General features: G+C 60.2%; 49 protein-coding genes, 4 tRNA genes and 1 riboswitch (1 of these 54 running past the window's edge). Of the genes, 20 read left to right on the top strand and 33 right to left on the bottom strand.

What is annotated here, in order from left to right; genetic code table 11:
• Positions 1 to 437 precede the first annotated feature (437 nt).
• From flgE to BLL38_RS12565, 7 genes are all read right to left on the bottom strand, one after another.
• Positions 438 to 1,739, bottom strand: coding sequence for a flagellar hook protein FlgE (gene flgE / locus BLL38_RS12535; protein WP_076962868.1), 1,302 nt, complete (start codon positions 1,737 to 1,739; stop codon positions 438 to 440).
• A 31-nt stretch (positions 1,740 to 1,770) separates the two neighbouring features.
• The gene (flgD, locus tag BLL38_RS12540; RefSeq protein ID WP_076962869.1) at positions 1,771 to 2,502 is read right to left on the bottom strand and encodes a flagellar hook assembly protein FlgD; all 732 of its coding nucleotides are present in this window, start codon (positions 2,500 to 2,502) and stop codon (positions 1,771 to 1,773) included.
• Between the two features lie 16 nt (positions 2,503 to 2,518).
• Positions 2,519 to 2,962, bottom strand: coding sequence for a flagellar basal body rod protein FlgC (gene flgC, locus BLL38_RS12545; protein ID WP_076962870.1), 444 nt, complete (start codon positions 2,960 to 2,962; stop codon positions 2,519 to 2,521).
• 3 nt (positions 2,963 to 2,965) lie between these two features.
• On the bottom strand, positions 2,966 to 3,373 hold the full coding sequence (flgB, locus tag BLL38_RS12550; protein WP_076962871.1) for a flagellar basal body rod protein FlgB: 408 nt from the start codon (positions 3,371 to 3,373) through the stop codon (positions 2,966 to 2,968).
• A 308-nt stretch (positions 3,374 to 3,681) separates the two neighbouring features.
• Entirely contained in the window at positions 3,682 to 4,590 is a 909-nt protein-coding gene (locus BLL38_RS12555) for a hypothetical protein (protein ID WP_076962872.1), read from the bottom strand.
• A 221-nt stretch (positions 4,591 to 4,811) separates the two neighbouring features.
• Entirely contained in the window at positions 4,812 to 5,639 is an 828-nt protein-coding gene (gene cheR, locus BLL38_RS12560) for a protein-glutamate O-methyltransferase CheR (protein WP_076962873.1), read from the bottom strand.
• A 43-nt stretch (positions 5,640 to 5,682) separates the two neighbouring features.
• The gene (locus tag BLL38_RS12565) at positions 5,683 to 6,615 is read right to left on the bottom strand and encodes a chemotaxis protein CheV (RefSeq protein ID WP_076962874.1); all 933 of its coding nucleotides are present in this window, start codon (positions 6,613 to 6,615) and stop codon (positions 5,683 to 5,685) included.
• A gap of 81 nt (positions 6,616 to 6,696) precedes the next feature.
• Between BLL38_RS12565 and flgA the strand changes: the two genes are divergently transcribed.
• From flgA to BLL38_RS12585, 4 genes are all read left to right on the top strand, one after another.
• Complete coding sequence (gene flgA, locus BLL38_RS12570) at positions 6,697 to 7,461, top strand: flagellar basal body P-ring formation chaperone FlgA (RefSeq protein WP_076962875.1); 765 nt, start codon at positions 6,697 to 6,699, stop codon at positions 7,459 to 7,461.
• A 141-nt stretch (positions 7,462 to 7,602) separates the two neighbouring features.
• Complete coding sequence (gene flgM, locus BLL38_RS12575) at positions 7,603 to 7,920, top strand: flagellar biosynthesis anti-sigma factor FlgM (RefSeq protein WP_076962876.1); 318 nt, start codon at positions 7,603 to 7,605, stop codon at positions 7,918 to 7,920.
• A 48-nt stretch (positions 7,921 to 7,968) separates the two neighbouring features.
• Positions 7,969 to 8,436, top strand: coding sequence for a flagella synthesis protein FlgN (locus BLL38_RS12580; RefSeq protein ID WP_076962877.1), 468 nt, complete (start codon positions 7,969 to 7,971; stop codon positions 8,434 to 8,436).
• Positions 8,437 to 8,531: 95 nt separating this feature from the next.
• Complete coding sequence (locus BLL38_RS12585) at positions 8,532 to 9,281, top strand: flagellar brake protein (RefSeq protein ID WP_076962878.1); 750 nt, start codon at positions 8,532 to 8,534, stop codon at positions 9,279 to 9,281.
• Between the two features lie 60 nt (positions 9,282 to 9,341).
• Here the strand turns inward: BLL38_RS12585 and BLL38_RS12590 are convergent, their stop codons facing one another.
• On the bottom strand, positions 9,342 to 10,721 hold the full coding sequence (locus BLL38_RS12590) for an MFS transporter (protein ID WP_076962879.1): 1,380 nt from the start codon (positions 10,719 to 10,721) through the stop codon (positions 9,342 to 9,344).
• A gap of 360 nt (positions 10,722 to 11,081) precedes the next feature.
• Positions 11,082 to 11,158: transfer RNA gene (locus tag BLL38_RS12595), tRNA-Arg, on the bottom strand.
• A gap of 330 nt (positions 11,159 to 11,488) precedes the next feature.
• Here BLL38_RS12595 and BLL38_RS12600 point away from each other — a divergent pair.
• The 3 genes from BLL38_RS12600 (at position 11,489) to BLL38_RS12610 (ending at position 12,654) form a co-directional block, all read left to right on the top strand.
• Positions 11,489 to 11,713, top strand: coding sequence for a hypothetical protein (locus BLL38_RS12600; RefSeq protein ID WP_076962880.1), 225 nt, complete (start codon positions 11,489 to 11,491; stop codon positions 11,711 to 11,713).
• An 11-nt stretch (positions 11,714 to 11,724) separates the two neighbouring features.
• Complete coding sequence (locus tag BLL38_RS12605; protein WP_076962881.1) at positions 11,725 to 11,904, top strand: PA3371 family protein; 180 nt, start codon at positions 11,725 to 11,727, stop codon at positions 11,902 to 11,904.
• 423 nt (positions 11,905 to 12,327) lie between these two features.
• Positions 12,328 to 12,654 carry an Arc family DNA-binding protein gene (locus BLL38_RS12610; RefSeq protein ID WP_076962882.1) on the top strand — a complete coding sequence of 109 codons (327 nt, stop codon included), beginning with the start codon at positions 12,328 to 12,330 and terminating at the stop codon, positions 12,652 to 12,654.
• A 97-nt stretch (positions 12,655 to 12,751) separates the two neighbouring features.
• On the opposite strand, the gene mgtE is transcribed toward BLL38_RS12610, so the two are convergent.
• The 8 genes from mgtE to ltaE form a co-directional block, all read right to left on the bottom strand.
• Positions 12,752 to 14,194, bottom strand: coding sequence for a magnesium transporter (gene mgtE / locus BLL38_RS12615; RefSeq protein WP_076962883.1), 1,443 nt, complete (start codon positions 14,192 to 14,194; stop codon positions 12,752 to 12,754).
• Between the two features lie 380 nt (positions 14,195 to 14,574).
• Positions 14,575 to 14,651 (bottom strand) — tRNA-Arg (locus tag BLL38_RS12620).
• A gap of 72 nt (positions 14,652 to 14,723) precedes the next feature.
• A tRNA-Arg gene (locus BLL38_RS12625) sits at positions 14,724 to 14,800 on the bottom strand.
• Positions 14,801 to 14,908: 108 nt separating this feature from the next.
• Positions 14,909 to 14,999, bottom strand: a tRNA-Ser gene (locus tag BLL38_RS12630).
• A 62-nt stretch (positions 15,000 to 15,061) separates the two neighbouring features.
• Positions 15,062 to 15,250, bottom strand: a complete 189-nt coding sequence (gene csrA, locus BLL38_RS12635) for a carbon storage regulator CsrA (RefSeq protein ID WP_003178872.1) — start codon at positions 15,248 to 15,250, stop codon at positions 15,062 to 15,064.
• A gap of 183 nt (positions 15,251 to 15,433) precedes the next feature.
• Positions 15,434 to 16,675, bottom strand: coding sequence for an aspartate kinase (locus tag BLL38_RS12640; protein ID WP_038442619.1), 1,242 nt, complete (start codon positions 16,673 to 16,675; stop codon positions 15,434 to 15,436).
• 97 nt (positions 16,676 to 16,772) lie between these two features.
• A complete protein-coding gene (gene alaS / locus BLL38_RS12645; protein ID WP_076962884.1) occupies positions 16,773 to 19,391 on the bottom strand; it encodes an alanine--tRNA ligase in 2,619 nt (872 codons plus the stop codon).
• Between the two features lie 147 nt (positions 19,392 to 19,538).
• Positions 19,539 to 20,543 carry a low-specificity L-threonine aldolase gene (gene ltaE, locus BLL38_RS12650; protein WP_076962885.1) on the bottom strand — a complete coding sequence of 335 codons (1,005 nt, stop codon included), beginning with the start codon at positions 20,541 to 20,543 and terminating at the stop codon, positions 19,539 to 19,541.
• Positions 20,544 to 20,727: 184 nt separating this feature from the next.
• A riboswitch (FMN riboswitch) is annotated at positions 20,728 to 20,897 on the top strand.
• 113 nt (positions 20,898 to 21,010) lie between these two features.
• On the opposite strand from ltaE, the gene BLL38_RS12655 reads away from it, so the two are divergent.
• Both BLL38_RS12655 and BLL38_RS12660 read left to right on the top strand, forming a co-directional pair.
• Positions 21,011 to 21,520 (top strand): 6,7-dimethyl-8-ribityllumazine synthase, encoded by a 510-nt coding sequence (locus BLL38_RS12655; protein WP_076962886.1) that lies wholly within the window; start codon positions 21,011 to 21,013, stop codon positions 21,518 to 21,520.
• Between the two features lie 147 nt (positions 21,521 to 21,667).
• Entirely contained in the window at positions 21,668 to 23,233 is a 1,566-nt protein-coding gene (locus tag BLL38_RS12660; RefSeq protein ID WP_130898260.1) for a M91 family zinc metallopeptidase, read from the top strand.
• 6 nt (positions 23,234 to 23,239) lie between these two features.
• Here the strand turns inward: BLL38_RS12660 and astE are convergent, their stop codons facing one another.
• The 7 genes from astE to BLL38_RS12695 form a co-directional block, all read right to left on the bottom strand.
• On the bottom strand, positions 23,240 to 24,244 hold the full coding sequence (gene astE, locus BLL38_RS12665; RefSeq protein WP_076962888.1) for a succinylglutamate desuccinylase: 1,005 nt from the start codon (positions 24,242 to 24,244) through the stop codon (positions 23,240 to 23,242).
• Between the two features lie 12 nt (positions 24,245 to 24,256).
• The gene (locus BLL38_RS12670; RefSeq protein WP_029294458.1) at positions 24,257 to 24,547 is read right to left on the bottom strand and encodes a hypothetical protein; all 291 of its coding nucleotides are present in this window, start codon (positions 24,545 to 24,547) and stop codon (positions 24,257 to 24,259) included.
• Positions 24,548 to 24,571: 24 nt separating this feature from the next.
• The gene (gene astB, locus BLL38_RS12675) at positions 24,572 to 25,918 is read right to left on the bottom strand and encodes an N-succinylarginine dihydrolase (protein WP_076962889.1); all 1,347 of its coding nucleotides are present in this window, start codon (positions 25,916 to 25,918) and stop codon (positions 24,572 to 24,574) included.
• A 185-nt stretch (positions 25,919 to 26,103) separates the two neighbouring features.
• Entirely contained in the window at positions 26,104 to 27,573 is a 1,470-nt protein-coding gene (gene astD / locus BLL38_RS12680; protein ID WP_162493914.1) for a succinylglutamate-semialdehyde dehydrogenase, read from the bottom strand.
• Complete coding sequence (gene astA / locus BLL38_RS12685) at positions 27,570 to 28,595, bottom strand: arginine N-succinyltransferase (protein WP_076962891.1); 1,026 nt, start codon at positions 28,593 to 28,595, stop codon at positions 27,570 to 27,572. The genes astD and astA overlap by 4 nt, the downstream gene beginning before the upstream one ends.
• A 50-nt stretch (positions 28,596 to 28,645) precedes the next feature.
• Positions 28,646 to 29,665 (bottom strand): arginine/ornithine succinyltransferase subunit alpha, encoded by a 1,020-nt coding sequence (gene aruF / locus BLL38_RS12690; RefSeq protein ID WP_076962892.1) that lies wholly within the window; start codon positions 29,663 to 29,665, stop codon positions 28,646 to 28,648.
• Between the two features lie 193 nt (positions 29,666 to 29,858).
• A complete protein-coding gene (locus tag BLL38_RS12695; protein WP_076962893.1) occupies positions 29,859 to 31,079 on the bottom strand; it encodes an aspartate aminotransferase family protein in 1,221 nt (406 codons plus the stop codon).
• A gap of 303 nt (positions 31,080 to 31,382) precedes the next feature.
• Here BLL38_RS12695 and BLL38_RS12700 point away from each other — a divergent pair, with 303 nt between their 5' ends.
• Positions 31,383 to 37,313 carry a dermonecrotic toxin domain-containing protein gene (locus BLL38_RS12700; RefSeq protein WP_076962894.1) on the top strand — a complete coding sequence of 1,977 codons (5,931 nt, stop codon included), beginning with the start codon at positions 31,383 to 31,385 and terminating at the stop codon, positions 37,311 to 37,313.
• 9 nt (positions 37,314 to 37,322) lie between these two features.
• Here the strand turns inward: BLL38_RS12700 and argR are convergent, their stop codons facing one another.
• From argR to acs, 7 genes are all read right to left on the bottom strand, one after another.
• Complete coding sequence (gene argR, locus BLL38_RS12705; RefSeq protein WP_076962895.1) at positions 37,323 to 38,303, bottom strand: transcriptional regulator ArgR; 981 nt, start codon at positions 38,301 to 38,303, stop codon at positions 37,323 to 37,325.
• 227 nt (positions 38,304 to 38,530) lie between these two features.
• On the bottom strand, positions 38,531 to 39,295 hold the full coding sequence (locus BLL38_RS12710; RefSeq protein ID WP_076962896.1) for an ABC transporter ATP-binding protein: 765 nt from the start codon (positions 39,293 to 39,295) through the stop codon (positions 38,531 to 38,533).
• A gap of 27 nt (positions 39,296 to 39,322) precedes the next feature.
• Positions 39,323 to 40,435: a succinylglutamate desuccinylase/aspartoacylase family protein gene (locus tag BLL38_RS12715; protein ID WP_076962897.1), complete on the bottom strand. Its 1,113-nt coding sequence runs from the start codon at positions 40,433 to 40,435 to the stop codon at positions 39,323 to 39,325.
• Between the two features lie 2 nt (positions 40,436 to 40,437).
• A complete protein-coding gene (locus BLL38_RS12720; RefSeq protein WP_076962898.1) occupies positions 40,438 to 41,136 on the bottom strand; it encodes an ABC transporter permease in 699 nt (232 codons plus the stop codon).
• Positions 41,133 to 41,822: an ABC transporter permease gene (locus tag BLL38_RS12725; protein WP_029294434.1), complete on the bottom strand. Its 690-nt coding sequence runs from the start codon at positions 41,820 to 41,822 to the stop codon at positions 41,133 to 41,135. The genes BLL38_RS12720 and BLL38_RS12725 overlap by 4 nt, the downstream gene beginning before the upstream one ends.
• 91 nt (positions 41,823 to 41,913) lie before the next feature.
• A complete protein-coding gene (locus BLL38_RS12730) occupies positions 41,914 to 42,699 on the bottom strand; it encodes an ABC transporter substrate-binding protein (protein ID WP_076962899.1) in 786 nt (261 codons plus the stop codon).
• Positions 42,700 to 43,370: 671 nt separating this feature from the next.
• A complete protein-coding gene (gene acs, locus BLL38_RS12735) occupies positions 43,371 to 45,326 on the bottom strand; it encodes an acetate--CoA ligase (protein WP_076962900.1) in 1,956 nt (651 codons plus the stop codon).
• 393 nt (positions 45,327 to 45,719) lie between these two features.
• Here acs and BLL38_RS12740 point away from each other — a divergent pair, with 393 nt between their 5' ends.
• The 8 genes from BLL38_RS12740 (at position 45,720) to BLL38_RS12775 (ending at position 53,898) form a co-directional block, all read left to right on the top strand.
• Positions 45,720 to 45,989, top strand: a complete 270-nt coding sequence (locus tag BLL38_RS12740) for a DUF2790 domain-containing protein (RefSeq protein ID WP_076962901.1) — start codon at positions 45,720 to 45,722, stop codon at positions 45,987 to 45,989.
• Positions 45,990 to 46,124: 135 nt separating this feature from the next.
• A complete protein-coding gene (locus BLL38_RS12745; protein ID WP_076962902.1) occupies positions 46,125 to 46,985 on the top strand; it encodes a helix-turn-helix domain-containing protein in 861 nt (286 codons plus the stop codon).
• A 139-nt stretch (positions 46,986 to 47,124) separates the two neighbouring features.
• Positions 47,125 to 48,390 (top strand): DUF1479 domain-containing protein, encoded by a 1,266-nt coding sequence (locus BLL38_RS12750; protein WP_076962903.1) that lies wholly within the window; start codon positions 47,125 to 47,127, stop codon positions 48,388 to 48,390.
• 41 nt (positions 48,391 to 48,431) lie between these two features.
• Entirely contained in the window at positions 48,432 to 49,715 is a 1,284-nt protein-coding gene (locus tag BLL38_RS12755; RefSeq protein ID WP_076962904.1) for an ABC transporter substrate-binding protein, read from the top strand.
• A 482-nt stretch (positions 49,716 to 50,197) separates the two neighbouring features.
• Entirely contained in the window at positions 50,198 to 51,445 is a 1,248-nt protein-coding gene (locus BLL38_RS12760) for a ribonucleotide-diphosphate reductase subunit beta (protein ID WP_076962905.1), read from the top strand.
• Positions 51,446 to 51,688: 243 nt separating this feature from the next.
• Positions 51,689 to 52,333 (top strand): HAD family hydrolase, encoded by a 645-nt coding sequence (locus tag BLL38_RS12765; protein WP_154220522.1) that lies wholly within the window; start codon positions 51,689 to 51,691, stop codon positions 52,331 to 52,333.
• 116 nt (positions 52,334 to 52,449) lie between these two features.
• Entirely contained in the window at positions 52,450 to 53,400 is a 951-nt protein-coding gene (locus BLL38_RS12770) for a hypothetical protein (protein WP_076962907.1), read from the top strand.
• Positions 53,401 to 53,523: 123 nt separating this feature from the next.
• Positions 53,524 to 53,898, top strand: coding sequence for a helix-turn-helix domain-containing protein (locus tag BLL38_RS12775; protein ID WP_076962908.1), 375 nt, complete (start codon positions 53,524 to 53,526; stop codon positions 53,896 to 53,898).
• Positions 53,899 to 53,920: 22 nt separating this feature from the next.
• On the opposite strand, the gene BLL38_RS12780 is transcribed toward BLL38_RS12775, so the two are convergent.
• Together BLL38_RS12780 and BLL38_RS12785 are read right to left on the bottom strand one after the other, a co-directional pair.
• Positions 53,921 to 54,472 carry a hypothetical protein gene (locus BLL38_RS12780; protein WP_332262113.1) on the bottom strand — a complete coding sequence of 184 codons (552 nt, stop codon included), beginning with the start codon at positions 54,470 to 54,472 and terminating at the stop codon, positions 53,921 to 53,923.
• 345 nt (positions 54,473 to 54,817) lie between these two features.
• Positions 54,818 to 55,870, bottom strand: coding sequence for an MBL fold metallo-hydrolase (locus BLL38_RS12785; RefSeq protein WP_076962909.1), 1,053 nt, complete (start codon positions 55,868 to 55,870; stop codon positions 54,818 to 54,820).
• Positions 55,871 to 56,002: 132 nt separating this feature from the next.
• Here BLL38_RS12785 and BLL38_RS12790 point away from each other — a divergent pair, with 132 nt between their 5' ends.
• Both BLL38_RS12790 and BLL38_RS12795 read left to right on the top strand, forming a co-directional pair.
• Positions 56,003 to 56,626: a TetR/AcrR family transcriptional regulator gene (locus BLL38_RS12790; protein WP_076962910.1), complete on the top strand. Its 624-nt coding sequence runs from the start codon at positions 56,003 to 56,005 to the stop codon at positions 56,624 to 56,626.
• 197 nt (positions 56,627 to 56,823) lie between these two features.
• Positions 56,824 to 57,671 carry the 5' portion of a diguanylate cyclase gene (locus BLL38_RS12795; protein ID WP_076962911.1) on the top strand. Its footprint extends 211 nt past the window's final position, so the window shows 848 of its 1,059 coding nt (coding positions 1-848); its start codon is at positions 56,824 to 56,826; the stop codon falls past the right edge of the window.

The following is a 57,671-nucleotide window of genomic DNA, read 5'->3' on the forward strand; positions in this document are numbered from 1 at the left end:
CGCTCTCGGCGGGTTTGCTTGCGCTTGCCGGCGTACTCAAAGTCGGAAAAGCTCATCTGGCTCATGGGCGGCTCGGATCAGGTGTTGCGGGGATTCTCGCATAACTGAAGGCTTGTTCGGAGATTCCCTAACAACTCGCTAAACAACGTCTTGACCGTAGCCGCATCGCCAGCAGGTTCGCTGACCGCCGGCTCCTGACGCGCAACGGCCTGCCCCAGGATTACGCGCGCCGCAGGCATAAACACTCCCGAGCTTTGCATAGCAAGCCCTCCCCTTGATTAATGGGCCTAACGGCCCGTTGTTATCTCAGTGGCAAAGCGGGATTTATGCGTTCCTCCCCAAGCATTTCAGTGCGTATCCGTCTGCCAGACAGATGCTTTTCTTACGCCCACAAAAAAGCCCCTCTTTCGAGGGGCTTCTTGTGTGGCACTAGCGCATCACGTCATCTGAATGATGGTCTGCATGATGGTGCTCTGGGTGGAGATGGTCTTGGCGTTCGCCTGGTAGTTGCTCTGGGCCTTGATCAGGTCCACCAGCTCATTGGTCAGGTTGACGTTGGAGTTCTCCAGGGAGTTGGCCACCAGCGAACCCAAGGTACCGGACTCGGGTGCGTCATAGCCCGGCTGGCCCGAAGCAAAGGTTTCTTTCCAGGCGGTGCCACCGGCAGGCTGCAGGCCTTGCTCATTGTTGAAGCTGGCCAGGGAAACCTGGCCGATGGCCTTGCTTTGCTGGTTGCTGAAGGTGGCAAACAGTACACCACTGCCGTCGATTTTCAGCCCGGTGATTTCGCCAGTAGCGTAGCCATCGGTGATCGGTGGGTTGCGGTAGCTGGCCGAGTTGTACTGGGTGATATTGCCCATGTTGATCGCAATCTTGCCCCCGGCGGCGCCGTTGTCAGGGTTCCACACGCCGTTTTCCATCACGCCCGGTTTCCAGTCGATGGTCAGGGTGGTATTGGACACGTTGCTCGGCGGAGTGATGATCCCTTGCAGCGCGCCGGCGGTATCGAACGTCACGGTCGAGGCAACAGGTGGTGAGGCCGTGATCGAGCTGCCATCCGGGTTGTGCCCATCGACCAGGGTGTAGGACTTCCAGGTATTGGAGTCGGTTTTCACCATGTACTGCACCATCTCGTGGGCGTTGCCCTGAGTGTCATACAAGGTGGTGCCATATTGTTCGGTAAACGTCGATGTATCGCCCGGGTTGAATGGCTTGGTCACCTGGTCGATCGGCAACTTGGAAGAGTTCAGGTTGCTGCTCGAATCAACCTTGGTCGACGCCTTGGGCGGCAGGTTGGACAGGTTGATACGCAGGTCGGTCAGGCCGCTCTTGCTGATCTTGCCGTCTTCATCGGCGGCATAGCCCTGCAGGCGCGAGGTGCCGGTGTTGTTGGTGATGTAGCCATCCTTGTCCGGCTTGAACGAGCCGCTACGGGTGTATTCCAACGAGCCGTCGCTGCCTTTTTGCACGAAGAAGCCACCACCCTGGATCGCCATATCCAGCAAACCGCCGCTGCTGGTGACTTCACCCTGGGTGAACTGCTGGGAGACTGCGGCCAGGTTCACACCTGTACCAATAGTCTTGTTGCCAGTGCCCAGGCGCGACGCCGCGTAGATGTCGGCGAACTCAGCACGGGACGACTTGAAGCCGGTGGTCGCGACGTTGGCGATGTTGTTGCCGGTCACGTCCAGTTGTTTGTTGGCCGCATAGAGGCCGCTAAGGCCGATATTAAAAGACATGTTTCTCTCCTCTTGCCGTATTTAGCCGGCTCTATGTACCGATAGTCTGAATTTGCGACAGCTTGATGCTGCCCATGCCGCCAGAAAGATTGAGCAGCATTTCGCCGCCGGTCTGGCTCAGGGTCACACTGGTGACCGTGGCGGGCAGCGAGGTTTTCAACGCCACTGACTCACCGGCGTCATTCTTGGTACTGGCCGCGAAGGTGTAAGAGCCAGAATCCAGTGGCTCGCCCGCTTCGTTCTTGCCGTCCCAGATAAAGTCCGCCTTGCCGGCGCTTTGGGCGCCCAGCTCGATGGTCTTGACCAGCTTGCCGTCCTTGTCGGTGACCTTGACGGTGACGTTACCCACCGACGACCCCACGGCGACCGAGCCGGTAAAGCTCTTGCTCGTATCGACCATGGCCTTGTTGGTTTCAATAATCACCGAACGCCCCACCAGCGACGAGGCTTGTAGCGCCTGCGACGACTTGTAGTTGCCGGTGATGGTGTTCACCGAGTCGTTCAGGGTGTTGATGCCTTCCAGGCTGCTGAACTGCGCCAGTTGCGCGACGAACGCGCCGTTGTCCTGGGGCGACAGCGGGTTCTGGTTCTTCAGCTGGGTAACCAGCAATTGCAGGAACGCATCCTTGCCCAGGGACTGGTTGCCCGAAGCCGCCTTGGCGGTATCGGCCAGGTTGCCCTGAGTGGACTTGGCATCCTTGACCTTGGAGTCGAACAGACTCTGGATTGTCGACTGACTCGACACATCGTTAGTGACGGACATGCTTTAGCGCCCCTTATCACTGACCGAGGGTCAGGACCTTCTGCATCATGGCTTTGGCGGTGTTCATCATTTCCGCGTTGGTCTGGAACGAGCGGCTGGCAGAAATCATGTCAGCCATTTCCTCGACCACGTTGACGTTGGGGTAGTACACGTACCCTTTTTCGTTCGCGGCAGGATGGTTGGGTTCGTAGCGCGCTTCGAGGTTGCTCTGGTCTTCGACCACCCCCAGCACCTGGACGCCCTGGCCGGCAGCATCCTGGTCCTGGAACAACGAATCGCCGCCACTGCCCTGGGCCCCCTGGAACATGGTGGCAAATACCGGGTGCCGCGCACGGTAGGTCTGGTCGATGCTCGACGACACGGTCTCGGCGTTGGCGATGTTACTGGCGACCGTGTTCAGACGCGTGGTCTGGGCGCTCATGCCACTACCGGCAATATTGAAAACACTGGATAGAGACATGGCTTACTCTCCGCGCAGGGCTGCCATCAGCCCTTTGAATTTGCTGTTGAGCAGGGTGAAGCTGGCCTGGAAGTTCACCGAGTTCTCGGCGTAGTTCGATTGCTCCAGCTGCGCGTCGACGGTGTTCTGGTCGATCGACGGCTGCATCGGCGTGCGATACATCAGCGACTCATCGCCACTGCCCAGGCCCTGCGCTTCGATATGACGGTTATTGGTCATGTTCAAGGCGAAAGAGCCGTTCTGGGTCTTGTCACTCTGTGCGGCGAGCACGGCGGCAAAGTCCAGGTCCCGAGCCTTGTAGTTCGGGGTGTCGGCGTTGGCGATGTTGTTAGCCAGGACTTCGGCACGCTGGGCGCGAAAGCCCAGGGCCTGTTCGTGGATACCGAGCGCTTTATCGAAGCTGATGCTCATGGCGGAAACCTTTAGGGGCTGACCTGCTGTTCTGTAACAGGGTTATAGCAAGCGCCATGCCAGGTTTTTCAGGCCCAATAAATCAAGGGGTTAGGGAGATATTGCCGGTGGCAATGGCGCAAAAGCGGCAACGCTTTACCGCGAAGCGTCAGGAAAGCGGCAATGGCTATGCCGTTTTGTGCCGGGCAGATAAGGGATGGCGTTGCCGCCAGCGGTCGCTGGCCGAGACCTCTGGTTGATGATGATCAACCAGAGGTCTTTTCTGGCAAGGTCGCCGCTGCTGGGCATCACGCGCCTTGAAGGCGCCATCAAGTCAAAAGGATTACGTTTTCCGGAACCTCGCGGCCGTTTCCGGACATGGTTCCGCCCTCGACCCTCCCGCCTCTGTTCCCCCAGTGCTCCTCCACCCCTCCAATCACCACCATCGAATGGGCCGTACCGGGCCCGGCGACGTCCTTCTCGATGATGCCCAACTGGCCATTTTCCAGATCGTTAACGGTCCCCTGCCGAATATGATCTTTCATACCCAGCCGGATAAAGGCGTCCTTGGTATATTCACCATTCTCAAGGGAGTCCAGGGCCTTGGAGAAGTTGAATTTCGAGCCTTCATGGTCGGCTTCCTGTGCCTTCTTGCCACTGACTGCATAGGCCAGGATTGCCGTCTTTTTCATCTCTGGATCATTACCGTTAAAGCCGGCATGACGCCCAGCCTCCTCCAGCTCCTGCCGGGTCAAACTCACCTCACTCCCGTCCTTCAACGTGATGTGGTAGCCATCCTGGGTTTCCTTCACTTCCTTGAAGAGATCGGTCTCCTTCTTGCCATAGCGCTGAATCATTGCCTTGATGGCTGAAACCGTGGCGCAGTTGCCATTTTTCCCTTGAGAAAACCCTGCAAAAACATCCCCGGTATCTTTCCCTGCCTTGACTCCGGCACGGACTAGACCAGTCCCCGCAAAAGAAGAGAAATTGTTTCTCGGTATAAAACTGTCACTGGAAGCAAAAGAGTCGTAACTAAAGGCCTGTCTCGCCCCCCCACTATTGACCGGGGAAAAGTTGATACCCGGCGCCCCGAACGCCTGAGTGCCAGGCATAGGGCTGGAACCTGCCCGCCCCCTTGCCGCCCCTGCGGGGTGTTCCTGCGCACGTCGCGGCTCAATAACCGGGTCGAACGCAAAGTGTGCGCCTCCCGGGTGGTGCTCTGTTGAAATACTTCCCATACCCTCCTCCTTCCGGTGAGCGTGACGAAAAAGACTTTGCGCCCTCGCAAACACGGTTGATCGTTTTGAGCGAACGGAACTTACCCACCCATCCATCCGTGGCGAGCCGAGAAATATAAGTTCCAGAAGGGGGACGTCCCGAGCCAAATAAAAAAGGGAGACCCTTGCGGGTCTCCCTTGTGTGTACTGCTTGCCGCGTCCTGAATAACGGGCTCAAACCATTACTTGGCCTGATAGATAATGCCGGGGCTGCACTGCACCATCTGGTAATGATCCGGCAAGCCGTTCAGCGCCTCGGACGCGCCGAGGAACAGATAGCCACCGCGCTTGAGCGTACCGTGAATGCGCAACAGGATGTCCTTCTTCACTTCAGCCGAGAAGTAGATCAAAACGTTGCGACAAAACACGATGTCAAACTTGCCCAGGCTGGCGTAGCTGTCCAGCAGGTTGAACGAACGGAACTCCACCCGGCTCTTGATTGGTGCCTTGACCCCCCAGCGCCCGGCGCCCTTGGGGTCGAAGTAACGCTGCAGGCGTTCCTGGGACAAGCCACGGCCCAGAGCCAGGCTGTCGTATTCGCCGGTCTTGCAGTTGGTCAGCATGGTGCCGGACAAGTCAGTGGCAACAATCTGCACCCCTGCCTTCAGCTGGCCCATGTTGGTCCGCTCGAACTCATCGATGGACATCGACAGCGAATACGGTTCCTGCCCCGAAGAACAGGCCGCCGACCAGATGCGCAAGCGCTGGCCGGGGCTGGCCTTGATGGCCTCGGGCAATACCTTGCTCTTGAGCACCTCAAAGGGGTAGGTATCGCGAAACCATAAGGTTTCGTTGGTGGTCATGGCATCGACCACCATCTCCTTGAGCCCGCTGCGCGGTTGGCCCTGGATACGCTGCACCAACTCGCCCAGGGACTTGATACCCTGCTGCTCCATCAATTTGTTGAGGCGGCTTGATACCAGATACTGCTTGTTTTCACCGAGCAATATGCCACAGGCTTTTTCCAGGAATACCCGGAACTGTTCAAAATCCAAATTACCCGTAGACAATGCAACCGCCTCTTAACTCGTGTGACCGCCAGGGAGAAAGCCCCTAGCCGTGATCTGCAGACTTGATCCGGTCGACTACCCGGGATGCCAGGTCATCAGGACGGAATTTGGCCAGGAAGTCATCGGCACCGACCTTCTTGACCATCGCCTGATTGAATACACCGGACAATGAAGTATGCAGGACTATATGTAATTTTTGCATGCGTGGATCGTTGCGTATCTCGGCCGTAAGCGTGTAACCGTCCATTTCCGGCATCTCGATGTCGGAAATCATCATCAGGAACTCTTCTTCCGGCTTCTTGCCTTCGTCCACCAGCTTGCGCAGATAGTCCAGCGCCTGGCGGCCATCATTGAGCGCCACCACTTCGACGCCCACCGTCTGCAGGCAACGGGACACCTGCTTGCGCGCCACCGACGAGTCATCCACCGTCAGCACCCGCAGGGTCAGGGCTTTTTGCTGGGTCTGCTCATCGACCACACCCACCGAAATCTGTTCCGATGTCGGCGCTACTTCCGCGAGGATCTTCTCGACGTCGATGATTTCCACCAACTGGTTATCGACCCGGGTCACTGCCGTGAGGTAGTGATCGCGCCCGGTGCCCTTGGGTGGCGGATGGATCTCTTCCCAGTTCATGTTGACGATACGTTCCACCGAGCGCACCAGGAACCCCTGGGTCTTGGTGTTGTATTCGGTGATGATCACAAACGGGCTCTCGCGATCCTGCAGGCCGGAAGTACCAGTGGCCATCGCCAGGTCAAGAATCGGAATCGTCGAGCCACGGATGTTGGCCACACCACACACCACGGGGTTGGACTTGGGCATTATGGTGAGTTTGGGACATTGCAGCACCTCCCGTACCTTGAAGACGTTGATGCCATATAGCTGCTTGCCATCGAGTCGAAACAGCAACAACTCCAGGCGATTCTGCCCTACCAGCTGCGTGCGCTGGTTCACTGAATCCATTACACCTGCCATGCCCAGACTCCTACGCTACAAAACTTACGGGTACGACGCGCACCCAACACAAAACGGCACGAGCCTTGCTTTTTATTGGCTATGAACATCAAAACGACAGTTTTCCGACGCCTTGGCTCGCCCCAGTACCGCAGATCGCTCTGTGCCTGGATGGCGTTGCTTGCCTTGGGCGCAGGCCACCAGGCCCGTGCCGACAATGTCACCTTGCCTGATCTGCTTATCGGCGTCACTCAAGGCTTTCTTGAGTTCACTGTAGAAGATTATCTGGCAACCACACAGACACCGGGGCGTTATGAGATCCAAGTCAACCCATTGGACCCGCGTTTGCGCATGCCCATGTGCGACAAGGAATTGACAGGCTCACTGGAAAGCCCCGCCCAGCCCATTGGCCGCGTGACCGTGCGCGTACGCTGCGACGGCAGCTCGCCCTGGACCGTGTTCGTGCCGGCCCAGGTGCGATTGTTCCGCGAAGTGGTGACCGTTACCCGCCCACTCAAGCGCACCGGCATCATCGGTTTTGAAGACGTGGCCATGCGCGAACGCGACATCAGCCAGATCAGCCAGGGCTACCTCACCTCCGTGGACCAGGCCATTGGGCAGAAATTAACCCGACCAATGGTCAGCGACCAGGTGATTACCCTGGTTCACCTGGAACAGGCAGAAGTGGTGCGCAAGGGCGACCAGGTGGTGATCTCCGCCAGCAGTGGCGGCCTGAACGTGAAAATGCCGGGGGAGGCCCTGGCCAATGGCGGGATGAGCGAACAGATCCGCGTCAAGAACCTCAACTCCAAGCGGGTGATCAAGGCCCGTGTCACGGCCCCTGGCCAAGTGGAGGTGGCGTTATAGATTACTGGCGTGGGACGCTGGCTTTTCCTACACTGTGCGCACGATATTGCGAGGCATAGGTTTATTGTCGATCGCGCCTAAAGTTTGTCCGGGTATGGCCGAAAACATGGCAAGCGTCCAAATACCCAGAGGTTTTTTAACATGGTCATTGATTTCAGCCGATTGAATAACGCCCAGGCAACGCCCGGCAGCACGCGTACCAACGCGGCCAAGGACAGCGTTGAAGCCAAGGCACCGGCAGTGCCTGCCAAGGCAGAACAAACCGTTTCGACGCAAAGTGGCGAATCGGTCCATTTGAGCAACGAGGCTCAACAGTTGCAGAAGATCACTGACTCGCTGCGCGATCAGCCGATTGTCAATAAAGCCCGCGTGGCCGAGTTGAAACAGGCGATTGCCGATGGCAGCTATCAGATCGACAACGACCGTTTAGCCGGCAAAATCATCAAAGCCGAGCGCTAGGCACAGGCCTGCGCCGGGCTTTTGGACGCTTAAACCCCAAGGCCAGCCATGCACGACGAAAATCTGCTGCAACTGATCACTGAAGACCTGGCTCCCGCGCAACACCTGCTGGAGCTGCTTCAAGACGAATTCGTGGCCCTGTGCGGTCGCGACATGCGCCTGCTGGAAGACATCCTGGCACGCAAGCAATCGCTGATCATCCTGCTTGAACAACACGGCCAGAAACGCAGCCAGATCCTGCTCAGCCTGGGCCTGCCCGCTGACCACAGCGGCCTGGAACAGTTGGCCAGCCATTCGTCGGTCGGCGACCAGTTGCTGGCCCAGAGCAAAGCACTCAATGAGTTGTTGATCAACTGCCAGCAAGCCAATGTGCTCAATGGCCAGTCGATCCAACTGCAGCAAGCTACCACCGCCAACCAGTTGCGCATCCTGCATGGCGGCGAACCTCCAGCACTGTATAACGCCCAGGGCTCCACCTCGCGACTGGTCAAGCCCAGCACCCTCAGCCAAGCCTGACGCCGGTTTATCGGGCGCCCTATCAAGGCGCGCCACATACTGGCAAAATGCCGGTTCTTGCGTGTAGTCGTATTTTGTCTGGAGATGGAAGAACCGTGTTCAACACCCTTAGCGCGGTAGATGCTCCGCAGCCACCCAAGGTCCTCACCACCCCTCTGGAAATTGCCAGCACCCTGCGGCTGCTGCAAGAGAGCCACGACCCGCTGATCATCACCTTTCACGAACGCAACCAGCGCTTCCAGAGCTACCTGGTGGAGGTCGACAAGGACAGCAAGACCCTGAGCCTGGACGAGATGATCCCGCCCGACGGTGAACGCTACCTGGAAAATGGCGAAGCCTTTCGCATCGAAGGCTTTCACGAAGGCGTGCGCGTGGCCTGGGACAGTAATGGCAGCCTGACAATCGGCACACAGGACGGCCACCGTATCTACAAAGGCAGCCTGCCTGAAGAAGTGGTCTACCATCAGCGCCGCAATGCCTTTCGCGCAGCCTTGAAACTGGCGCAACTGGTAAATATCGAATTGGGCGGCGAGAAACTCAAGACGCCTATCAGCGGTCAGTTGCTGGATATCTCCGCCACCGGCTGCAAGCTGCGCTTTGACGGGGACATCTCCGAGCGCCTGCAACTGGGCCAGGTCTACGACCGCTTTATCGCCGCCCTGCCCTTTGGCAGCATGACCACTGCGGTGGAGTTGCGCTACCTGCACGTTGAAGAAAGGATCAACACCACCTTTGCCGGTGTGCGCTTCCACAATATGAGCGGCCTGGTGCAGCGCCAGGTCGAGCGCTTTGTCTACCAACTGCAGCGCGAGGCGCGACGGTTCGATAAAGACGACGACCTGTAAACGCCGAACCACAGGCACAAAAAAACGGGCAGCTCCTTTGAGAACTGCCCGTTTTTTGTTTCAGGGACGGGCCCGACTCAAGTCATGCGGGTGCTCATCCGGGTCGGGATGCTCCGCCGGGTCAGGCTCAGGTTGCGGCTCTACCTCCGGTTCTGCCTCAGGCCCTGGCTCTGGCGCAGCGGTTTGCATCTGGTCCTGGACCACCTGCTCATCCACACGCGGATCGAGGGCTGCCACCAAGGGCGAGCTGGACATGCTGTCGGGCATCGCTACGTGCTGCAGCGGCGCATCGTCCACCTGATGCAGGTTGGTCACCGCCTTGGGGCGAATGCGCCAGACCAGGATCAAGGCACACAAGCTGAAGAACGCATAGAGCATCTGGTTGCCAAACAGCTTCATGACCACCCCCGCCAGCAACGGCCCGATACTCGCGCCCACCCCGTAGGTCACCAGCAGCATCGCGGTGAGCGATACCCGGCGATCACCTTCGACATGGTCGTTGGAAAACGCCACGGCCAGCGGGTAGAGGCAGAACTGCACCAGCGAGCACAGGAAACCGGCGACAAACAGCACTTCCAACGGCACCTGGGTCATGATCGCTAGCGGCAATGCCGCCACCGCCAGGCACAGGGCGAAGCAGCGAATCAACAAGGCCCGGTCATAGCGATCCGACAGCCAGCCCAGCGGCCATTGCACCAACAGGCCGGCAAAAATACAGCTACCCATGAACAGGCCGACCTGCTCGGTGCTCAACCCCTGCTGGGCCGCATACAGCGGCGCCAGGCCGTAGAAGGAGCCAACGATCAGGCCGGCCCCCAAGACCGTACTCAAGGACTGTGGCACACGCTTGATAAAAAAACGCGGTTCCATCGGCGCCGGGTGCAAGGGCGCCGGGTGAATACGCCGGGTCATGGCCACCGGCACTAGGCACAGGGCAAAACACAGCGCCACCAGCATCAGCAGCTCAAGCCCCAATTGGGGGTGCATGACCAGAATCAACTGGCCCAGCACCAGGCCCAGGTAGGAGGCGATCATATAACCACTGAACACCACGCCGCGCTGCTTGGCATCCGCCTGCTCGTTGAGCCAGCTCTCGATGACCATGTACTGGCACATCATGCCGAGGCCGACGATGATCCGCAGCACGATCCAGGCCGGCAGCCAATCCACCAGGCCATGGCCCAGCACCGCCGCACCGACAATCCCGGCACAGGTGGCATAGGCCCGGATATGCCCGACCCGGGCAATCAGGCGATGCCCGATCTTGCCCCCCAGCACCAGGCCAAAATAGTTGGCCGCCATCAACGCGCCGACCCACAGGCTGTCGACGTTATCCGCTGCCAGGCGCAAGGCCAGGTAAGTACTGAGCAGGCCGGAGCCGATCAGCATCATCAAGGAGGCGAAATAAAGGGCTCGAAAAGATTTCCAGATCTGGCGCATCGGCGGTCCGAGCGGCTCCTTGCAGTGGGTTTCAGGCTATTGACACAATAGACCGAGGGCGAAGCATCGTTAAACCCAGGCACCTGACGACACAGGCGCCCAGAAGCATTTGGATCCGGTAACGTTCAAGCATGCAGCCTTCGATGAACTCGACCGCCAACAGTTCCTTCGCCGTTGCGTTACCTGTCAGACGCACTCAGACACAAGGCGCGGTACAAGGTTGTGACAATATATCTCGCCAGCCGGGCTGAAGGCACTGGCCAAACGGCCAAGAAAGCAGCCACCCATAAAAAAACCCCACCAGCGCAGGCTGAGTGGGGTTTTTCAGCGTCTCGGCCGGGTGGGCGGCGAGACTGCAAATGGTGTCCCAGGGCCGGTTCGAACGGCCAACCTTCCCCTTAGGAGGGGGATGCTCTATCCAATTGAGCTACTGGGACTAATGACAGGCGCACGGCCAGATGGCGTTGCGACAGACGGCGTGCATGTTAACGGCCAAGGTGAGTTTTGTCATGTCGTCCGTCAGCTTTTTAGGCGTAAGCCTTCATCCCGCCCCGCCAGCGATAAACCTGGGCCCACGGGCCCACCCACGCCATCGTGCAAAATGCATTGATGCGAAATGCCATCATTGCATATTGCAACGAGCCATACGTTTGAGATCAATTTATATCATTGATTTATAATGATATTTTTCAAATTAACCGCTGGCACGATGACTGCACTCTTTATGCTTATAAAACGGTCCTGCACGTGAACACGGGGAAACACCCATGAACAGCACACTTCTGATCCTGAACGCCCTGGCCTTGGCCGTACTGGTGATGTTCCACTTCCAGGCCAGCAGCGACAGCGATACGGCACAGATCAGCCACACGGGTAGCCACCAGACCCAGCAACGACCTCAACTGGCCGTGATGACAGCCAATGGCCAATCGTCGGCTCACCTGACACAGGGCACGCAGGCCAGCAGCTCTTCTGAACACTGGATCTTCTAAGCGAGCCCACCATGACCAAGCCAGCCTGGCTATTTCTCGTCCTGGCCGTGTCCACGGGCATCCTGGGGCTCAATCCTCCATCGGCGCACTGGCAGACCCTTTGCCTCAGCGCCTGCGCCGTGTTCGCCGTCGCATTGGTGATCGCCGTGGTCGCCGGGCGTCGCTTCAAGTTCGACCCCGTCCTGCGCTGAACGCCTCTGCGACGAGAGATTGACACCCTGCCAATCCCCTCTGCATGCCACCCGACCTTATATCGCCTCGGCTCGCAAATCGGCCATTTGCCACTAGTCTTAAAATTAAGGGCAAAAGGCCACATTGCTATAGGATGTGCGCCCGAAAACCCTCTTGCATCGAGAGCCTGCGGGCTGATCCTCAGTCAGATCGGCCGGCAGAAAAGTTTTCCAACCAGTCCGCAAATTTGAAAATGAGTACTGGCATAAAGCCTTTAGGCAGTTCAATATTTGTCACAGAATTGACGCCAAGGAACTGGCAAATTTGAGGCATGATGCGGCCTCTTTGCAATTCAGGTTGAACATTTGTCCGCAAGCCTTGTCCTAACACACATCTTGCGGCCAATTCCAAAAACCGCTCCCCTGAACTAACCGGTTAAATATATGCGCCCATTGAAACAGGCAATTTATTCCAGCCGTACGGCTGACAAGTTCGTCGTACGTCTGCCAGACGGAATGCGGGAACGCATTGCCGAGGTGGCTCGCAATCATCACCGCAGCATGAACTCTGAAATCATCGCGCGCATGGAGCAAAGCCTTATTCAGGAAGGCGCGCTGGGTGACGAACTGAACATGCGCATGGACAGCCCGGAGCTGTCACTGCACGAGCGTGAGCTGCTACAGCGGTTTCGCCAACTGTCCCACCGTCAGCAAAACGCGCTGGTGTCGCTGATTGCCCACGACGTTGAGGCAGCCGCAGAAGCCGAATAATCGGCAACTGAACGCTGAAAGCCAGCCTTGCGCTGGCTTTTTTTGCATGGGATTTTTACTTTGGATGCAGGAGCCGGCTTGCCGGCTCCTATTGGGTTCAAAGCAGGAAGATCGTCGCCAGGCCCAGGAAGATGAAGAAGCCACCACTGTCAGTCATGGCCGTGATCATCACACTGGCACCCATCGCAGGATCGCGCCCAAGGCGCGCCAGGGTCATGGGGATCAATACCCCCATCAGTGCCGCCAACAGCAGGTTAAGGGTCATGGCCGCGGTCATGACCACGCCCAGGGACCAGCTGTCATACAGCAGGTAGGCCACCACACCGATAACCCCACCCCACACCAGGCCATTGATCAAGCCCACCGCCAGCTCCTTGCGCATCAGGCGCGAGGTGTTCCCAGTGCTCACCTGATCCAGGGCCATCGCCCGCACAATCATGGTGATGGTCTGGTTACCCGAGTTGCCACCAATACCAGCCACGATCGGCATCAGCGCCGCCAGCGCCACCAGTTTCTCGATAGAGCCTTCAAACAGGCCAATGACCCGCGAGGCAATAAATGCCGTGATCAGGTTGACCGCCAGCCACGCCCAACGGTTGCTCAGGGATCGCCAGACTGACGCAAAAATATCTTCCTCTTCACGCAGACCCGCCATGTTGAGGACTTCGTTTTCGCTTTCTTCACGGATCAGGTCGACCATCTCGTCGATAGTCAAACGGCCGATCAGCTTGCCGTTCTTGTCGACCACCGGGGCCGAAATCAAGTCATAACGCTCGAATGCCTGGGCGGCATCGTAGGCATCTTCATCAGGATGAAAGCTTACCGGGTCGCTGGCCATGACCTCGGCAACCTGTTTATCCGGGTCATTGACCAGCAGGCGCTTGATCGGCAGCACGCCCTTGAGGATACCTTCGTAGTCGACCACAAACAGCTTGTCGGTGTGCCCCGGCAGCTCCTTGAGGCGCCGCAGGTAACGCAGGACCACTTCCAGGCTGACATCCTCGCGGATGGTGACCATCTCGAAGTCCATCAATGCGCCGACTTGCTCCTCGTCATAGGACAACGCGGAGCGCACGCGCTCACGCTGTTGACCGTCAAGGGTCTCCATCAGCTCATGCACAACATCACGGGGCAGTTCAGGGGCCAGGTCGGCCAGTTCGTCAGCGTCCATCTCCTTGGCTGCCGCCAGGAGCTCGTGATCGTCCATGTCGGCGATCAGGGTTTCCCGCACCGAATCGGATACTTCAAGGAGGATGTCGCCATCGCGATCAGCCTTGACCAACTGCCAGAGCGTCAGACGGTCGTCCAGCGGCAGGGCTTCAAGGATGTAGGCAACGTCGGCAGAGTGCAGGTCATCGAGCTTGCGCTGCAATTCGACGAGGTTCTGCCGGTGGACCAGGTTCTCGACCCGGTCTTGATGAGGGCCTTCCTGGCGATGGGTCAGATCTTCGACCACACGCTGGCGCTGCAGCAGCTCGACGACCTGAGCCAGGCGATCCTGCAGGCTTTCTTGTGTTTTCTTTACTTCAACTTCGGTCATAGGCGAACTCCACTCCCAGCAGCGGGGCACGCCGGAAGGATCAATCAGTCAATTCATGATTGGTAAAACGGGGTACTGAGTAACTACTGGGTAAGTCCATGGAGGTATTCCACAAGCCCCGGCGGGGCTGACGGGCGCAATGATACACCGTGCGCCCGCTTTAAACGTTAAAAAACTGGAAAGAACAAGCGCTTGCGCAACAAAGCTGAGTGTTGCGCACACTTATGAAACTGCGACGACAGCCGCAGAAAAGAAAACACATGGGCGAGAGAAAAACCTCCCTGTCCGAGACTATTCCTACACGGCCACGCTCAACCGGCAGCCGGGAAATAAAACCCCAGACGGCAAAAAGCCCGCACTTGGCGGGCTTTTTGTTTGTATGGTGCACTCGACAGGATTCGAACCTGTGACCGCTCGGTTCGTAGCCGAGTACTCTATCCAGCTGAGCTACGAGTGCAGATTGTGGTTTTATACCAGATCACGACTGGTTGGAGCCAAGTTACCTGCATTGCTGCAACTAACTCTTAAATGGTGCACTCGACAGGATTCGAACCTGTGACCGCTCGGTTCGTAGCCGAGTACTCTATCCAGCTGAGCTACGAGTGCATTTGTTGCCGCGCATTATAGGCCGTTCAATCTCTATGTAAAGCTATTTTTTCGTTTAATTTCAACAACTTAGCGAAAAAACCAGATTGCAACGTACTAAGCAAATAATGGCGGAGAACGGGGGATTCGAACCCCCGACACCCTTTTGAGGTGTACTCCCTTAGCAGGGGAGCGCCTTCGGCCACTCGGCCAGCTCTCCGCAACACGGGGCGTATATTAACCAGCTTCATCCCCGTTTGCAAACATAAAAAACGATAAAAATTAATGGCTTGGTTCGTCGTCCTTCTCTTTCTTGATCCGCAGGTAGATTTCCTCACGGTGGACAGCCACCTCTTTGGGGGCATTGACCCCAATCCGCACTTGATTGCCTTTGACGCCGAGCACGGTCACGGTGATTTCGCCATCACCAATAATCAGGCTTTCTGCGCATCGACGAGTCAGAATCAGCATACCTTTCTCCTCACGCATTTCATTTCGGGAACAACAGTCTGCAAAAAAAGGCCTTGGACCCATGACCCTGCGGCCATGGCCCGGCATGCCTAAGTATTGTCGAGCCCGGGCAAAAGAACAGGCCTGCGCCCTCACCCGACAAAAAAGAAAGGCGCGGATCAACCGCGCCTTCCTGGCAACGCGTTACTCGCCCTGTCGGGCCGGCGCGTCCAGTTCAAAAGCGGTGTGCAGTGCACGCACAGCCAGCTCCAGGTACTTCTCTTCGATCACCACCGACACCTTGATCTCCGACGTGGAGATCATCTGGATATTGATGGTTTCCTTGGCCAGGGACTCGAACATACGGCTGGCAACACCCGCATGGGAGCGCATGCCCACACCGACGATCGACACCTTGGCGATCTTGGTGTCGCCAACCACTTCACGGGCCCCGATTTCCTGGGCCGTGTTCTGCAGGATCCGCTCGGCCGCATCGTACTCGTTGCGGTGCACCGTGAAGGTGAAGTCGGTGGTGTTATCGTGCGCAACGTTCTGCACGATCATGTCGACTTCAATGTTCGCGGCACTGATCGGCCCGAGGATCTTGAAGGCCACGCCCGGGGTGTCTGGCACGCCACGGATGGTCAGCTTGGCTTCATCGCGATTGAAGGCGATGCCGGAAATGATCGGCTGTTCCATGGATTCCTCTTCATCAATAGTAATGAGGGTGCCCGGACCCTCCTTGAAGCTGTGCAATACGCGCAGCGGTACGTTGTACTTGCCGGCGAACTCCACCGCACGGATCTGCAACACCTTGGACCCGAGGCTGGCCATTTCCAGCATCTCTTCAAAGGTGATCTTGTCCAGGCGCTGGGCCACGGACACTACCCGCGGGTCGGTGGTGTAGACGCCGTCCACATCGGTGTAGATCTGGCATTCGTCAGCCTTCAGGGCTGCCGCCAGCGCCACACCGGTAGTGTCGGAACCGCCACGGCCCAGGGTCGTGATATTGCCGTGCTCGTCGACGCCCTGGAAACCGGCGACCACCACCACGCGACCGGCCTTCAGGTCACCCCGGATCTTCTGGTCGTCGATCTGCAGGATACGCGCCTTGGTATGCGCGCTGTCTGTCAGGATCCGCACCTGGGTGCCCGTGTAGGACACCGCAGGCACGCCACGCTTGTTCAGCGCCATGGCCAACAGGGCAATGGTCACCTGCTCACCGGTGGACACGATCACATCCAGCTCACGCGCCAGCGGCGCCTGATCACCGCTGATTTGCTTGGCCAGGTCGATCAGGCGATTGGTCTCGCCGCTCATGGCCGACAGCACCACCACCAGGTCATCGCCGGCATCGCGGAATTTCTTAACCTTGTCGGCGACCTGCTCGATTCTTTCGACAGAGCCGACCGAGGTGCCTCCAAATTTCTGTACGATCAAAGCCATTTCTAAGCCGCCTCAGCCCGTAAAGGGGCGCCCAATAAACAAATCGTCCAGCACCTAAACACGCCCATGACTAGACCATGGACTCGTTAACAGCGCCTTAAATACCGGCTTCGACAAACGGCACGGTCAGGGCCAGGGCCGCGTCCAGGGCACCGGCGTCTACACCACCGCCTTGCGCCATGTCTGGACGACCACCGCCCTTCCCGCCCACTGCCGCAGCGGCTTGTTTCATCAAATCACCAGCCTTGAGTTGGCCAGTCAGGTCCTTGGTTACACCGGCAACCAGTACGACCTTTTCCTCATGGACACTGCCGAGCAGGATCACTGCGCGGCCGAGCTTGTTCTTCAACTGATCGACCAAGGCCAACAACGCCTTGCCGTCCTGACCGTCCAGGCGTGCGGCCAGAACCTTCACGCCCTTGATATCCAGGGCTGAGGCCGACAAGTCGTCGCCCGCTGCGCTGGCCGCCTTGGCCTGCAACTGTTCCAGCTGTTTTTCCAGCTGGCGGTTGCGTTCCAGGACAGCAGAGAGCTTGTCGATCAGGTTGTCACGGCTGCCCTTGACCAGGGTCGCCGCTTCCTTGAGTTGTTCTTCGGCTGCATTGAGGTAGGCCAGGGCCGCAGCGCCGGTCACCGCCTCGATACGCCGGACGCCGGACGCCACACCGCCTTCGCTGATGATTTTCAGCAGGCCGATGTCGCCGGTGCGCTGGGCATGGATACCACCGCACAGCTCCACGGAGAAACTGCCGCCCATGCTCAGCACGCGCACGTTGTCACCGTATTTCTCGCCGAACAGCGCCATGGCGCCTTTGGCCTTGGCGGTCTCGATATCGGTTTCTTCGGTTTCCACCGGGGTGTTCTTGCGCACTTCGGCGTTGACGATATCTTCCAGGGCCTTGATCTGCTCCGGCTTGATCGCTTCAAAGTGGCTGAAGTCGAAGCGCAGGCGCTGGCTGTCGACCAACGAGCCCTTCTGCTGCACGTGCTCGCCCAATACCTGGCGCAGCGCCGCGTGCAGCAAGTGGGTGGCCGAGTGGTTCAGCGAGGTGGCGTGGCGCACGTCGGCGTCGACCTGGGTTTGCACAGGGGCACCCACCACCAGGCTGCCCGAGGCCAGCACACCGTGGTGCAGGAATGCGCCGCCGGTCTTGGTGGTGTCACGCACATCAAAACGACCGGACGCGGCCTTGAGCACACCGCAGTCGCCAATCTGGCCACCGGATTCGGCGTAGAACGGCGTCTGATCGAGGATCACCACGCCGTCATCGCCTTCATTCAAGACGTCGACCGACTGCCCGTCCTTATACAGGGCGACCACCTTGGCCGAGCCGCTGGTGGCGGTGTAACCGGTAAATTCGGTGGCCACGTCAACCTTGACCAGGCTGTTGTAGTCCATGCCAAAGGAGCTAGCCGACCGCGCACGCACGCGCTGGGCTTCCATTTCACGCTCGAAACCGGCCTCGTCGAGGGTCAGGTTACGCTCGCGGGCGATGTCGCCGGTCAAATCCATCGGGAAACCGTAGGTGTCGTAGAGCTTGAACACCACATCGCCCGGTACCACATCGCCTTTCAACTCGGCGAGGTCTTGCTCGAGGATTTTCAGGCCCTGCTCCAGGGTCTTGGCGAACTGCTCTTCTTCAGCCTTGAGCACGCGCTCGATGTGTGCCTGGTTCTGTGTCAGCTCCGGGAACGCCTGGCCCATCTCGGCCACCAGGGCCGCGACGATCTGGTAGAAGAAGCTGCCACTGGCGCCCAGCTTGTTACCGTGGCGGCAGGCGCGACGAATGATGCGACGCAGCACGTAGCCACGGCCTTCGTTGGACGGCAGCACGCCATCGGCAATCAGGAAGCCGCAGGAACGGATGTGGTCAGCCACCACTTTGAGCGAGGCCTGGTCTTCGTTGGCGCAGCCGATAGCCTTGGCCGCCGCCGCCAGCAGGCTTTGGAACAGGTCGATTTCGTAGTTGGAGTGCACGTGCTGCATCACCGCACTGATCCGCTCCAGGCCCATGCCGGTGTCCACCGACGGCGCTGGCAACGGATGCAACACGCCATCGGCGGTGCGGTTGAACTGCATGAATACGTTGTTCCAGATCTCGATGTAGCGGTCGCCGTCTTCCTCTGGCGAGCCCGGCGGGCCACCCCAGATATCGGCGCCGTGGTCGTAGAAGATCTCGGTGCACGGGCCGCACGGGCCGGTATCGCCCATGGTCCAGAAGTTGTCGGAGGCGTACGGGGCGCCCTTGTTGTCGCCGATACGCACCATGCGCTCGGCCGGCACGCCGACGTCCTTGGTCCAGATGTCGTAGGCCTCGTCATCGCTGGCGTAGACCGTCACCCAGAGCTTTTCCTTCGGCAGTTTCAGCACGCCGGTGAGGAAGGTCCAGGCGAAGTTGATCGCGTCTTGCTTGAAATAATCGCCAAAACTGAAGTTGCCGAGCATTTCGAAAAAGGTGTGGTGACGGGCGGTGTAGCCGACGTTTTCCAGGTCGTTGTGCTTACCACCGGCGCGCACGCACTTCTGGCTGCTGACAGCACGGGTGTAGGCGCGTTTTTCCTGGCCCAGGAAGCAGTCCTTGAACTGGTTCATCCCCGCGTTGGTGAACAGCAGGGTTGGGTCATTGCCTGGGATCAAAGAGCTGGAGGAGACACGGGTGTGACCTTGCTCTTCGAAGAAGCGAAGGAAGGCTTCACGGATTTCTGCGCTTTTCATTAGGTTCTTCCACGGAGGCTGCGGCCAAAGGCCAGTGCGCAACATCAATCAGACGGAGCGACGGCAAAGGGCCGCATTATATCGGCCCTTTGCCCGTGGTACAGCGTGTTTATACGATAGAAACAGTCAATTAGACGGTCTGCACTGTCATTTCCGGGAAAACTCGACAAATGTCGCCAACACGTGTTCGATTTGTGCCCGGCTGACGTCCAGGTGCGTGACCATGCGCAGGCGCGGCGCGGCACTCAACTTGATCCCGCGCGCCTGGGCAAAGGCCTTCAGGGCCTGGGCCTGCTCGCCGATCTGCACGTAGACCATATTGGTCTGTACCGGCTCCACGCTGTAGCCGGCCCGGCGCAGTTCATCGCCCAGCCATTGGGCATTGGCGTGGTCGTCGGCCAGGCGCGCCACCTGGTGGTCCAGGGCATACAACCCCGCCGCCGCCAGCGAACCGGCCTGGCGCATGCCGCCGCCGACCATCTTGCGCAAACGGCGGGCCCTGGCGATCAACGCACTGGCGCCACACAGCACCGAGCCCACCGGCGCGCCAAGGCCCTTGGACAGGCATACCGAGACCGAATCGAAATGCCCGGCAATCTCCCGGGCCTCCACGCCCAGCTTGACGGCCGCGTTGTACAGGCGCGCGCCGTCCAGGTGCAGGGCCAGGCCATGCTCGCGGGTAAATGCGCGGGCAGCGGCCAGGTAGCTCATGGGCAATACTTTGCCCTGCATGGTGTTTTCCAACGCCAACAACCGGGTGCGGGCAAAGTGGAAGTCGTCCGGCTTGATCGCCTCGGCAACCTGGGCCAGGTCCAGCGACCCGTCCGCCTGCACTTCCAGGGGTTGCGGCTGGATAGAGCCCAGCACCGCCGCGCCGCCACCTTCGTATTTGTAGGTGTGGGCCTGCTGGCCGACGATGTATTCCTCGCCCCGCTCACAGTGGGCCATCAGCGCCAGCAGGTTGCTCATGGTGCCGGTGGGCACAAACAGCGCGGCGGCAAACCCCAGGCGCTGGGCCAGTTCGGCTTCCAGCAGGTTGACGCTGGGGTCTTCACCGTAGACATCATCGCCGCTCGGCGCGCTGGCCATGGCATCGCGCATGCCTGGCGTGGGTTGGGTCACGGTGTCACTACGAAGATCAATCACGGACATCAAGCGGGCCTCTGCGAGTGGGGAATTCCCTGTTGTAACCGATTACTGCGGGCATCACCGGCAAATATCAAGCCGACGCCTGCAAGGGCTACCAGCAAACCTGTCGATAGTCGATATTAACAAGCACCCTATGCAGTTTTTTGAAATGTATGGTAAAAACTCTGCGCCGCCAGGGTTCTGGCGGCAACGTTCTCAGGGCGGGGTGCAATTCCCCACCGGCGGTAATTGCGCGCAATGCGCATAGCCCGCGAGCGCTTGGCGCCTCGAACTGCTCACGCAGGACGGCGCCAAGGTCAGCAGACCCGGTGTGATCCCGGGGCCGACGGTCATAGTCCGGATGAAGAGAGAACGGGATTGACACCTAAGGGCCGTACGCTGATTGCATACCTGCATGACATAGTCGCTCGCACCCTTAAATCCCATTCGATTCATAACGCCCTGTTTTTTTCATAAACAGGAGTCAGAACATGCAACCCACTGCAATCGACAGCAAGAGCAAACACCACCACGGTGAGCGCGTCGCGTTTATCCAGGCTTGCTGGCACAAAGATATTGTTGATCAAAGCCGTAAAGGCTTCCTCACCGAAATGCTCGCCAAGGGCTACCAAGAATCGGACATCGATTTCTTTGAAGTCGGCGGCGCCTTTGAGATGCCCCTGCACGCCAAGCTGCTGGCCAAGACCGGCCGTTACGCCGGCATTGTCGCCGCCGCCCTGGTGGTGGACGGCGGGATCTACCGCCATGAGTTTGTCGCCCAGTCGGTGGTCAGCGGCCTGATGCAGGTGCAACTGGAAACCGAAGTGCCGGTGTTCTCGGTGTCTCTCACGCCTCATCATTTCCACGCGGGCAGCGAGCACCACGCCTTCTTCTCCGAGCACTTTGTGCACAAGGGCAAGGAAGCTGCACAGACCTGCGCCGACACCCTGCACAAGATCCGCGCCATCCAGCGCAGCGAGCAGCACAAGCTGGCCGTCTGATCACGCCAGCAGCCGCTGAACAAAAGCCGCCCCTGACCGGGCGGTTTTTTTTGCCAGCGATAATTACCTCTCTCCCCTACCCGATCTGCGGTCAAGTAAACCCGGCGTCGCGAGCCCGCGACCCTTACTTAATAGGGAGACTCGTAATTGATCACTTCAGACATGCCGGCCGATCGGGAAATGCACGAAATGCAACGACGCGGCGTCTATTTCATCTTCGGCGACTTGCGAGGAGCAGAGCATTCGCTGCACATCAACAATGAAGTCCAGGGTGGCCGGGGCAACTTCACGACCTATCCGGTTCGTGCAACCGATCACGTTACGATCGAAATCCGCAAATCACCCCACGCCCACCAATTGGTGTTCATCACACAGAATCGGCATGACAACCTCGTACTCAGGCGCAAGGACGCTCATGAAATGGACCGGCTACAGTTTGTCGCCCCCAACCCCGACATCGACCTGGGCAGCCAGCCCACAGGCCTGGGCGTGCCGTTTTTTCCAGGCATCACGCTGATGCTGGAAATCAACGACGAGCACTACTGCATTATCCCCGCGTATAACCAGGCCCTGGTCTTCATCACCCAGGGCGGCAATGACAGGCTCCACATCGCAGACAACATCGACACGCCCATCATCGTCAATACCGGCGAGGGTGACGACAGCATCATCAGCGCCGCCTCGATCGCCTCGTTCTACACCGGGGCAGGAAATGACACCGTGATCGTCCACGGCGGTTCAAACTACATTGATACCGGTGAAGGGGATGATGACGTGACAGCCAGCAAGGAGGCCCGCATCACCGTCTACGCCGGCCCAGGCGACGACGATGTGATGGGCGGCGGTTTTTCGTTCATTGATGGTGGCCAGGGCAATGACGACATCACCGGTGGCCCGGGCCATAACATCCTCAGTGGCGGCCCTGGCAGCGACCATATCAAGGCCGGACCTTCCAGTAATGTCATCTTTACGGGCCAGGGAACACGAGACCTGGTGACAGCACTCAAGCCGCACGACATCACCTATCACACCACGCACAGCACGCTCGCCATCAATTGCCCGACAACCGCAGAAGCCTTCGCCTCGATGCCGAACGGTCAACCGACCTCCCGCTCCACCCTGATAGAGCCCAAAGACATCAGTGAAAGCGGGATCACCGTCAAGGGTAGCGTGTCATTTATCGAACGCATCCACGATGACCTGCGGCTACTGCTCAATTCGCCCACAGGGCAAAAACTGCTCACGGTGCTGTATCAGGCCGCCCTCAAGTCGGGCACCCCTATCACCATCAATGAGCTCACCCTCTCCAAGCAAAACAACTTTGTCGCCAGCGACGCCCCAAGCCCCAACGCGTACCTCGTAAACGGCCAGCGCGCAAGCGGGTCCTATGGCGGTAACATCTGGATCAACACCAGCAATAGCCTGCCCGATCTACCGGATCAGCCCGGCATCATCATCCTCTTCCATGAACTCTGCCACGCGTACAACTACGTCACCGGCAGCGTGGTGCCCGGGGGCATCCAAGACCCGCAAGACGGCTCATTAACTGCCAGGCAAGAACGACAAGCTATTGGTCTGCCAGCCTCCGAATACCGCTTCGACTTTGATGACGACCCCAGCACACCGCCCACCGATACCAACCCCGAGGCCTTCACCGAAAATGGTCTGCGCAAGGAGTTGGGGCTGCCACTGCGCGAGCGCTATGACAACTGACAGGGCCTAGGCCAGCCCCTGGTCATCCGTCGGCACAATCAGGATCCCCGCCCGAAGCCCATTCTTGACCTTCGGGTTGGGAAAAATGATGCGCGCGCCCTCCTCCTCGATCACCCAGCGGGTCTTGGCAATGTCCTCGGCCAGCAGGTAGCCCTTCTCCAGTTCCGAAAAATTCTCCACATCCGCCGGCAAATGCAGGGTGAAGGCATCGCTGTGCTTGATGACTTCCCGGGCCACGCTGAACAACTTCAGGCCGTCCAGGCCCTCGGTGGCCGGCTCGTTGCCTTCGATGATCTGCTTGAGGCGGGTTTCCAGGCGCGAGACGTCCACCCCCTGGTTCTGCCCGAATGGCCGGGCCTTGCCCAGCTCCAGGGTGAATGACTCGGCCTCCAGCTGTTCGTAGGTAAAGGCGGTGAAGGTGATGGACGTCTTGTTCTGCAACAGCACCGCAGCCATACCGGCCGCCCGCAGGCGGGCCAGTTCGGCACGTGAATGCTGGCGCCCTTCTTTCCACGGGTACAGGGCGAACTGTTCGATCTTCGAGCCCCGGATGGCCGTGTGCAGGTCGTAGTGCAGGCGCGAACGGTCGGGCACGCTGAAGAAGGTACGGGCCAACTGTTCAAGCTCGCCAGCGCGTATGGCTTCGGGGCCGATGCTTTGTTCGTGACGGCCATTGAATAGCCGGTTGACGTCCTGTTCCAGGTAACGCTCGCCGCGACGCATGGCCTCGGGGTTGCCGAACAGGAACAGAATACGGGTGCGGGGCTTGATCTCCCCGCGGGCAATGCCGTGCAGCAAGCGGTCGAGCAACTCGATCGGTGCCGTTTCATTGCCATGGATGCCACTGGACAACAGCACATCGGCGCCATTGTCGCGAGCCTGGGGCGGCCGGACTTCCAGCGCCCCTTCGCTCAGCCAGCGCATTTGCACGCCGTCGACAGTCAGTTGAATTTTTTGCGCCGGTTCACGACCGGCGAGGGTCAGTTCAAGCAGTTTGCCGAGGGCGAGCATAGAGCAGCTTCCTTAGTGGTTGCAGCCTGGGCCGTGGACGTGGTCGTCGTCATCACCTTCAACGTCGGCCGGTTCCATTTCCAGCTGCAGGCTCATCAGGTTGGTGGCCAGGGGGCGCATCAGCAGGTTGGCGTATTCGGCATCACCTTCTTCCACGTCCACGCCGATCAGCAGTTGGCCACGGCCGTCGTGCTGGATCCAGATTTCCTTGCCCTGCCACACCACGGCGAGGCGGGTGCAGGAGGTTTCCAGCTGGGTGCCGTCGGTGTCTTCAAGAATCAGCTTCAGGGTATCGGTGGTCATAAATAGGTCTCAGCCGTGGGGGCTTTAATTGATCTGGAAAGGATAAACCGCGCCCAGTTTAAGGATTTGCGTCAGTTCATCCAATGCCGTGCGACATTCGAGCAGCAACTGCGGGTCGGCCAGGTCGGTTTCGCGCAGGCTGTCGCGGTAGTGCTTGCCGACCCATTGGGTCAACGTTTCATACAGCGGCGCCGTCATGATAACCCCTGGATTGACCGCCGCCAGTTCAGCCTCCTTCAACGCCACGCGCAAACGCAGGCAGGCCGGGCCGCCGCCGTTCTGCATGCTTTGCTTGAGGTCGAAGACTTTCACTTCGCCAATCGGCCCGCCGGAACGGGTCAGGCTTTGCAAGTAATGCCAGACGCGCTCGTTGTTGTGGCACTCTTCGGGCACGATCAGCAACATCGAACCGTCGGCGCGGCTCAGCAACTGGCTGTTGAACAGGTAGGAGCGCACGGCGTCTTCGACGCTGACCAGAGCGCGGGGCACGCAGATCGCCTGGAAGTTGCCGCCGAGCTTGCCCAGCTTGGCCTGCAGTTCGGCGAGCATCTGTTCGGTATTGAGGAACGCATCCTCGTGATAGAACAGCACTTCACCGTTGCCCACCGCGATCACGTCGTTGTGGAACACCCCGGCATCGATCACCGCCGGGTTCTGCTGGCCGTAGACCACACCGCTGTCCTGCAGGCCATGCAAACGGGCGACCGCCTGGGACGCTTCGAGGGTCTGACGCGCCGGGTACTTTTGCGGCGCCGGGTAGCGGGTGTCGAACGCACTGCGGCCGAACACGAAGAACTCCACGCCCGCCTCGCCATAGTCGCGGCAGAAGCGGGTGTGGTTGGCGGCGCCTTCGTCACCGAACTGCGCCACGGCCGGCAACGCGGCGTGGTGGGCGAAGTGCTGCTGATCGGCAAACATCGCCCCCAGCACACGGCTGGTGGTCGGGTGCTCGATGCTGCGGTGGTATTTGCAGTTGAGGTTGGCGGCGGTGAAATGCACGCGGCCGTCGGCCGTGTCGGCACTCGGGCTGACGGTCGCGGCGTTGGCCACCCACATGCTCGATGCGGAACAACTGGCCACCAGTAAAGGCATCGCCTGCTTGGCCGCCTGCTGGATCACCTGGGCGTCGCTGCCGGCAAAGCCAAGGTTGCGCAATGCGGCCACATCCGGGCGCTCCTGGGGGGCGAGCACACCTTGCACAAAGCCCATGTCCATCAGGGCTTTCATTTTCGCCAGGCCCTGCAGCGCCGCCTCCTTGGGGTTGGAAGATTGCTGGCTGTTGCTCTGGGACGCGACGTTGCCGTAGGACAGACCGCCGTAGTTATGGGTCGGCCCCACGAGACCGTCAAAATTGACTTCACAGGATTTCATCGGCGAGGCTCCACGAACATCTGTTTTTATAGGCATCAATTTACTTGAATACACCACAAATCAACTGGGAGAGCAGGCTTGTGTGGGAGCTGGCTTGCCTGCGATGGCATCCCCTCGGTCTGGCTGAAAGACCGAGGTGCTCGCATCGCAGGCAAGCCAGCTCCTACATAAGCCTGCTCCCACATTTAGATCAGTGTTACGCCTGGGCTCAGTGTTGCTGGCAAGACCAGGCTTGAGGTCTCTAGCGAGGCCACCGGGTACGCACAATAATCCGCCGCGTAATAAGCACTGGCGCGATGATTGCCCGAGGCCCCTACCCCACCAAAGGGCGCGGTGCTCGCGGCGCCGGTCAGCTGTTTGTTCCAGTTGACGATACCGGCCCGGCTTTGCAGCCAAAATTGCTGGTAGAGCGCCTCGGAGTCCGACAGCAAACCTGCGGCCAGGCCGTACTGGGTGTTGTTGGCCTCGCTGATCGCCGCAGCGAAATCCGCGTAGCGAATCACTTGCAGCAACGGGCCGAACAGTTCTTCGTCCTCGCGCTCGGTCACGCCCGTCACGTCGATGATGCCCGGTGTCAGCAAGGCGGCCTGCGCCTGGGGCTGGGTCATTTCCAGCAACGCCACGGCGCCGTTGGCCAGCATCAGCTCCTGGGCCTCCATCAAGGCCTTGGCCGCGCCCAGGGAAATCACCGAGCCCATGAATGGCGGCGGTTGCTGGTCGAAGGCCCCCACGGCAATGGTCGCGCTGACGGCAACCAGGCGCGCCAGCAGTGCATCGCCCCAGGCGCCTTCCGGCACCAGCAGGCGCCGGGCACAGGTGCAGCGCTGGCCGGCAGAAATAAAGGCCGACTGGATGATGGTGTAGACCGCCGCGTCCACATCGGCCACCTGGTCCACCACCAGCGGGTTGTTGCCGCCCATCTCCAGCGCCAGGATCTTGTCCGGGCGCCCGGCGAATTGCTGGTGCAAGTGGTTACCGGTGCGGCTGGAGCCGGTGAAGAACAGGCCATCGATGCCTGGATTGGAGGCCAGGGCGATCCCGGTCTCCCGCGCGCCTTGCAGCAGGTTCAACACGCCCGCCGGCAGGCCGGCTTCGACCCAGCACTGCACCGTCAGCTCGGCCACTTTAGGGGTCAGTTCGCTTGGCTTGAACAACACGGTATTACCCGCGAGCAAGGCCGGGACGATGTGCCCGTTGGGCAAGTGGCCCGGGAAGTTGTAAGGGCCGAATACCGCGACCACGCCGTGAGGCTTGTGGCGCAACACCGCAGTGGCGTCGCCCAGAGGGCCGCTCTTCTCGCCGGTACGTTCGCGGTAGCTCTGCACCGAGATCGCGATTTTATTGGCCATGCTGGTAACTTCGGTGGCCGATTCCCACAGCGGCTTGCCGGTTTCCTCACCGATACAGCGGGCGATTTCATCGGCGCGGCTTTTCAGGGTGGCGGCAAAGGTTTCCAGCACGCCGATGCGCTCTTCCAGCGGGCGCCCGGCCCAGGCCGGGAAGGCCTGGCGGGCGGCCTGCACGGCGGATTCGACCTGTTCGACGCTGGCGCCATTGCCGGCCCAGACCACGTGCTGGGTCACCGGGTTCAGCGACTCAAAGCGCTCACCCTGGCCAGCCAGCCAGCTCCCTGCGATATACAACGAATTCATTATTTCGACTCCCGGGCAGCAGACAACGGTACGGCACGCACTTGATCACCGGCCACCAGTTGCAGGCGCTTGGCGGTCAGCGGATCGACCACCAGGGTGCCGGCAGCCAGGCGCGCCGGCGCGGCGGTAATGCGGCACTCTTCACGTTTACGGTTGTGCATCAAAAACGGCGTGGCATCGTCCCCCGGCGTGCCGATGGCCAGCACCAGCGCCTGGCTGTCACGCACCGCGCGGATCTTGCTGGTCTCACACTCCACCGCAGGACCCGCGTCGAAGATATCGACATAGCCCTGGTAGCTGAAACCCTCGCTCTTGAGCATGCTCAAGGCCGGCTCGGTATCGGGATGAACCTTGCCGATCACGTTGCGCGCATCTTCAGACAAAAAGCAGGTGTACAGCGGGAACTTGGGCATCAGTTCGGCGATAAACGCCTTGTTGCCCACGCCGGTGAGGTAGTCGGCCTGGCTGAATTCCATCTTGAAGAAGTGCCGGCCCAGGCTCTCCCAGAACGGCGAACGCCCGGCGTCATTGGACACCCCGCGCATCTCGGCGATGATTTTGTTGCCAAACAGCTGCGGGAACTCGGCAATAAACAGCATCCGCGCCTTGGCCAGCATGCGGCCGTTGAGGCCGTTGCGGTAATCGGCGTGCAAAAACAGCGAGCACAGCTCGGAGTTGCCCGTCAGGTCGTTGGCCAGGAACAGCGTGGGGATCTCGCGGTAGATATTCAGCTCCTGGGAGGCGCTGACCGTCAGGCCGACCCGGAAGTTGTACCACGGCTCACGCAGGCCCACGGCGCCGGCAATGGCGCAAATCCCCACCACGCGGCCTTCGTCGTTTTCCAGCACAAACAGGTAGTCGGCATCGCCGCGCCCGGCTTCGCCGCGAAAAGTCTTTTCAGCCCAGCCCACCCGGTGGGTCAGGCGCTCTTCGTTGGCCGGCAAGGTGGTGAGACCGGTGCCGGTGCTGCGCGCCAACTCAATCAGGGCCGGTAAATCGCTGCTGCGTACGGGACGAACGATCATGCTATCTCCTCAGACGGGCCGCTGTGCAGCCACCCGCGAAACTCTGCTTTTTAAACCGCTACCAGGCGCACGCTGGCGCCTTCGCCGACGCCCAGGGCTTCGGCCGCTTCCAGGTCCAGGGTCACTGGCTTGCCCGGCGCGTAGTCCAGTTCCAGCATCACCGCACGGTAATCCTGCAACTGCGCATTGCTCACCAGGTACTGACGGCCAACGCCCTTGACCATCTCACCGATCTTCACCGGCACCACGCGGCTCTGGGCAATCGAGCGGATGCCCGAGACCCGTGCATGCAGGGTCGGGCCACCGTCGAAAATGTCGATGTAATGGTCGGTTTCAAAACCTTCGCGCATCAGGATGTCGAAGGTGATCTGCGCACGCGGGTGCACCTGGCCCATGGCTTCCTGGGCTTGGTCGGGCAACAGCGGCACGTAGATCGGGTAATGGGGCATCAGTTCGGCGAGGAAGGTGCGGCTTTTCAACCCGCACAGGCGCTCGGCGGCGGCGTAGTTGAGGTCGAAGAAGTTGCGGCCGATGGCGTCCCAGAACGGCGAATCACCGTTCTCGTCGCTGTAGCCGACAATTTCGGTCACCACCGAGTCGGCAAACCGCTCGGGGTGGCTGGCGACAAACAACAGGCGGCCACGGGAGTTGAGCTCCGACCAGGCCGACCCCACCAGCTCCGGCACCACGTAGAAACTGGTCAGCAAGCTGTTGCCGGTCAGGTCGTGGCACTGGGACAGGACGTGGATTTTGTTGTGGATCTTCAGTTCACGGGAGGCGTGGACGAACGTCTCGTTGCGAAAGCTGTAGAACGGCTCGGAATAACCGGCCGAGGCGACGATGGCCGAACAGCCCACCAACTTGCCGGCAACGGTGTCTTCAAGGACAAAGAAATAGCTTTCTTCGCCGTTGAAACTCACTTCAGCGGCGAAGGAAGCTTCGCTGGCGGCGATTTTGTCGCTCAGGCGTTCAACGTCATCCGGCAGGGAGGTGACACCAATCGGGCTATCCGCAGCCAGACGCTGTACCTCGCCCAGATCAGCCATTTGCGCGGGGCGCATCACCAGCATGGTGTCACTCCTTAACTCGAAAACTTCATAAAAAATATCGGACATTGAACCTGGAATCACCCAGGTCCCAATGTGGGAGCGGGCTTGCCCGCGATTGCGGTGGGCCAGTCACAACAACATCGACTGACAGATCGCTATCGCGGGCAAGCCCGCTCCCACACTTGATCCGGTTCGGCAGATAAAGGTGTATCTGTCAGGCTTGTGTCAGCGCTTTTACCGCACGTTCAAAACGGTCCAGGCCTTCGGTGATATCCGCCTCGTCCACCACCAGGCTCGGCGCAAAGCGCACCACGTCCGGGCCGGCTTGCAGGATCATCAGGTTTTCTTTCTCGGCCGCGTTGAACACGTCCTTGGCCTTGCCTTTGAACGCGTCGCTCAAGACACAACCGAGCAGCAGGCCCATGCCACGTATCTCGGTGAAGATGCCGTACTGCTTGCCGATCTGCTCCAGGCGGGCCTTGAACAGGTCATGCCGGGCGTGGACACCCGCCAGCACTTGCGGGGTGTTGATCACGTCGATCACCGCTTCGCCCACGGCACACGCCATCGGGTTACCGCCATAGGTGGTGCCGTGAGTACCGACCACCAGGTGCTTGGCCAGGGCGTCCGTGGTCAGCATCGCGGCAATCGGGAAACCGCCGCCCAGGCTCTTGGCGCTGGTGAGGATGTCCGGCACCACACCGTAATGCTGGTAGGCGAACAGGTTGCCAGTACGGCCCATGCCTGTCTGCACTTCGTCGAACACCAGCAGCGCGTTGTTGGCGTCGCACAAGTCGCGAGCCCCTTGCAGGTACGCAAGCTCGGCCGGCATCACGCCGCCTTCGCCCTGGATCGGCTCCAGCACCACGGCGCAAGTCTTGTCCGACACGGCGGCTTTCAGCGCGGCCAGGTCGTTAAAGGGAACGTGGGTGATGCCGGTGATTTTAGGACCGAAACCATCGGAGTATTTCGACTGGCCACCGACGTTGACGGTAAACAGGGTGCGGCCGTGGAAGCTGTTGAGCGCGGCGATGATCTCGTATTTCTCACTGCCGAAACGGTCGAATGCCACACGACGGGCCAGCTTGAAGGCGGCCTCGTTGGCTTCGGCACCGGAGTTGCAGAAGAACACCCGCTCGGCAAAGGTGGCGTCGATCAGCTTGTGGGCCAGGCGCAGGGCCGGTTCGTTGGTGAAAACGTTGGAGACGTGCCACAGCTTGTTGGCCTGTGCGGTCAGCGCACTGACCAGCGCCGGGTGGGCGTGGCCCAGCACGTTCACTGCGATGCCGCCGGCAAAATCGATCAGCTCGCGACCCGACTGGTCCCACACGCGGGAACCTTCGCCACGCACAGGGATAAAGGCGGCAGGGGCATAGTTGGGCACCATGACCTGGTCGAAATCGGCACGTTGCACCGGGGTTTGCTCAACGGACATCGGAGTCTCCTGAAGAGGAACGCCTGCCTGGAACTGGCGGGCGATGCAGGGATTGTAAGGACAGTTTTCAGTGCAGCCTTGCCGCCAAGCGACAACTTCTTATAGCGCCAACCCCCGTTTTACGCGGGTTTACGCCAATGCGACAAATAGCGTCGCAATGGCGCAGTTTAAACCGTGCGCCCGCTCCGTGGGCAGGTGATCTTCGCAACGGCGCCCAAGCATACCGCAGCAACTATCTACCGCCGTCGATCGGGTGCCGACTGGTCTGCTGGCAAGACATTAACCGCGTCAAGGACCGACCCCATGCCTCTGCCCCACCTTCCTGCCCCAGCCACCCCCCAGGCGCACCACGCCATCCTCGCCCAGGCCATTCCTCGCTGGCTCGGGGACGCCACCCCCGCCAGGCGCTCGGCCCTGCGCGAGTTGGCGCCGAGCTTCCCCGACTGGTACAAAAACGCCTCGGCCGCCCAGCATGAAACGCTCAAGCGTCTCAACAGTGACGCCTGGACCCGGCAGAACCGAGTGGACAAGGCCCTGGCGGGGCTCAAAAGCCCTGAGACCTTCGGCGCCGAGCTGCTGCAACCGGCGCTCAAGCGCCACTATGGCCTGGATCTGGATGTGCACAGCACCTGGCTGCAACTCTATGTCCCGCTGACCCTCGCCGGGTTCCAGGTCAAGGCAGGTGCTGCGCGCACCTGGAGCGTGTCCGTGCTGCAGGCCGCCCTGCATAACTTTGAACCTGCCGAAGCCGAGCCCGGAGCCTATCAGCAGCACTCCGGCTTCAGCACCCAACCCAATGCCGCCGGGCACTTCCAAAGCCTGCCGGCGGTTGATGCAAAAATCAGCATCGCGCAATTCGCCACCCTGTGCCGCGACCTGGATATCGGTGGCCGCTACCAGCGCTATCTCCACGACTATCTGGGGCTGGCCAACCCCGTGGCCAGGGCCGTGTTGCAGGCACGGGTGACGCAAAGCCTGACCAGCGCCCTCCATCTGGCGCTGTACATGGCACTGCTCAAGGGCGATCTCCCACAAGCCGGGTATGACGCAATGCACAGCCTGATCAATCACGGCCACTCACGCCCGGCACTGATCGCCCACGAGCTGGTGATCATGTCCAGCCGCCTGAGCGGGATCGTGCTGTTTGCGCAGCACCTGGAGACGAGCCGCGAGGTGGTGCCGGTGATTGTCTATATCCCCGACGACCCGCAACACCCAATCAAGCAATATGCCAGCGCCCAGGCGTTTGTCCAGGCGCTCAGCGCACGCCTGCGTTCCACGGACTTTCAACAATTCTTCAGTCGTTTTGTCAGCCACGCCGATACCGGCCGTTTTTTTGCCGACCTCACCCGCCGCCTCTCCGAAGTGACCTGGCATCCCCATACGCCAGGCGACCCGCTGCCCAGTTGGCGGGCAACCGATGTGGAGCGGCCCAACCTGCAAGTGCGTGGCATCCCCATCAAGCAGCCGCTGTTCCAGCATCTGCATCAGATGAAGTTGAGCAAACTGCTGGACGATGCCGATAGCCAGGCGGTGTCCACCGCCAGCGTCAACCAGCAAGCGCGCTGGGAGCGCTGGGACCTGGTGCAAAAAATCGCCTCGGTGGTGCTGCAAGTGGCCACCTTGTTTGTCGCACCGTTTGTTGCGCCGCTGGGTCTGCTGATGCTCGGCTACACCGCCTATCAACTGCTGGACGAAGCCTTTGAAGGGATCATCGACTGGTCTGAAGGCCGGGTGCAGGAAGCCTTTGTGCATGGCATGGGGCTTGTCGAGCAAGTGGTGCAATTGGGTCTGTTTGCCACCGGGGTCCCCATCGCCCAGGGCATTCTGCGCAAGGTACTGCCGGTTGAAAGCCTGCGCTTTATCGACAGCCACACACCGGTGACCACACCCGACGGCAGCGCCCGCCTGTGGCACCCTGACCTGGCCCCCTATCGCCACGCGCGCGTACCGCCCAAGACCCTGCGCCCCGACGCACAAGGCCTGTACCGTTACAACGGCAACAACCTGTTGCGCCTGGACGACGGCCACTACAACCTGCGGCAAGACCCCTCCAGCCAGCGCTATTTCATACAACACCCGACCCGGCCATCGGCCTATCAGCCGGCGGTGATGACCAACGGCCAGGGGGCCTGGATCACGGAACTGGAGCGCCCGTTGAGCTGGGACAGTGCCACCTTGATGCGCCGTCTCGGCTACCAGACCGACGGCCTCAGCGACGCCCAACTGCAACAGGTACGCAGCGTCAGCGGCACCCATGACAACGCCCTGCGCAGCATGCACCTCAACCATCAGGCACCTCCGCCGTTGCTGGCCGACAGCCTCAAGCGCTTTCAGATCGACCAGTCCCTGCAAGACTTCATCACGCAGTTGAACAGCAACGACCCCATGATTTATCGCCAGGCCGACCCCCAGACCCAGTTGCAGGTGCTGACCGGCTCCGGGTTATGGCCTGCCTCCAGGACCCTGCGCTTTCTCGACCCCAGCGGCAAAACCCAATGGGAGTTTGCCGGCCGCCCAGGGGCGAGTGTGGTGCAAGTCCACGAAGCCCAACTCAAGCGTGGTGATTTACTGCACATTCTGCTGGAAAGCCTGAATGAACCGGAACGCAAGGCACTCCTGGAAGAGCCTGCCGAGCTTGCCACGCCTGACGCCCACCTGCGCGTCGCCGCCCTGCGCCAGAAAATCGCCCGGTTTGCCTACCTCAAACGCTTCGCCCTGTTCGACTCCCATTACCGCACAGCAGAACGTATCCAGACCCCTTCGCTGCAAAAAATCATCGACGCGGCGCCCGAGCCCGGGTTGCCCACCAGCGTCGCCGAGGAACTGCTGGCCGATGCCAGCGGGGAAGAATGGCGACAAATCGACCAGGGCACGGTGCCTGCGCGCATTGTTGCGCAGGCGGCCTCGGCCCAATTGGATGTCCGCACCACCCGGGCCTACGAGGGGCTGTATCTGGACGCCATCGACAACCCGGACACACACCTGCTCAGCCTGTTATCCCTGGAACGTTTGCCCGGATGGTCGACCAACCTGCGCCTGGAGGTCCGCCAGTACCGTATCGACGGCCCCTTGCTGGAGGCGATCGGGAGCGCAGAGGCGCCGACCAGGCGCACGCTGGTCTACACCGAAACAGGCCACTACACCGCGCACGCCGACCAGGGCCCGGGGTCGGCCGAGAGCGATTTTTACAACGCAGTGCTCCAGGCCCTCCCGGACCGCCAGCGCCATGCCCTCAACCTCCAGGCAGGCCAGGGCGAACGCCTGCGCCAAGTGATTGGCGAATATGCCGTGGATCGCGATCAGTTGCGCGGCTGGCTGCACAAAGACCTCTATCGCAAACCCACCTATGACCCCCAGGTCATGCGCCTGCGTGGCGGCATGGACGGCTACCAGGCCGCCGGCCCTTCCCAACCGGCCGCAACCCGACCGCCCACCCTTGAGGAGCGCGCGCACCACCTGCTGCCCAGCCTCAACCCACAACAGATCGCCGAAGTGGTGCAAACCCTGGAAGACCGGCCAACAGGGGCCCTGGCGACCTTGGCCACCCTGCAAGCCGAATACAACAGGCTAGACCTTGAGCTGGCCATCTGGGAGGCCATGACACCGGCCTTCCACCCCTTGAGCGAAACCCCGCTGGCCCCCCAGGAATATCAGTACGCTCGCCGCAATCGCGCGCTGTGGGCCCAGGAAATCAGACGCGGCTGGCGCCAGGAAACCGAAATCGATCACTACCACGAACCCCTGACCCTCAATGGCCACAAGCTGCAACTGACAATCCCCATCTACGGCGAGTTGCCCAGGCTCACGGCGCGTTTCGAGCACATCAGCCTGCTGGAGATGCAGGGCGAACACACACCCTTGCAGGTCAATGACTTCTTGCAACTGTTCCCCCGGCTGCGGCACTTGAGCATCAAGCAGTTTGCCCTGGGGCACCTGCCACCGAGCATCCCGCAATTGCCCAACCTCACCGCCCTGGTCTTAAACACCTGCAATATCACCCTGACCGAAGAAAGCCAGGCAGCCCTCAGCGGCATGACCCGCCTGATGACCCTGGACCTGTACAACAACCCCCTGGGCTTGCCCTTCAGCGTCGCCAACATGCCCGCCCTGCAACACCTGGACCTGAGCCACACCGGCTTGCATGAACTGCCGGCGGACATACTCAGCCGCCCGCAGCTGGAACTGGTGGTCCTGTCCAACAACCAGATTCGCGAACTGCCGGCCGCGCTCTTCAATTTGCCGGCCGATACCAGCCGCAAGTTCGATCTTTCCGCCAACCCGCTGTCACGCCCCATCCTGGAACAGCTCAAGGCCTATTACCAAAGGACCGGCGGCCACTGGGAGATAGAAGCCCCCAGCGCGGATGTCGAACTGGCCCAGCGCCTGTACCCCACCCTCAGCAACGAAGAGATCAATCACTTGATCCTTGGCCTGCCGGGCGACCTGGAGGCCGGAAGGGTCGCCCTGCAACAGCTGGAGAGCGAATACCCAATGATCCGCCAGGACCTGACGTCCTGGGCCGAGGATGAACAGGTATCGACCCAGGAGCGCACCTACCGCTCACTGTTCCTTGATACGCTTGAGGCGGCCTGGCGCCGTGAAACCGAACTGGATGCCGATGCCCAGGGCGGCGTACCGCGCTTCACCCTGCGGCTGGCTTACCCCATCAGCGGCACGCTGGCGGCCATGCGTACACCGTTCAGGCACATCTCGTCACTGAGCCTGACCGGCAACGGGGCCGCCCTGCAGGTGGATGAGTTTTTGCGCAGTTTTACGGGACTGGAGCGACTGTCCATCGACCGCTACACCCTGGTTCACGTGCCCAAGACCATTGCCCAACTGAACCGACTGACCCATCTGCGCCTGGACCGCTGCGCCATCGAAATGAACCCCGCCAGCGCCCTGGCCCTTTCCGGCATGCCCCAGCTCAAGCACCTGGACCTGGCCAATAATCGCCTGGCCTGGGTGCCGGACTTCAATCGCCTGACGGGGCTGACCAGTGTGTCGCTGAGCAACACCGGCCTGCGGGAGATTCCACCGGCGCTGCTCTCCGACAGCGTCTTGCGAAGCCGGGTAGACCTGAGCCATAACGCCATCGAGCGGATCCCCGAAGCCGGGTTCAAGTTGCCCGCCATCGTTGCCGCAGCCTTTGATCTATCGGGCAACCCCTTGTCCGAACAAACCCTGGTACGTCTCAAGACCTATTGCCAGCGCACGGCCGAACACTGGAATGTCCAGGCGCCCCAGCCGCAACTGCAACAGCTCCAGGCGCTGTACCCACGGCTCGACACCCGTGAAGCCAGCCGCCTGTACTTCCAACTGCCCGGCGACCTGAACAACGCTCCCGCCGAAGTCGAGCGCCTGGCCCTCGAGTACCCACAGATGCAAACCCAGCTGCAGGCCTGGGCCCTCGACATCCCGCAAAGGGACCCTCTGCTCGACACCGTGCTGGATGAAGGCGCCCGGGCCGAAGAACAGATCCGCCGCCTGCACTTCAAAGACCTGCTCGAACGCTGCTGGCGGCGGGAAAGCGAACTGGACGACTCCAACAGCGTCATCCGCCGCAGCTACAAGCTGGTGTTTCACGGGCAACTGCTGGGGGACATGCCCCAGCTGAACGCCCGGTTCAACCATGTGAGCCTGCTGGAAATCATCGGCGACGGCACCAATCAACAGGTCGATGGATTGCTGCGCTGCCTTCCCAACCTGATCAACCTGACCCTTGAGGGCCACGCATTGCTCGACATCCCCGCGACGGTGTTCAACCTTCCACGCCTGCGCTACCTGAAGCTGGCGGACAACCAGATCCGCCTGACGCCCAACAGCCAGGAACAGCTCTCGCGCCTGGTCCACCTGGAATACCTGGACATGAGCGACAACCCGCTGACCCTGTTGCCGGACCTGCGCAACCTGACGCGCCTGAAGTCAATCTACCTGCACAACTGCGAGCTGGTACAAGTGCCGGAAGGGGTGTTCAGCCTGGGTCGCCTGCGGGTGCTGGACCTGAGCGACAACCAAATCATCGAACTGCCCAGCGACCTGATGGAGATGCCCTTGCCACTCAACGATGACTCTGACTTGAGCGGCAACCCATTGTCCGAGCAGAGCCTTGAGTTGCTGCGCAGCTATTACCGCCAGACAGGCTACGAACTGGGTGTGGAAGAGGCAATGTTCGACGCGTTCGGCATAGAACTGCCCGCCCCGGGCACACCGAGGCCAATGGAGGAATAAACCCGCGACTCAGCCGCGCTCGGAGGGCACCGACGAGAGCTCGAACGGGCTGCTGCTGCGCCGCTGGTTGCGGTCTTCACGGGGGGTGGCGCCAAAGAAGTTGCGGTAGGCACTGGAGAAGTGCGGCCCCGAGGAGAAGCCGCAGGACAGGCCGATCTGGATGATCGACTTGCTGGTTTGCATCAGCATCTGGCGCGCCTTGTTCAGGCGCAGCTCCAGGTAGTACTGGCTGGGAACGCGGTTGAGGTATTGCTTGAAGATCCGCTCCAGTTGTCGTCGCGACACGCATACATGCTGGGCGATTTCGTCGGTGGTCAGCGGCTCTTCGATATTGGCCTCCATCAGCAACACCGCCTGGGTCAGCTTCGGATGGCTGGAACCCAGGCGGTTTTGCAGGGGGATACGCTGGCGCTCGCCGCCTTCGCGGATGCGTTCTACCACCAACTCTTCGGAGACCGCACCGGCCAGTTCGGCGCCGTGGTCACGGGCCAGCACCGCCAGCAGCAGGTCGAGCACCGACATGCCACCGCAGGCGGTCAGGCGATCACGATCCCAATCGAACAAATGACTGGTGGCGATGACCTTGGGAAAACGCTCGGCAAAGTCGTCCTGCCAACGCCAGTGCACGGCGGCGCGATAACCGTCGAGCAAGCCCAGTTGCGCCAGGGGATACACCCCCGCCGACAAGCCGCCGATCACGCAGCCGGCGCGCACCAGTTGCTTGAGCGCGGTGCCCAGCTGGGACGCGATTACCGTAGGCGGCTCATCGGCCAGCAGGAACAACTTCTGGAAGCCTTCCAGCTTGCCGGCCCAGGGTTCGCCGGGCAATGTCCACTCGCCATCGAGCGGTGGCTCGGCCTGCAGGAATGACACCTCGTAGACCACATCCGGATGCACCCGCTGGGCCACGCGCAAGGCCTCCTCAGCCAGCGCAAGCGTCAGGGCTTTAGTGCTGGGCCAAATCAGGAAACCGATGCGATGGGCTGTCATGGAGGGCTATCCGAAACGAAAACGGTAATGAAGACAAGGGCCAATGCTAGCCCGTAAACCAACACAAATCTCAACACAAACAGAGATCTAATGTGGGAGCTGGCTTGCCGGCGATAGCGGTGGGACTGGCTTACCGCTATCGCCGGCAAGCCGGCTCCCACAGGGAATCGAGGCCAACCTCAAGGCTGCGAAGCATGCACTATTTCAGTGCATAAACGCAGCCTTGTTTACTTCAAGCTCCCGGACAAGAACTGCTGCAACCGCTCGGACTGCGGGTTGACCAGCACTTCACGCGGGTTGCCACGCTCTTCGACAATGCCTTTGTGCAGGAACACCAACTGGTTGGACACTTCACGGGCAAAGCCCATTTCGTGGGTCACCACCACCATGGTCCGGCCTTCCAGGGCCAGGTCCTGCATGACTTTCAACACTTCGCCAACCAGCTCCGGGTCGAGGGCCGAAGTCGGCTCGTCAAACAGCATCACCTCAGGCTCCATCGCCAGCGCCCGGGCAATCGCCACGCGCTGCTGCTCGCCACCGGACATATGGCCGGGGAACGCATCCTTGCGATGGGCCACGCCGACTTTGGCCAGGTAGTGCTCGGCCTTTTCACGGGCGTCTTTTTTCGACATGCCCAGCACATGCACCGGGGCTTCCATGACGTTTTCCAGGGCAGTCATGTGCGACCACAGGTTGAAATGCTGGAACACCATCGACAGGCGCGAACGCATGCGCTGCAGCTGCTTGGGGTCAGCAGCCTTCATGGCGCCGTCCTTGTTGGGCACCAGTTTCAGCTCTTCGTTATTGAGCAGGATCTTGCCGGCGTGGGGCTGCTCCAGCAGGTTGATGCAGCGCAAAAAGGTACTTTTACCCGAACCACTGGAACCGATGATGCTGATCACATCACCGGCCGCGGCGGCCAGGGACACGCCTTTGAGCACTTCATGACTGCCATAGCATTTATGCAGGTCTTGGACTTCAAGTTTGTACATGCGGTCGGTTCTCACAAAAACAGTTGGTCAGTCGTTGAGCAAGCGCCCGTGACGCAACGCTTCGCGCCCCGCCACCTTGGCCAGCCAGAAACCCGCTTGGGCATAACGTAGCCGTTCAACGGCAAACAACACCCCCGGCGTGCCGGCACAGACAATGCTGACGCGGTCGGCCAAAGGGTCAATCACTTCAAAAATCGGTTCGCCGGCGTCCACCCAGTCCCCGGCTTTACGCAGGTAACTGATCACCCCGGCGTGGGGGGCAAACAGCAATTCGGTGCCTTCAAAGGGCACGCCTTCACACGGTTCATGTTGCGGCGCCGGCCACTGCCCCTTGATCAGGCCCTGTTCGGCGAGGAATGCGAGGATGCCTTGGGCGTGGAAAATCGCCTCATCGCGCCCCGTGTCGGCCTGGCCGCCCAGCTCCAGGGTCGTGGCCAGGCACGCCAGGGGGATCGGCACCTCGGCAAACGCCCGCGACAAACGCAGCCACGGCAACGAGCAGGCCTCGTCAAACGAGCTGCCGCCGGAGTCTTCCGCCAGCAGGCCGACCTTCACATTCAAATGCGCCGCCAACGAGCGCCACTGCGGCCAGTGCTGGGGCAGCGCGTACATGTGCAGCGCGGCTTCGGCGTCGCAGTGCAGGTCGAGGACCACATCGGCAGTGCAGGCATGGCCCAGCAAGACCCGCTGCATGCCTTGCAACTGGCTGCTCGGCTCGGGCAGTGCACGGAGCGCATCGCCCATCGCCTGGCGGATCATGCGCACGTTGGCGTGGGGATCATCCCCCAGCCGGCCCTCCAGCAAGGCCGCAACCGGCTCGCTCAACTCGACGAAATCCCGGTTGAAGTTCTTGCCGGTGCCAACCTCGAAACGCCCCTGGTGGCTGCCTTGCAGCAATTGGCCCAGGCCCATCGGGTTGGCCACCGGCACCAGCTCGACCACCCCGTTGAGGGCGCCTTGCTGCTCCAGTTCGGCCAGGCGTTTTTTCAGCTCCCAGGCGGCGCGCATCCCCGGTAACTCATCGGCATGCAGGCTGGCCTGGATATACGCCTTGCGCTCGCCATGGCCGAAACGGAATACCGTCAACTGGCGCTCGCAACCCAGGTGCCCCCAGGGCAGTACGTGCTCGATGCGTTCCATAGTCAGTGCTTCCGGGGTGCCAGGTAGCTCAACCAGCGACGCTCGGCCAACTTGAACAGGCGCACCAGGATGAACGTCAGGCACAGGTAGAACAGGCCCGCGGTGATATAGGCTTCAAACGGTAGGTAGTACTGGGCGTTCACCGTGCGCGCGGCACCGGTGATGTCGATCAGGGTGACGATGGAGGCCAGGCTGGTGGTCTGCAACATCATGATCACTTCGTTGCTGTACTGCGGCAGCGCCCGGCGCAGGGCCGAGGGCAGCAGGATGCGGCGGTAGAGCTTGTAGCGCGACATGCCCATGGCCTTGGCCGCTTCGATCTCGCCATGGGGCGTGGCCTTGAGGCTGCCGGCAATGATCTCGGCGGTGTAGGCGCTGGTATTGATGGCAAAGGCCAGGCATGCGCAGAAGGTTGCGCTGGACAGCCACGGCCAGAGGACACTCTCGCGCACCGCTTCAAACTGGGCCAGGCCGTAGTAGATCAAAAACAGCTGCACCAGCATCGGCGTGCCGCGGATCACATAGGTGTAGAGCCAGGCCGTGCCATTGACCAACGGCTGCTTGGACACCCGCATCAGGCCCAGGGGCACGGCGGCGAGCAGGCCGAAGAACAGCGAGACCAGCAGCAGTTTGAGGGTGGTCAGCAGGCCGCCAAGGTACAGCGGCATGGCCTCCCAGATGACGTTGTAGTCGAAGATCATAGATCAGCCGCCTTTACGCCTACCGAGTAGCGCTTCTCAAGGTAACGCAGGGCCAGCAACGAGACGCTGGTGATCACCAGGTACATCGCCGCCACCGCGAGGAAGAAGGTAAAAGGTTCGCGGGTGGCATCTGCCGCCTGCTTGGCCTTGAACATCATGTCTTGCAGGCCCACCACCGAAATCAGCGCGGTGGCCTTGGTCAATACCAGCCAGTTGTTGGTAAAGCCGGGGATTGCCAGGCGGATCATCTGCGGCACCATCACCCGGAAAAACACCTGGAACGGGCTCATGCCATAGGCCATGCCCGCTTCGGCCTGCCCCTTGGGGATGGCCATGAACGCACCGCGGAAGGTTTCCGACAGGTAGGCGCCAAAGATGAAACCCAGGGTGCCGATACCGGCGGCCAAGGGGTTCAAGTCAATATAGTCGTCGTAGCCCAAAAGCGGCGCGACACGGTTGAGCAAGTCCTGGCCGCCGTAGAAAATCAGCAGGATCAGCACCAGGTCGGGGATCCCGCGGATCACCGTGGAGTACAGGTCACCCAGCCAAGCCAGCCAGCGGACCGGCGACAGGCGCAAGGCAACTCCGATCAGACCCAGAACAATGGCCAAGGCCATGGACGACAAGGCGAGCTGAAGCGTCAACCATGCGCCATCGAGGATAACGGCCCCGTAGCCTTTCAACATGATTCAGGTCCTCGAAAAGGCGGATGAAAAAATGGCGCAAACTTCAGAGATCCTGGTGCTTGCGCCATTTCAGACAGACAACTGCGAAGGTTTACTTGGCGTCAGCGCCGTAAATATCGAAGTTGAAATACTTTTTCTCGATTTCTTTGTACTTGCCATTGGCGCGGATCGCGGCGATGGCTGCGTTGATGCGGTCCAGGTTGGCCTTGTCGCCTTTACGTACTGCGATACCGATGCCGTCGCCGAAGTATTTGGCGTCGGTGAATGCAGGACCTACGAACGCGTAGCCTTTACCAGCGTCGGTCTTCAGGAAACCGTCTTCAAGCAGGGTCGCATCAGCCACGGTGCCATCAAGGCGACCGGCAGCCACGTCCAGGTAGATTTCGTTCTGGGTGCTGTAGGGAACGATGGTCGCACCTTTAGGCGCCAGGACTTCCTTGGCGAAACGGTCATGGATCGAACCGCGCTGTACGCCGATCTTCTTGTCCTTGAGCTCAACCAGGCTGTCGCTGACCGTGACGCTGTCCTTCATCACCAGGCGTGCCGGGGTCAGGTAGTAGCGGTTGGTGAAGTCCACGGATTTCTTGCGGTCGTCGGTGATGGACATGGACGACAGGATCGCGTCGATCTTGCGTACCTTGAGCGCCGGGATCAGGCCGTCGAATTCCTGCTCGACCCAGGTGCACTTGACCTTCATCTCTTCGCACAGGGCGTTGCCGATGTCGTAGTCGAAACCGACGATGTTGCCGTCCGGCGCCTTCGAGGCAAACGGAGGGTAGGCTGCTTCGATACCAATTTTCAGCGGTTTCTCTTCAGCGAAGGCCTGCATGGACAGCACGGACAGCGCCAGGGCGCCCAACAGCACGAGTTTCTTCATCTTGGGACTCCATCGGTATAGGACAAAAACAGCAGTATGAGCCATGGCCCACGATGCGACTGAGTGAAACCGAATAGCGGTGCTGCGTCCTACACCAGTTCAACACGGCGACGACGAGCGAGTGATCGGCATTCTAACGACAGGCCGGAAGCCGATATTTCCTCAATGCGACAACAATTTACAGAAGCACCGAGAAAACGACTCCGACATATTGACAGCCTCTGCTTTTTATGCAATGGCAAAAGATATTCAACCTATTAACGCTGCAAATTGCGGGCCTATTATTCGCAAACCCTTCTATTCCGGCAAGTGTAGCGTTTGATCTTATTTTGCCGGGTGTCTGAAACGGGCGTTTTCGCGGCATGGATGTAGCACTTTGCCTCATGTTTGGGCGCAAGGTTACACATTTGCACCACTGGGTAACATTCAGAAATGCCCTACGAGATAAACCGATATTTATTGGCTTGGTGCTGAGAACGGTCTGTCAGCCACCCTACCCTATTGTAGGAGCTGGCTTGCCTGCGATAGCGGTGGGTCAGTTTCAAATGGGTTAGCTGACCCACCGCTATCGCAGGCAAGCCAGCTCCCACATTGATGGTATTTCACAGTGAATTCCCACAAAAAAGCCCCACCCGGCTTACACCGAATGGGGCTTGGTCCCCTAGACCCGCTTACGCGACGCTCATGGTCTTGTGGGTATCGATCAGATGCTGCACCACGCTCGGGTCAGCCAGGGTGGAGATATCCCCCAGCCCGTCATACTCGGCCGTGGCAATCTTGCGCAGGATACGGCGCATGATTTTCCCCGAACGGGTTTTCGGCAAGCCCGGCGCCCACTGGATCACATCCGGCGAAGCGATCGGGCCGATTTCCTTGCGCACCCAGTTTTTCAGCTCCAGGCGCAACGCTTCGCTCGGCTCTTCGCCGTTTTTCAGGGTGACATACACATAGATGCCCTGGCCCTTGATGTCGTGGGGCACGCCAACCACGGCCGCCTCGGTGACTTTCGGGTGGGCAACCATGGCGCTTTCGATCTCGGCGGTGCCCATGCGGTGCCCGGAAACGTTGAGCACGTCATCCACACGGCCGGTGATCCACCAGTAGCCGTCTTCATCGCGACGCGCACCGTCACCGGTGAAGTACATGCCACGGAAGGTCTTGAAGTACGTGTCGACGAAACGGTCATGGTCGCCGTACAGGGTACGCGCCTGGCCCGGCCACGAATCGAGGATCACCAGGTTGCCTTCGGCAGCACCCTCGATGATGTTGCCCAGGTTGTCCACCAACGCCGGCACCACGCCAAAGAACGGACGTGCCGCCGACCCTGGCTTGAGGGCGTGGGCCCCCGGCAACGGGCTCATCAGGGTCGCGCCGGTTTCGGTCTGCCACCAGGTATCGACAATCGGGCAACGGGATTGGCCGACGTTTTTGTAGTACCAGTCCCACGCTTCCGGGTTGATCGGCTCACCCACCGAACCCAACAGGCGCAGGCTGCTGCCATCGGTGCCTTCGCAGGCGGCGGTGCCGGAAGCCATCATCGCGCGGATCGCGGTCGGCGCGGTGTAGAGGATATTGACCTTGTGTTTGTCGACGATTTTCCCCACCCGCGTGATATCCGGGTAGTTCGGCACGCCCTCGAACAGCAGCGTGGTCGCGCCATTGGCCAGCGGGCCGTAGACAATATAGGTGTGGCCAGTGACCCAGCCGACGTCGGCGGTGCACCAGTAGACTTCGCCCGGGCGGTAGTCGAACACGCGCTCGTGGGTCAGCGCCGCGTACAACAGGTAGCCGCCGGTGGTGTGTTGCACGCCCTTGGGCTTGCCGGTGGAGCCGGAGGTATAAAGGATGAACAGCGCTTCTTCGGCGCCCATCTCTTTGGGCGCGCAGACCGTGCCCGCCACTTTCATCAGGTCTTCGTACCAGATGTCGCGATGCTGGTTCCACTTGATCTGGCCATTGGTGCGCTTGCACACGATGACTTTCTGGATGCTGCTGGTTTCCGGGTTGGTCAGGGCGTCGTCGACATTGGCCTTGAGCGGCACCTTCTTGCCGGCACGGATGCCTTCGTCGGCGGTGATCACCACCTTGGACTTGCAGTCGATGATGCGACCGGCCAGGGCCTCAGGGGAGAAACCGCCAAAGACGACCGAGTGGATCGCGCCGATGCGGGTACAGGCCAGCATGGCGACCACGGCTTCGGGGATCATTGGCATATAGATGGTCACCACGTCGCCGCGGTGCACGTCCTGGCCACGCAGGGCGTTGGCGAACTTGCACACTTGTTCATGCAGCTCGCGGTAGGTGATGGTGCGGCTCTCGGAAGGGTCGTCGCCTTCCCAGATGATCGCCGCCTGGTCGCCGCGCTCGGCGAGGTGACGGTCCAGGCAGTTGTAGGAAACGTTAAGGGTGCCGTCAGCAAACCATTTGATATCGACATGGTGGTCGTCGAACGAGGTCTGCTTGACCGTGGTGAAAGGCTTGATCCAGTCAAGACGCTTGGCTTGCTCGCGCCAGAAGCCGTCGGGGTTGACCACCGACTGCTGGTACATGGCCTTGTAGGTCGCCTCGTCAGTCAGCGTGTTGGCTGCTACTTCGGGGCGAACGGGGTACAGGGAAGCCGCACTCATCTTTCTTACCTCGGTGACAATAGTTGTTGTTGTATGCCCCTGTTGTAGCCGGGGTAGGCCTATAGAACCATTCGACGATGGTAGTAACAAGCCCCTACAAATTGCCCTGTTATCCCCTTGCAATGCTCTGGCTCGGGGCCTGTGGCGCTTTTCTCGGCATCTAAAAAAACCTCTGTCGTGGATTGTTACGAAAACCGCCAATAGTGTTTATCAAAAGCACGGGTATATGAATGTAACCCAGGCGCCTAAAATCAACCTCGCCAACAAGGCACCGTGATTAACCAAGTTGCAGCCCCCACGAAGGCACGTTAATCCGAACTCTCTACTCAAGTTACACACGTGGCCTCACAAGGGCCCCGTGACCCCCTTCGACTGTAAAAAGGTAAATTGGAAATGAAAGCTTTATTAGTTATGGCCCTTGCCAGCTTGTGCGCCACCGCCGCCCTGGCCGACGAGATCCCGACTGACGTAGCCAGCCAGCACACCGCCATTGTTGAGGAATACACCTACTCCACTGATCTGGATATTGCCAAGGTGGTGTCCATGAGTGCTATTCCCAATGTCTGCGAAGTTGTTCCAGCACGCATGGAATATGAAGATCACCAGGGCCAGCGTCATATCCTTAATTACAAAGTCATGGGCAGTGGTTGCTCTAACGGCTAATAATTTAGTTAGTTGAAACTTACCCTGACAATATTCGCCGCAAGGAATCGTTCTTGCGGCCAAGAAGCTTGTTCACTGCCCCCCGAATGCTACGATTGTGGCGTCGCTACTGACGTTGCCGGGCAGGATGGGTTCATGAGAGCCAGTTTCGAGAAAATCCCCACCGAGGCCAATACCTCCTGGACCCTGCTCAACAGGCGCCTGCCGCAGGCGATCCCGTTTGAATGGCATCACCACCCCGAATACGAGCTGACCCTCACCCTCAACAGTCGCGGGCACCGTTATATCAGCAACGATGTGGCACGCTACGATGATGGCGACCTGGTACTGGTGGGCCCGAACGTTCCCCATAGCTGGTCGTCGGCCGAGACGATCGACCCGGCCCAACCGCACATTGCCCTGGTCATCTGGTTTTCCGAGGCCTGGGCCGACTCGCTGGTCAAGCTGTTCCCGGAAATGGCATCGACCCGTGCCCTGCTCGCGGCCGCGCAACATGCACTGAGCTTCAGCGACGCCACCTCGCGCGCACTGCGCCCGGTGATCGAGGCCATGGTCGAGCAAGACGCCTCCCAGCGCCTGATTTCCCTGCTGACCGTGCTCAATACCCTGTCGCGGGATGTCGCGGCGCAGCGTATTGCCGTGCAAGACACGCCTCACATCATTGAAGACGCGCGCATCCGTCGGGTCTTGGATTACCTGCACGGTCACTATGCACAGCCCCTGAGCATTCCTGGGTTGGCCCAAATGGCCTGCGTCAGCGTTTCCGCCTTCCACCGCATGTTCCGCAAACACACACGCTGCACGGCATTGGACTACATCGTGCGGCTGCGCATCGGGCACGCCTGCGCCCTGCTGATGCAAAGCAAGCTGGCCGTCAGCACCATCGCCGAACAGGTCGGCTACGCCTCCCAGGCCCTGTTCAACCGGCAGTTCAAGGCGCACAAAGGCATGACACCTTCAGACTTCCGTGGCCAGCATGGGCATCACTTCCAGTAGGGCATCACCAAGCTGATTCTTCTGCCGGGCCAGAAGCAAACGCCACAATCGTATTGCTCAACGCGCCAAATAAGGCTGCCGCCCAGGCCGTTCGGAGTGATTCCATACCTGCATGAATAATAAAAATGCAGGCCACCCCATGAACAACGCCCCATCCTTCGCCAGTGCCGAGCTACCCGACGACTACAAACGCAGCATCGTCGCCATGAAAAAGGCACTGCGCGCACAGATCGGCGACGTGCCTGCGCTGTTTGCCGAAGTCAGCGCCTTTATCGCCACGGAAATCGCCTCGATCAAGACCCAGCAAGCCCAGACCGGCTCCGCCTGGCCCGAACTCGACTTTGCCACCCTCGCCAACGGCCAGGTCACAGAAGCACAACGCGCCCTGATCAAGCGCCGAGGCTGCCTGGTGATCCGCAACCACTTCCCCAGGCAGCAGGTGCTGGGATGGGACAAGAGCCTGTTGGACTACCTGGACCACAACCAATTCGACGCGGTTTACCGTGGCCCTGCCGACAACTTCTTCGGCAACCTGGAGGCCTCGCGCCCGGAAATCTTCCCGATCTACTGGTCCCAGGCCCAGATGCAACTGCGCCAGCATGAGCGCATGGGCTGCGCCCAAGCCTTTTTGAACCGCCTGTGGACCATCGAGTCCCAAGGTCGGCAGTGGTTCGACCCGGATACCAATGCCCTGTACCCGGACCGCGTGCGGCGGCGCCCGCCCGGCACCACGTCCAAGGGCCTGGGCCCGCACACCGACTCCGGGGCGCTGGAGCGCTGGCTGCACCCGGCCTACCTGAAGGTGTTCGAGAAAATCTACTGCAATGACTTCAAATCCTACGACCCCTGGGATGCCGCCCATCGCACCGAAGTCGATGAATATGCCTACCCAGGCACCAAATGCTCGGCCTTCCGCACCTTCCAGGGTTGGACCGCGCTGTGCGACATGAACGCCGACCAGGGCGTACTGCATACCTTGCCGATCCCCAAGGCCATGGCCTACCTGCTGCTGCGCCCGCTGCTGGATGATGTGCCCGAGGATGAACTGTGTGGCGTTGTGCCGGGCAAGGTACTGCCGATCCTGGAGCAGTGGCACCCGCTGCTGGTCCAGGGCATGACCCCGATCCCGGACGTGCAGGCCGGCGATTCGGTGTGGTGGCACTGCGATGTAGTCCATAGCGTCGCCCCCGTCGAAAACCAGCAGGGCTGGGGCAATGTGATGTACGTACCGGCTGCGCCCATGTGTCCGAAAAACCTGCGTTATGCCAGGGACGTGCTGCGGGCCTTTGAACAAGGCGCCTCGCCCGATGACTTCCCCCGCGAGGACTACGAAAAGCACTGGCGCGACCGCTTCATGACCGGGCAACTGAACGCCCTCGGCCGCAAAGGGCTGGGGCTGGAATAAGCACCCTCCTCTCACCACAAAAACAAAAAGGGCCACCCCCTATGAAAATCGTCAATCGCCTTGCCGTTGCCATCTCCCTCGCCAGCCTCTGCACCTTCAGCGCCCATGGCGCCGAGGGCAAGGGCCGCGTGGAAGTCGTGCATTACTGGACCTCGGGCGGGGAAGCCAAGTCTGTGGACGTGCTCAAGCAACTGATCGAAAAAGACGGCTTCACCTGGCAAAACAGCGCCGTCGCCGGTGGCGGGGGCGCAGCGGCCATGACCGTGCTCAAGACCCGCGCCGTGTCCGGCAACCCGCCCTCCGCCGCACAGATCAAGGGCCCGGATATCCAGGAGTGGGGCAATCTGGGCTTGCTGACCAGCATCGATGACGTGGCCAAGGCCAATCAGTGGGATAACCGGTTGCCCCAGAGCATTGCCCAGCTCATGAAATATGATGACCATTATGTTGCCGTACCGCTGAATATCCACCGTATCAACTGGCTCTGGACCAACCCCGCCGTGCTCAAGCAGGCTGGCGTGCCCCAGGCGCCGACCACCCTCGAAGAGCTGTATGCCGCCGGCGACAAACTCAAGGCCGCCGGTTTTATCGCGATCGCCCACGGCGGCCAACCCTGGCAGGACACCACGGTATTTGAGGGCCTGGTGCTGAGCCTCCTCGGTGCGGACGGTTTTAAAAAAGCCTTTATCGATCACGACGAAGCCACCTTCACCGGCCCCCAAATGACCGAAGTGTTTGTTGCGCTGCGCAAACTCAAGACCTACATGGACCCCAATGGTGCGGGCCAAGACTGGAACATGGAAACCGCCAAGGTCATCAAGGGCCAGGCCGGCATGCAGATCATGGGCGACTGGGCCAAGAGCGAATGGAGCGCGGCCGGCAAGCAAGCCGGTATCGATTATGAATGCGTGCCCTTCCCCGGTTCCCAAGGCCTCTATAGCTACACCATCGACTCCCTGGTGATGTTCAAGCTGTCCAGTAAAAACGACACGCCAGGCAACAATGCCGCGCGCGACGACCTGGCCAAGATCGCCCTGGAGCCGCAATTTCAAACGGTATTCAATCAGAACAAAGGCTCCATCCCGGTGATCACCGGCCTGGACATGAGCCAGTTCGACAGTTGCGCCCAGGCCTCTGCCAAAGACTTTGCCGCAGCCGAGAAAGCCGGCACCCTGGCGCCGAGCATGGCGTTCAATATGTCGACCTCCCAGGCGGTGCAAGGGGCGGTATTTGATGTGGTCAGCCACTTTATGAGCGATAAAGACGCGGACCCGGCCAAGGCGGGGAAGCAGATGTTGGCCAGTATTCAGGCCGCGGCGCAGTAAGGCCCGGTGGCCCGTTCTTGCGCCAAGGGGTGCAAGAACGGCGGTGCCGAATTGACCTGCGGCCGCCTCCAGACCCGTGCCTTAAAAGCAGCGCCGACCGCTGGTCAAAAAAATCCGCACCGGGCAAACCCTTGCAAACCCGCACTCTGGCCGCAAGCGCCATCAAATTGGCCGCCCACCGAGACCATCCGCCGCAACACAAAGGCAAATTTTTCCCTATAATGCGCGGGTAAATCGGGCCTGCAATATCCCTTTACATGGGGGTAACGAGCCAAGCCTGAGACCCCGCAGGAGTACGACACTGTCGCTCCGCCCCTCAGGCTTCAAGCAGAGTACCCGTAGCCCTATTCCGTTTAGTGCCTGCGCGAGCTGTTGCAACAAACGATTCCTTAAAGATCCACCGCGGCCCCTGGGCCGTGTGAACACCCAACCATCCGGTTTCACACGGGCACCATTGGCCCTCACGCAGGAGACGACACGTCATGCTGAGCTGGGACGAATTCGACAAAGAAGAAGGCGAAGTCGCCGCTAAAGGCGCCAACGCCGGCCACGCCACCGAAGCCAACATGGACCGCCTCGACGGTGCCGGCGCCGCTGCCGCCCTCGAAGCCCGCGCCGTCACCGCCAATGACTCCGCCGCCATCGTGCGCGCCAAGGCCGCCCTGGACAAACTCGACATCGCCGAAGGCCTGGCCGAACTCGAAGGCGCCGCCGCCCGTGTCGCCGTTGACGAAAAGCGCATGATCAACTGCCGCGCCGACCTCAACCAACTCGTCCCCTTCAAATACGACTGGGCCTGGCAGAAATACCTCGACGGCTGCGCCAACCACTGGATGCCGCAAGAGGTCAACATGACCGCCGACATCGCCCTGTGGAAAAACCCCGAAGGCCTGACCGACGACGAACGTCGCATCGTCATGCGTAACCTGGGTTTCTTCTCCACTGCCGATTCCCTGGTCGCCAACAACCTGGTGCTGGCCGTGTACCGCCTGATCACCAACCCGGAGTGCCGCCAGTACATCCTGCGCCAGGCCTTTGAAGAGGCGATCCATACCCACGCCTATCAGTACTGCATCGAATCGCTGGCCATGGATGAAGGCGAGATCTTCAACATGTACCACGAGATCCCGTCGGTCGCTAAAAAAGCCGCCTGGGGCCTGAAATACACGCGCTCGATCTCCGACCCGAAGTTCGAGACCGGCACCGTCGACACCGACAAGGAACTGCTGCGCAACCTGGTCGCCTACTACTGCGTCCTGGAAGGCATCTTCTTCTATTGCGGCTTCACCCAGATCCTGTCCATGGGCCGTCGCAACAAAATGACCGGCGTGGCCGAGCAGTTCCAGTACATCCTGCGCGATGAGTCGATGCACCTGAACTTCGGCATCGACGTGATCAACCAGATCAAAATCGAAAACCCACACCTGTGGGATGCCGAGATGAAGGAAGAAGCGACCCAGATGATCCTGCAAGGGACCCAGTTGGAGATCGAATACGCCCGCGACACCATGCCGCGCGGCGTGCTGGGCATGAACGCGGCGATGATGGAGGACTACCTCAAGTTCATCGCCAACCGCCGCCTGTCGCAGATCGGCTTGAAGGAAGAGTACCCAGGCACCACCAACCCGTTCCCGTGGATGAGCGAGATCATGGACTTGAAGAAAGAGAAGAACTTCTTTGAGACCCGGGTGATCGAGTATCAGACCGGTGGGGCGTTGAGCTGGGATTGATCGGCTAGACCTCGCTCTACCGCAAAGCCCTGAGGTCACACTCAGGGCTTTTTTTATGGCAAGCCTTTACGTCAAACAGTGCGTTTGAAGTAGAGGCTTGCCATTTCTTGAAGCATATCGCCCGTAGCCCCCTAACCCGCAAGGGTTCGGATCACATCACCAATGCTGTAGCCTTGTGCTCCGATTGCCATATTCTTCCAAAAAAACAATAGACAGGACCGAGGCCACCCCGTGACCCCAGACATGCTAGAAGCCGGCCCAGTGGGCGCCAAGGTACTTTCGGTGTTCGACTTCGACGGCACCCTGACCCGCCACGACAGTTTTGTGCCATTTCTCAAGTTTGCGTTCGGCAAGCAGGAATTCAACCGCAGGATGCTCAAGCTGGCACTGCCTGGCTTGCGCTTCCTGCTGCGCCGGATGAGCCGGGATGAGCTCAAGGCCCAGCTGATTCGCACCTTTATGACCGGGGTGGAGAAGGCCTGGGTGCAGCAGAAAGCCGAGGAATACTGTCGGATCTACTGGAACAAGCTGATGCGCCCTGCCGGCTTGCAGTCGGTGGCCGATGAGATTGGCTCCGGCGCCGAGGTAACCTTGTGCTCGGCTTCGCCGGCAATTGTGTTGCAACCTTTTGCCGATCGCCTGGGGATCAAGCTGATCGGCACCGAGCTTGAGGTGGTCGATGGGGTGCTGAGTGGGCGCCTCACGGGCAACAACTGCCGTTGTGAGAACAAGGTGCTGCGGCTTGAAGCGGTGTATGGCGACCTGGGTGATTATCGGCTCAGGGCCTGGGGTGACACGCGCGGGGATCGCGAGTTGCTGGCGGCGGCGCAGGACGCGCATTGGCGGCATTTTCATTCGGCCAAGCGGCGAGGCAAGCCGAAGCCATAAGCCCCTTGGAACCAGCCCTTTCAGACGCGTTGAAAGGGCTGCGCCTTGATAGCGGACATTTGTGCTACCTGCGCAACCCCGCTATTAATAGCGAATATTCCCACGGACCCGCCCCGATGAAATTCGACACCGCCTATTGCCTGAGCCTGGACGAAAAGCTGTCGATCTATGACGTGCGCGACCTGAATTTCGACGAAACCGCCGCCTTCGACTCCGACAAGGACAGTTTCCTGTGCCCCAACGATGACTGCCGTGCCGCGTTTGCGGCGGGCAATGTGCTGGGTACGTTCAATGCAAAGAACGTCAACTACCTGCGTACCCCGCATTTCAAGAACCTGCCCAGCACCCGGCATAGCGACGGCTGCCGCTATGCCAGCCACAAAGCCGTGGCAGGAGAAACCGAGGATGGGCGCGAGGAGCACTTCCCGTCGGAGTGGGTGCTGGCTCGGCGTCAGTACGAACGCAAGGCAGCCATCCACGGATCCACAGACGCTATCCCACAGGATCCGGCGAAAGCACCTTCGATAATTTCCAATACTTCCCACAGCGCCAGCGAAACCACACCAGACAAGACCAGCGTCTTTGCCCACCCGGTGGAGTGCTACGTGTCCAACATCGACGACAAGGACAAGCTCAAGGGCATGCCGTTGAAGATCGGCGAACAGACCGCGACCTATTGGACGTTTTTCAAGAAGATCCAATACCTGCAAGACAACAAAGGCTTGATCTACTGGGGCCGGATCAAGGCGATCAAGGACTACACCAGCAGCTTTCGCATCGACTTTGAAAAGAAGGTGTGGCTCGACAAGAAGCCCTACTCCGTCAACGTCTACCTGAACAAGAAGCTGATCGAGAGCTACCGCAAGCGCAAGGCGTTCCTGGAACAGATCAAGGCCGCCGTGGACAGTAAGCGGGCGCTGTATTGCTTCTTCTATGGTGTGACGCCGGCGTTGAAACAGGTACCGAGCAAGAAAAACCCCGAGCAGACATTCGGGGTGTTCAGCGCCGATATCCAGAACCTGGACCACCTGCTTATCCGCGAGGCCCCGGGGCTGGAGGAGAAATGACCGCAAACGCCCGCCACTCGCGGGCCGGCCCTCCAGGAAATGCGCCAATTGATGAACGGTCAAAACAACTGTATAAAAACACAGTATAGTTTACCCTCCCCCGTTGGATTCCTGGAGAACCCCATGTCCTCTCTGGCAGTGAGCACCACCGTAGATCAACAAATCGTCCTTCATCAGTTCACCCCACGGCACAGCGTCCAGGCCCGTGCGCTGTTGGGCTGGAGCCGGGAAGACCTGGCACGGCACGCCGGGGTGGCGGTTGACGCTATCCAGCGCTTTGAAAGCCATCATAAGGTGGATGACGCTATCTGCATTGCCCTGGCGTTTCGCCTGGAGCACGAAGGCCTGGTGTTTTTCCCGGGGTTCGCGCCGGCCTGGGGCATGAGCGGGCGACGCTCCTCAGCGCCACAGGCAGATGCCGAACCTGGCCGCCGTAGCCTTATCGCACGGCTGATGGGCTCTACATCATCGAACACGCCTCACCCCAACGGCGCATAGGCCCACTGGCCACGCCACGGGTTCACCTCGCGGACATGCCGGCGCGTGCCTGCATCGCCTGTTGATAGACCCGTGCCAAGACCGACAACGAATCCCGTGCCCAACGGGCACCGTAGAACCAGAGCACGACCCTGGTGCCATGGAGTTCGTCGTTGAATATCTGGCATACGCCCGGGTATCCGGTTTTGCAGAAGCCGTGGAAGGCTGGGCTTTGGCCGTCTGACACCAACGCGTCGAGGCGATGTTCGCTCACTCGCTTATCGATCTCGTTGCCGGATGCCAGGCTGAACTGCTCTGGGGTATCCGGTAACTGCGCCACCACGGGTACCACGTCAGCGCCTGAGGCCCTGAGCACCTCCAAGGCCAGGAGAAATCCGTTGGAGTGCTCCACCGCTTCAAGCACACCATCGTGCAGGTACTCGTCAGCAAAACCGATGCGCCAATCAGCCAGGGCAGGACGAACCTTCAAGGCGTCGCTCTCCATGACGAGCGGGACTTCCGCCATAACCGGGCCCTCGGGGTCGAGGCCACTTAGGGCAATGAGCGATAACGACGGATCACGCACGGTCTTCATCATCGGCCCCGGGATATCGAACCTGGGGCCCTGGGCGACGACGAACTCAGCCGCAACAGGCGCTGCCGCGGGCTGGAACTCAATGCCACAGCGAGCCCCTGGCACAGAGCCCGCCGACGCGGCCGGGGCAGGCGGTACAAAGGTCGTTTTATCAAAAAGGTGAAGTACTGAATATATCCCCACTGGGCAGGGAATACAGGGTGGCAAGATGCTCCTACATTTTTCCTTCATCACGCCCCACTCCCAGGAAAAGATTTCCCAAGATCATCGCATCCTTTTCCAGTCAGTTCTCCAGGCCGCAATACCTTGAAAAGCCCTGTCTATAACAGTGCGTTACGAACACCTTCAGTTCACCAGCGGCTCCGTTGCCTGGGCCTCGACATCCAACCACCAGGCATGCCCGCGCTCAGGCGCAGCCAGGATAAAAGCCTGGCCCATGGCAGGCGTGGTAATCGACACATTGCGCTCCCAGGCCAGGGCCATGATGCGATCAAACGGCTCATGCCAGGCATGGAAAGCCAGGTCGAAGGTGCCATTGTGGATCGGCAGCAACCAGCGCCCCTTCAGGTCGAGATGGGCCTGCAAGGTTTGTTCGGGCTGCATGTGCACATGGGGCCAGTCGACGTTGTAAGCACCGGTTTCCATCAGCGTCAGGTCAAACGGCCCATACTGCTCGCCAATACACTTGAAGCCATCGAAATAGCCCGTGTCACCACTGAAAAAAATGCGCCGGGCGCCATCGATCATCACCCAGGAAGCCCACAGCGTCTGGTTGGCATCAAACAGGCCACGCCCGGAAAAGTGCTGGGCTGGGGTGGCGACAAAACGGATACCGTCCACTTCGGTGCCCTGCCACCAATCCAACTGCCGGACCTTGTCGGGCGCCACGCCCCATTTGATCAAGGTATCGCCGACGCCCAGTGGCGCAAGAAAATAGCGGGTCTTGGCGGCCAATTGCACAACGGCCTGACGGTCTAGATGGTCGTAATGGTTGTGCGACAGAATCACCGCCTCAATCGGCGGCAGTTCTTCCAGGCTGATAGGCGGCTGGTGGAAACGCTTGGGGCCGGCCCAACTCAAAGGCGAGGCACGTTCGGCGAACACTGGATCGGTCAGCCAGAACTTGCCGCGCATTTTCAGCAGGACAGTGGAATGCCCCAGCCGGTAGACACTGTGATCCGGGGCGCTCAGGAGCTGTTCGCGTGTCAGGTGCTGTACCGGAATGTCCCCCACGGGCCGGGTACTGCGCGGCTTGTGAAAGAGCATCTTCCAGAAGATCTGCAACGTTTTGCCCAAGCCCGCACGATTGACCGGGGCATGATTCTTGAAGTGACCTTGCTGCTCGGATGGCTTGAGCGCGGGGGACGAGGTGTCGACACGGGTAGAGATCGTGGCCATTACAGAGTGACTCCGGTACGTTCTGTTGATGCAGATCAACAATTACACTGCACAGTGTAGTTTCAAGATTGCAACAAAACCCGGACCAAGTAAACTACCGAGTGTAATTTTCTTCCCAGAGCCGAAAGCCCCATGATTGCACCTCAACGCCTCACCGACCGTAAACGCGAAGCCATCGTGGCAGCGGCCATTGCCGAGTTTCGCGACAACGGTTTCGAGGTCACCAGCATGGACAAGATCGCCGCCACCGCTGGCGTATCCAAGCGCACGGTGTACAACCACTTCCCCAGCAAGGAAGAGCTGTTCACCGAGATCCTGCATAAGTTATGGGCCAGCAGCGTGGCGCAACTGGATGTCAGCTACAGCAGCGAACAGCCCCTGCGCGACCAGTTGCGCGGGTTGCTGGAAGCGAAGATGAAAATGATGTCGGACACCAACTTCCTCGATCTGGCCCGGGTGGCGATTGCCGCGACCATCCATTCCCCGGAACGCGCCCAGGACATCGTCAATCGCCTGAAAGAACGCGAAGAAGGTTTCACCTTATGGGTGCGCGCAGCGCAGGAGGACGGGCGGCTCAAGCCAGTTGATCCATGCTTTGCCGCCCATCAGGTGCAAAGCCTGCTCAAGGCGTTCGCCTTCTGGCCACAAATCACCCTTGGCCAACCCACCCTGGACGCGACCACCCAGGCCAACGTCATCGAGTCGGCGATGGACCTGTTCCTGGCCGGCTACGAGATGGCCACCTGCCCTCGATAACCCCCTCTGTCGCCAATACGACACGGGCAGGTCGTTTTTGCCGCAATCCCTCAGGATTCCCACGCAAATGGCCTGGAAGGACACTGATTATTCCTGCGTAAATAACTGACAATAATCGCCGGTCATCTGGCGTAAATGGCCTGTTGATAACGTACGCCTTCGCCACTTAAAAAAAGAAAAACCTGACGCAGGGATCTATGGAAAACCTTCGAGGCAAAGGGCTGTCGTTTGCCCGGCGCATTTATCGCCCACGCATTATCGGGCTGGGCCTTGGCAGCCTGTGTGTGTTTGCCGCCCTGTACCCGCTGGCCATGCCCGGCTGGATCTGGGGGCTGTGGCTGTTCAACGCCTTTATCTGGCCACACCTGGCGTACCAGCTGTCGAGCCATTCGGCGTTTCCCTACAAGGCGGAGCGCCGTAACCTGCTCTATGACTCGCTTTCCGGTGGGTTCTGGGCCGCCGCCACGCAATTCACACCGCTGACCGCCGTGACCATCCTCGCCATGATGAGCCTGCATAACGTCGCGGCGGGTGGCAGGCAACTGATGTTTCAGGGCCTGCTCGCACAACTGGTGGGGGTGGGGCTGGCCTGGCTGGTGTTCGGTCCCTCGTTCAACCCCAATGTCGGCCTGATCCAGGTGTATGCCTGCCTGCCGATGTTGATCTTCTATCCCGCCACCGTTGGCATGGTTAGCTATCAATTGGCTATCAAACTCTCGGAACACAAGCGCGCCCTCAGTGCCTTGAGCCGCATCGACAGCCTGACCGGCTTGCTCAATCACGGCTCCTGGAAGGACCTGCTGCAACTGAAGTTCCACAAGTGCCAACAGCAACAGTCCCAGGCCACTATCGCACTGATCGATATCGACCACTTCAAGCAGATCAACGATGCCTATGGCCATATCGTCGGTGACCGGGTCTTACGGCAACTGAGTAAGGAATTGCAGCGCAACGTGCGGGAAAATGACCTGGCGGGCCGCTACGGTGGCGACGAGTTCTGCGTGATCCTGCCGGATGTGCCACTGGAACAGGCCAGTGATGTGAT

The sequence above is a fragment of the Pseudomonas gessardii genome (genome assembly GCF_001983165.1).
Classification (GTDB): domain Bacteria; phylum Pseudomonadota; class Gammaproteobacteria; order Pseudomonadales; family Pseudomonadaceae; genus Aquipseudomonas; species Aquipseudomonas gessardii.

Coding starts and splice junctions, on each gene's coding strand:
- BLL38_RS12710 (WP_076962896.1), bottom strand. CDS start 39,295: ATGTACAAACTTGAAGTCCAAGACCTGCATAAATGCTATGGCAGTCAT.
- acs (WP_076962900.1), bottom strand. CDS start 45,326: ATGAGTGCGGCTTCCCTGTACCCCGTTCGCCCCGAAGTAGCAGCCAAC.
- BLL38_RS12695 (WP_076962893.1), bottom strand. CDS start 31,079: ATGTCCGTTGAGCAAACCCCGGTGCAACGTGCCGATTTCGACCAGGTC.
- astB (WP_076962889.1), bottom strand. CDS start 25,918: ATGAAATCCTGTGAAGTCAATTTTGACGGTCTCGTGGGGCCGACCCAT.
- argR (WP_076962895.1), bottom strand. CDS start 38,303: ATGACAGCCCATCGCATCGGTTTCCTGATTTGGCCCAGCACTAAAGCC.
- flgM (WP_076962876.1), top strand. CDS start 7,603: ATGGTCATTGATTTCAGCCGATTGAATAACGCCCAGGCAACGCCCGGC.
- astE (WP_076962888.1), bottom strand. CDS start 24,244: ATGCTCGCCCTCGGCAAACTGCTTGAACTGACCCTCGCCGGTCGTGAA.
- BLL38_RS12580 (WP_076962877.1), top strand. CDS start 7,969: ATGCACGACGAAAATCTGCTGCAACTGATCACTGAAGACCTGGCTCCC.
- BLL38_RS12715 (WP_076962897.1), bottom strand. CDS start 40,435: ATGGAACGCATCGAGCACGTACTGCCCTGGGGGCACCTGGGTTGCGAG.
- BLL38_RS12785 (WP_076962909.1), bottom strand. CDS start 55,870: ATGGCCACGATCTCTACCCGTGTCGACACCTCGTCCCCCGCGCTCAAG.
- BLL38_RS12600 (WP_076962880.1), top strand. CDS start 11,489: ATGAACAGCACACTTCTGATCCTGAACGCCCTGGCCTTGGCCGTACTG.
- ltaE (WP_076962885.1), bottom strand. CDS start 20,543: ATGTCCGTGATTGATCTTCGTAGTGACACCGTGACCCAACCCACGCCA.
- BLL38_RS12605 (WP_076962881.1), top strand. CDS start 11,725: ATGACCAAGCCAGCCTGGCTATTTCTCGTCCTGGCCGTGTCCACGGGC.
- BLL38_RS12760 (WP_076962905.1), top strand. CDS start 50,198: ATGCTGAGCTGGGACGAATTCGACAAAGAAGAAGGCGAAGTCGCCGCT.
- BLL38_RS12750 (WP_076962903.1), top strand. CDS start 47,125: ATGAACAACGCCCCATCCTTCGCCAGTGCCGAGCTACCCGACGACTAC.
- flgC (WP_076962870.1), bottom strand. CDS start 2,962: ATGTCTCTATCCAGTGTTTTCAATATTGCCGGTAGTGGCATGAGCGCC.
- BLL38_RS12720 (WP_076962898.1), bottom strand. CDS start 41,136: ATGATCTTCGACTACAACGTCATCTGGGAGGCCATGCCGCTGTACCTT.
- BLL38_RS12610 (WP_076962882.1), top strand. CDS start 12,328: ATGCGCCCATTGAAACAGGCAATTTATTCCAGCCGTACGGCTGACAAG.
- flgA (WP_076962875.1), top strand. CDS start 6,697: ATGAACATCAAAACGACAGTTTTCCGACGCCTTGGCTCGCCCCAGTAC.
- mgtE (WP_076962883.1), bottom strand. CDS start 14,194: ATGACCGAAGTTGAAGTAAAGAAAACACAAGAAAGCCTGCAGGATCGC.
- BLL38_RS12655 (WP_076962886.1), top strand. CDS start 21,011: ATGCAACCCACTGCAATCGACAGCAAGAGCAAACACCACCACGGTGAG.
- BLL38_RS12700 (WP_076962894.1), top strand. CDS start 31,383: ATGCCTCTGCCCCACCTTCCTGCCCCAGCCACCCCCCAGGCGCACCAC.
- BLL38_RS12775 (WP_076962908.1), top strand. CDS start 53,524: ATGTCCTCTCTGGCAGTGAGCACCACCGTAGATCAACAAATCGTCCTT.
- BLL38_RS12555 (WP_076962872.1), bottom strand. CDS start 4,590: ATGGGAAGTATTTCAACAGAGCACCACCCGGGAGGCGCACACTTTGCG.
- csrA (WP_003178872.1), bottom strand. CDS start 15,250: ATGCTGATTCTGACTCGTCGATGCGCAGAAAGCCTGATTATTGGTGAT.
- BLL38_RS12730 (WP_076962899.1), bottom strand. CDS start 42,699: ATGAAGAAACTCGTGCTGTTGGGCGCCCTGGCGCTGTCCGTGCTGTCC.
- BLL38_RS12780 (WP_332262113.1), bottom strand. CDS start 54,472: ATGAAGACCGTGCGTGATCCGTCGTTATCGCTCATTGCCCTAAGTGGC.
- alaS (WP_076962884.1), bottom strand. CDS start 19,391: ATGAAAAGCGCAGAAATCCGTGAAGCCTTCCTTCGCTTCTTCGAAGAG.
- BLL38_RS12755 (WP_076962904.1), top strand. CDS start 48,432: ATGAAAATCGTCAATCGCCTTGCCGTTGCCATCTCCCTCGCCAGCCTC.
- astA (WP_076962891.1), bottom strand. CDS start 28,595: ATGATCGTTCGTCCCGTACGCAGCAGCGATTTACCGGCCCTGATTGAG.
- BLL38_RS12770 (WP_076962907.1), top strand. CDS start 52,450: ATGAAATTCGACACCGCCTATTGCCTGAGCCTGGACGAAAAGCTGTCG.
- aruF (WP_076962892.1), bottom strand. CDS start 29,665: ATGCTGGTGATGCGCCCCGCGCAAATGGCTGATCTGGGCGAGGTACAG.
- BLL38_RS12565 (WP_076962874.1), bottom strand. CDS start 6,615: ATGGCAGGTGTAATGGATTCAGTGAACCAGCGCACGCAGCTGGTAGGG.
- BLL38_RS12670 (WP_029294458.1), bottom strand. CDS start 24,547: ATGACCACCGATACCCTGAAGCTGATTCTTGAAGACACCGACGGCACC.
- BLL38_RS12725 (WP_029294434.1), bottom strand. CDS start 41,822: ATGTTGAAAGGCTACGGGGCCGTTATCCTCGATGGCGCATGGTTGACG.
- BLL38_RS12745 (WP_076962902.1), top strand. CDS start 46,125: ATGAGAGCCAGTTTCGAGAAAATCCCCACCGAGGCCAATACCTCCTGG.
- BLL38_RS12765 (WP_154220522.1), top strand. CDS start 51,689: ATGCTAGAAGCCGGCCCAGTGGGCGCCAAGGTACTTTCGGTGTTCGAC.
- flgE (WP_076962868.1), bottom strand. CDS start 1,739: ATGTCTTTTAATATCGGCCTTAGCGGCCTCTATGCGGCCAACAAACAA.
- BLL38_RS12590 (WP_076962879.1), bottom strand. CDS start 10,721: ATGCGCCAGATCTGGAAATCTTTTCGAGCCCTTTATTTCGCCTCCTTG.
- flgD (WP_076962869.1), bottom strand. CDS start 2,502: ATGTCCGTCACTAACGATGTGTCGAGTCAGTCGACAATCCAGAGTCTG.
- flgB (WP_076962871.1), bottom strand. CDS start 3,373: ATGAGCATCAGCTTCGATAAAGCGCTCGGTATCCACGAACAGGCCCTG.
- BLL38_RS12790 (WP_076962910.1), top strand. CDS start 56,003: ATGATTGCACCTCAACGCCTCACCGACCGTAAACGCGAAGCCATCGTG.
- BLL38_RS12640 (WP_038442619.1), bottom strand. CDS start 16,675: ATGGCTTTGATCGTACAGAAATTTGGAGGCACCTCGGTCGGCTCTGTC.
- BLL38_RS12740 (WP_076962901.1), top strand. CDS start 45,720: ATGAAAGCTTTATTAGTTATGGCCCTTGCCAGCTTGTGCGCCACCGCC.